Source organism: Clostridium acidisoli DSM 12555, from assembly GCF_900176305.1.
GTDB lineage: Bacteria > Bacillota > Clostridia > Clostridiales > Clostridiaceae > Clostridium_I > Clostridium_I acidisoli.
The window spans coordinates 749,081-806,751 of sequence record NZ_FWXH01000002.1 but is presented as its reverse complement, the minus strand read 5'-3'; the positions used below and the strand labels follow the sequence as shown (position 1 = coordinate 806,751).

The following is a 57,671-nucleotide window of genomic DNA, read 5'->3' as shown; positions in this document are numbered from 1 at the left end:
ATGTATTTACTGTATCACATATATAAGATTTTAAATCTATAATCGAATTATACAGCAATAAATATATAAAATCAAGCTATTTTTTTAAAAAGTAGCTTGCGGAAAATCAGCAAATCCAGATATCCCAGTGGATGTCGAGTTATTCCTATAATAACAATTATAGGAATAGTTCTGTAATTACAATTTAAGAGGAGGAAAATTAATATGTATATTAACGAGAAGGAAGCTAAAATGCAAGGATTAACTGAACAAGAAATTGAAAAACTAAAAAAGGAACGAGAAGAAGAAGCAGAAAAGGATTATAAAGAAAAACATTTTAAAATATGTCCAAGCTGTGGTAAACAAGCGACTAATATTGGAGTTAATGGAGCAGGTATAGTAGAGGAGTTAGCAAAATTTGAATGTGATTTTTGTGGCTGGAAGGAAAATTAAATATGAATTATGAAGCTACAAATACGAGATATATTTCTTACGCTCTTAAATAAAAATAATTAAAATATGGGGGATTATATTATGAAAAAACAGACAATGTACAAAATTTACAAAATAGCTAATGGTGATTTGACTAAAGAAAGTTTTACAGAGAAAGAATTAATTGAAAGAACAATAAGTTTATCAGAAAATAATTTAATTAGAAAATATCTGATTTATAAGGAATTAGATAGAAAAGAACAATTTTTAGATAATATTATAAAGGTTGCACTACCCTTTAATAAAAAAGATACTGAAATGGAAATACCATTAGAAATATTAAAAAATGGTATAACATTTATGAATAAAAAATTTATTCCATTGGTTAGTAGTCCAAGTATGATGAAAAAGGAAGGTAAAGATGATTACTATTCTGAGAACTATAAATGTGAATACTTATTTATTGCAAAAGAAGATGCTGAATTTATAAGTATATTTGAGGATATAACGAGTCTGGGGAAATTAACTAAAAAACGTTTCGATAAAGAAGAAATGTCAATTAATAAGGATGTAATTGCAAGACTTAGTCTTCAAACTTCAAACACATATGAAATTGATTATAAACCTAATGTAGTTGTATTACCTTCAGATATTTATACATATATATCAGATTACTGTTATTTTAAAGATAAAGATTATAGTAAATTAATGTATGAAAGAAATAGAGAAGAAGAACATGAATTTCAAGATGGCTGTGGGTTAATGAGTTATAAATTAGCTGGAATTATAAAAAGAAATTTAGATATAGATTATACGGTTGATTTTGCAATTATAAGACAAGATATTACTGCGACAAAAGGGCTTGTTGTAAAAGTAGATTTTAATAAATATTTTGAAGATACATATGAAAAAGATATACCTAACATATTTGAAAAGAGAAAAGATGGGTTTTATACTTTAGATTATTTTAACAAGATGGTTAACATATCTAAAGCAGATCTTATTATTACAACTAATATGGCAAAGTGGGCAAAATGGTGGGATGGGCAGGAACAAATTGTAGAAGAATTAAAGAAAGAAAAATATGATAAGTATAGAGATATACTTACTAATCTATATGTAAGTAAAATCAACAAAAAGCAGCCAAAAGAGTATTCACGAACAAATTATCAAGTAATATCTAATCTTAATCTCACACCTTTAGAATTAGAAGCATTAAGTAAAGAAACTTATAGCATGTATGAGAAAGTTGTTGATGGAGATATTAATGCAATAAGGTTAATGTTAGGAGATATTTCTAACAATGATAGAGAAGAATTAGAAGCTATGGATAAATTACATTATTTATTACAAAGTACAGAAGATGCACTTAAGATACCTTGTGTACAAAAAATGATTATGGGTATGGTAAGGAAGAAAATCGCTGAACTTCAAGAGGGAAAATTCTTTGTTAAAGGTAATTACAAATATGCTAGTACGTGTCCAATAACTTTTATGGATTGGATTATGACAAGAAAAATTTCTGATAATGGACTGGGTATAAATCAATTTTATATACCACAGGAAACGGGTAAGAGAGTAATGGCTCGTTCACCACTTAACAGTTTTTCAGAAATACATAAATTTACTATAACAAAAAATAATCTATTAGAAGAGTACACTGGAAAGCTAACAAATGAATTAATATTTTACAACCAAAAGGATAATAGATTAGCACTTAATTCAGGTCAAGATACAGATGGGGATAGTAACCTAGTAATGCAAAGTGATATTATATATAATTCAGTTATTGCTCCAGAAGATGGTTATAATTTTTTAAACCTACAGGATAAAAAAGACGATGCTGTTAAACTACCGTATACTAAAGAAAATGAATATTATAGTGTTGTAATGGCGGCGGGAAACCAGATAGGAAGCATTAGTAATCTAGGAATTAAAATATGTACACAGGCTACTGAATTAGGATACAAATATGCTAAAACAGATAAGGTGTTTACATATAAATATTTGAGGAAAAAATATGATGAAGAACATGAACAATTTTATTTAGATAATATATCAGAAATTAAATATTTAGAAGGCACTAAGTCTCAATTATCAGATAAATACAGAATTATTGATGAATTTACATATATGTTAAAGCAAGAAGACTTAGATGATATTGAATTTGAAATACAGAATTTAGAAAAAGAAGCATATCAATATGAAAGTATTATTAGAAAAAAGAAATATGAATATTTTACAGAAACTATGGAAAAGTTGATTTCAAAAGGTGAATTTATTTCAGTAGAGAATTTGGAAGAGCAAGAGATTAAAGATATAATAACAAAACAATTTTATAAAAATAAGAGATTATCATACTGGGCATTGGAGCTACAAATGATTAGTATAGATTCACCAAAAACTTTAAAGAAGATTGATAATGATACTAAAAAGTTACTCAAAGAAAGTCTTGTAGAAGAATTTAATCCAAATTTTCGTAAATATACAACTAAATATGAAGACAGAAGTAGAGTTTATAGTAGGACACATTCAGTATTAAATTTACATTCAAATAGAATAGTTAATACTCTATTGAAAAAATATTATGAAGTAAAAGAAAAAGTATCAAAAGGGGATAGAGTTACGGTATTGCATAATATATTATCCAACATTGTGCCAACAAAAAATACTGAAATAGTTTCAGAAATGATTAAGAATATATTTGAAAAATGGAGAAGTAGTGCAGAAGATATTAGAATAAAGTTTAACGATAATATTCCTAAAAAGTCAGATGAATTGAAAAAAAATAACTTAGATGCTAGTAAGTCAATTATTGAATTAACTGATAAATATGGAATTACAACAACAGCTTCATCGTTATTGATAGCTAGTAAGAGTAGTAAATCGGATACTAGAAGCAAGTTTATAATTGATTGTTGTTTTAATGTAGTACAAGCTATATTGGATGCGTATTATACAGATATTACAAGCTACATTGAAGACCCAAACGGTGTATATCATTATAAATTTAAAGATTATAGTAAAATTAAGACTCAAAGAAAAAAACAGGATATGCAATTATTAGAGAATTTGCAGAATGAGATTAGATTAGCAGAAACTATATTAATAAAATTTAGACCTGTAGATTTAGATAACAAAGTAGTAATAACTAAAAATAATGGAGAATTTTTTATAAATAATGAGCAAATTTATAATAACAAAGTTACAGGTGCAAAGAAAAATATATATGATTTACTAGAAAATTATATGAAAGATAAAGATGAATTAGAAGTAAATCTAAAGGACATAGAAATTAAACCAAGTTATATAAGTGCTTATATAGTATGTTAGGTAGTTATCGCCTAAGTGGGGACTACTCCCCCATTTAGGCTACATGAGGAAGTAAGATAAATTAATCTTATAACCTAATATATTATCAGGAGGATTATTATGGAAAATGAGTATTATGAAATAAAAAAGAAATATTTAGCGTTTGCATTATCATTTTTAGGATTCAGATATTTTGTATTTAATGATGCAGATGGAGATAAATATAGTTTTGAGAATACAGAAAAATTTCAATTAGCGTTAGATGGATTATTAAAATTGAGAATAACAATAAACAAATAAATAAATTATGAGAGGGAGTTTACGATTATGAGAAGTAAAAATATTAGTGAAATAGTAACATATGAAAAGATAAGAAAATGGAGTAAAGGTGATATTATAACTATAACAGCAGGTACTGGAATGGGAAAATCATATTTTATTAAAAATAAATTATATGCATTTGCTGAAAAAAATAAGAAGAGAATACTCATGCTAATACATAGAACTAATTGTGTAGACCAATTTAATAATGAAATAATTACAGCTAAAAAAGCAGATATAATAGATATAAAAACATACCAATATTTAGAAAGTTTATATAAGAATAATAGAAAATTTGATTTTTCAAAATATGAGTATATAGTTTGCGATGAATTCCACTATTTTATGTCGGATGCTAGATTTAATAAAACTACAGATATATCACTAGAGGTATTATTAAATCAAATGGATGTAGTCAAGATTTTTATGTCTGCTACAAGTGATGCTATGAAAACCTATATTAGAGAGAGAAAAGGAATGACAACAATTGATTATGAAATACCTATAAGTTATAATTTTATACAAAAATTAAAATTCTTTATGAAAGATGAAACTATGGAAAAATTTATGGAAGAGGCTATAGAAAGAGCAAAAGAAGGTAAGCAAGATAATAAGGGGATATTCTTCATCCAATCTGCGGAAAAAGCATATAATTTATACAAAAAATATGAAAAAAATTGTTTGTTTTGTTGTGGTAAAAGTGATAAACATTATAAATATGTTAATTCAGATAAAATAAAGAATATGCTTAAAAGTGAAAGATTTGAAGAACAATTTCTAATCACTACAACTTGTTTAGATGCAGGGGTAAACATTAAGGATGAAAATGTTAAGCATATCGTAATTGATAATAAAGATTTATACTCACTAATTCAGTGTATGGGAAGAAAAAGATTAGAAAATGATAGAGATAAAATTTACGTATATATAAAAGCAATTAACAATAAACAAATAGGGGGAATGGAAACACAAATAAAAAATAAGATTAAAATGGCTGATTTTTTGATGGAACATACTGTCAAAGAATTTATAGAAAAATTTCCTAGAGAGTATGACCATTCTAACATTGTTTATACTGATACGGTAGATGAAGAAGATAAAGGAACTTTTAAAGTAAATGATTTAATGTATGTAAAATGCAACAGAGATTTATGCGATATAGAATTTATGAAAATGAGGGGAAGGTTCGGATATTGTAAATATCTTGCTCATGAATTTGGTTTTCAAGATGAAGAAACAGGGGAATATCATTATAGTGTAGAAGATGAAGAATATGATGACAAATTAGAAGTTTATTTAAATAGTATTATTGGCTTAAAATTATATAAAAAAGAACAAAATGAATTGGCGATTATATCAAATATAAAAAGGAATGGAAAATTAATGAAAAGTCTTAATTCTATTAATTCATGTTTTGATGAAGAAGGAATTAAGTATCATATTATAGATTATACAGATTGGAAAAGGACATTAGAAAATGGTATAAAGAATATATATTATGGGAAAAAATACTGGGTAGTAAATTCACTTAATAATGTTTGCCAAGAAAAAGGGTGACAAGCTCTATAAATAGGCTCACATCTAAAAACTTGGCAAGAAAAAATAATGTAATAATAATTAAAATAATGATGAAAATAAATAAAAATTAATCATGCGAGTGAAAGGTTGTGGGGTCTGGGGAAGGAAAACTACTCGCAGCTTTTTTATTTTTAGATTTTACGGAAACTGGGTTATGACGTAAGGAATAACCTTAGTTGTAGTTAATTTAAAAATAAAAATGTTGGTTAGTTTTCCTTAATCCCCAGTATATTTTAAATAGTTAATAAAAAAATATAAATTAAAAATTATATGTATATATTGCGTTAATGCAATGTTATATAGTTCAAGTGTGAAATTAATAGATAAGATCATTTAATATAATGGTCTTATTTTTTTGTGCTAAAAATGGATTAGTTACCTATAAATATTTACTTTTAATTATAAAAAGTAGGAATACGCCTGTATGCTTCGTACCTCGCATACGGCTACAAGTGGAAGATATGAAATGTATTTTTCAATATTAATAAAAAATTTAAATAAAATGGAGGAATTATATTATGGAAAAAATTAATCAAAAACAAAAAGAATTAGGAAATGAAATATCTAGTAAACTAACTGAGATATTAGGTAAGAAAGTGGAAATTGGATTTGTACTTGGAGAAGATAAGGGGTTTATTTTCGATATTTTTGATGACAAATATGACTACAAAAAAATTCGGCTAAATTATCTTAAAGATATAGAAATTAATTTATATATTTCTTATATATTAGATGCACTAAAACAAGAAAAATATGAAATACATGAGCCTACAGCAGAAGAAAGATATGTAATTGATATATTAGAAGAAACTGGAGTTGAGAATCTATATATAATAGATGGAATTTTATGTAATGTCGCAAGTGAATATGAGATTGATTTGTCCTGTGTAGATGCATTAAGTTATAACAGACCTGAATGTAATATTTATATTACCAGTGATGAAGAACAATTTTATGTCGACTTAGTAAATGAAAAAATAGAAGTGCTTGGAGAAGATATATCTGATGATGAAGTGGAAACTATAACTCCAGAATTTTTACAGAAAGTTTCTGAAGCTTGGAACAGTTTAAATTATTGGTGTTCACTGGAATTTGACGATAATTTCATATACTTATATGATAAGGAACATAATAAGAAAACAAAATTATTAGCTATTGATGATATAGAGTTAATAAAATTTAAAAATAATGAAATAGATATAGATTTTGATGAAGATGAGAATGGATTTGATTGTTTAAGTATCAATAAATATGGAGTAACAATGTAACTAATATTAAAAATTAAGGACTGTACACAAAAATGTGTATGGTCTTTTTTATACAAAAAATATTTCTGAATAAAACACATATAAAGAATAGTGTCGATAAAAATTGAGGAGGAATTTATTATGAAAATTATAAGTGGAATTTACAAAATTGAGGATTTTAAAACAGGAAATGTTTATGTAGGAAGTGCAGATCAAGATAATGGAATCAAGAAAAGGTGGAGCAATCATTTAACACATTTAAGGAATGGAGAGCATTACTATAAAGAATTACAAGAACCATACAAAATAGATAAGAATAGAATTAAGTGGGAAATATTAGAGGAATGTGGTGATGATGAACTTCAAGAAAGAGAAAATTATTGGATATATTATTGTAGTTTAGTAGATGGATGGACTGTAATAAATAAACAAAAAAATGCTGTTAGAAAGAGTAAAGTTAAGGATAAAAGTAAAATGATAAAAGCTCAAACTGGAGAAAATAACGGACATTGTACAAAATTAACTAAAGAAAATGTATTTCAAATTTTGAATATGGTTAAAAAAGGAATAGATAGAGAAAAAATAGCAGCCAAATTTGATATTTATCCAAGTTATATAAGCAGATTTGGAAAAGACAGATGGGTTAAGGCTTATAAAGAATGGAAAGAAAAAGAGATTGTAACATCTGCAAATGTACAACCTCACTAATTCTTTTGCAATAGCAAAAAACATATTAAACTAATCAATTACATTATAAACAAAATTATAAAAAATATACAAGGGTATGCTTAAATAAGTGTACCCTTTGTTTAGATTGGAGGATAGAGAAATGGAAGAATTAAAAGAGATTACAATTGTAAATAGAAATAAAATTGCTTGGCTTTATACAAATGTAATATTTGAAGAACGAGTAGAAAAAATTCACAGAAACGGATTAGAGCAGTATGCTTTTGTATTCATGGCTACAGATATAGTAAAAGAGTTGTTAACAGAATTTGATGAGAATATAGAACTAAAAAGATTCTGTAGTTGTTTTAAAAATATTGCTTTTACATTAAAAAAGTATAAAGAGCAGGAGGAGATATAGCGATTAAATTATGAGTAAAAAGAAACATAAATCTTTAAATAAAAAATATGATAGAGAAATATTAAAAGAATGCCATACAGATAATCTTAATGGGAAAACTCAAAAAGCAAAAGAGAATGGTAAAAGACTTATGCAATATTTTGATAATTTAGAATTAAATGATGGTGAATCTGAACATGAATGGTTTTGTGATGACGAAGAAAGACCATGCTCTGTGGCAAAATCTATAGAAGAAAGTTTAAAACAGAGACATGAATATAAAGATGGTAAACGTAAATTTAAATTCTTATTAGACTCTAATAAAATGTGGGCTAAATTATTAGACGATTTAATGGAAAATAAATTATAAAAAATGGGGGATATAATAATGAAGAAAATAGAAGAATATTTTAGTAATGAATTAAATAAAGATGGAATGTACTTCCAAAAAGATTTGTTTTTATGCGATATGTTGACTGAATTAGAGAAATCTAAAGTTTTAGCACCAAGGAATATTAACATGATAATGGAAATACTTGATAAAGAAATTGATATTTCAGATTATATTATGGTGAGTGCAAATGGAAACAATATCGGACTTGCAGATGAAGATTTAAAAAGTGATTTGAGTAAGTTATTAAAAGATGATATTTATAGTCTAAGTTTTGTTATTATGTATTTTATTGAGACAGCTTTTGATGTAGATTACGATGAAGAATAAGAAGACTATATAGATAGTATTAATACTAAATATTTAAAATATAAGTATAAGATTTAGATAAAATGGCTAGAATGTTAGTGCATGGTGATATATATATATATATAATATAAGGTTGGTCAAGGATAATAATTCCTTGATCAATTGTACAAAAGAGAATGATGTGTTAGTTTTTTCGTAGAGAAATGAGATTTAGTGTTCATATAAAAAAAGGAAAAGTCTAAGTTGCGGTGGACTTTTTTATTCTTGTGTAAAAGATGGTTTGGTTACATATAGTATATTACAAATAATTATAATGACATTCTTAAATTTACAAACAAACTTATTGTAAATACACCCATGTGGATGTATAATGTATATAATGTAGAGTTTTGTAGACAATGTAGATATGATATCTAGTTGTTCATCAAAATAAAATAGTGTATATAAAAGTGGCGGCTTCTATATGCACAAAATAAATTTTACTATTAAGGTAATGATGAGAGCTTTTAAAACGTCTTTTGCAAATGAGCAAATGAATTTTAAAAGTTCTTTTTCATTTGGTTTTAAGTCATGTATATTAGCCATAGTGTCACCTCCTCATCAAAATGTATTAAAGAGGAGATAATTAGATATTTTTATTGAAGATTAAGAAAAGCATATAACACCTCCTAAAACTCCCATGAACAACTAGAAAAATCATTAATTCAAGTATATCTAAACTAAAATATTTATGCAATTAATAAATTTCTTATAAAATGTAATTTTACACAATAATATAATAAATATGTTTAAAATAATCTATATTTCATCTATTTTCAATTGTGAAATTTTTGTTGGATTTTGGAAGGAATACAAATAGATTTTTGTTTTAGAAAAATAAAGGATATTGTTACCTTTTGTAGAATATATACGTAAATATGTTTTATAAAAGGGAGTATGTGTGATGGATAAGATAATTGATATTGAAAAACGATACAGTAAAGAATTAGAAGATATTAGATATATTCTTCAGAATTTAGAAAATGGGAGATATTACGAAAATACTAATGTAAGAATGGATGGGTATTTATCAACTAATATCACAAAATTAAAAGAAGAATTAAATGATTTATTAAATAAAATAGAATATAATAAAGAGTCAGAACATGAAAAATTAGCTGAGGCAATTAAGGATATACAATTATAAATAATATATATTGGATAATTTTAAAGATAAATGATGAGGTGATTCATATGTGGTTTATTAAAGTTGAATTTTGGGATGAATTTCAAGTGTTAATAAAGAAATATGATAATGAAACAGAAGTAATTAAAAAAATTAAAATTATAAAAGCGTCTGAAGAGTTTTGTAAACAAGGTAAGGGTGTTTCATTTTATAATGTAACAACAATAAATAATAAGTTTATGAAAAAAATAGAAAAATACCTAAATGATGAAAATTATTGCCAATATAATTTAAAAAAATAAAATGCATTTTATTTTTTAAAGAAGGTGCTATTAATGAAGTTTGGTATGAGAAAACCATCATTGAAAAAGAGTGTTAAAGCTAGAACTACTGGAAAATTGAAGAGAGCGGTTAAGAAAAGTATTAATCCTTTGTACGGTAAAAAGGGTATGGGATTAATTAATAATCCTAAGAAGGCTATACATAATAAAATTTATAAGAAAACAACATTTAGTTTCTGGGATTTGTTTAAGTAGATGAAGATAAAAAGGTAAAAGGACTTGTAGAGATACAGGTCTTTTTTTATTGGATAAAAGAATATTCGTAAGTAAATTATAATAATATTTATTAAAGTAATTTTAGAAAAGAGGCTTATAATGGAATATAATAATGAAGAAATAAAAGAGATAAAATTAAAACTAAATATTATTGAACAGCAAAATAATAATATTCTAAAACAAATAGAAGGTATTTCAGCAGCTCTATTAAATAAAAACAACACTAAAAATTATAATAAAGCTGTTGAAAAGTTTCTGGAAACTTTTATAAATAATTAATTTCTAGAATTTATCATTCATAAAATTAGAAATAACATCGTCTACGTTAGGATATTGTTTTTTTACTAAGTTTAAAAGTCTAAGAAGTTCATCCTGATACAATAAATCATTATCTATATAATTAATAATTTCTGTATCTCTAGAGTCTATAGTTGGAAAAACTATTAAGTATAACTCCTCATTATCTTCATCATTTACTAAGATAAAATAACCATCATTTATTTTAGTAAAAAATGAATTTTTATTCATAGGAGATATGTTAAATTCATTATAAACTTTGTTACATAATTGAGGTAATGAATCCAAATAGTTCCATTTAAGAATGCTTAATTTTGTTCTTTCAATTAGTTTATTTATTACAGCTTTAATATCCATTTTTATTAATCCTCCCTTTTGTTAAAACGACCTATTAAATAATCTAATTTATAACAAACTTTATCAAAATTTATTTTATTAAAATCTTTATGTAAATATATTTTAATGAAATATATTTTTATTAATTCATAGTTTGAAAATAGAATTTTATATAGGTTTTCAAATTTATAAATGTCTTCTAGAATATCATGAATTATTGTTTTAGTTTTAATATCATCTTCAAGAATACTAACTTTGTAAACCTTAAATTTATTAACAAATTTATCCTTATTATTATTGTAATCTTTTGAAATAGAAATCGATTTAACTGTTTTAGCAATACTATTAGATTTATATATTAAATAAATAGATAATAACAGACCAATTATACTTGAAATAGAAGTTAAAAACAAGAAATAAGGATATTTATTCAAATTATCAATAAATGTATACAAATATAAATCCACCACCCTTATACCTTATTTTATCATTATATACAAAAATAAGACAAGTAGTATTTAATTATTTTATATATTTTTATATTTATAAAGTTTTACCTTGATATATCGAATATTTGTGTATTGAGGTGGTAGTATGAAAAAGCCAAATAAAAATATTTACGATAAGGTAATGGATGAATTTAATTCAGATAATATTACTGAAGCCGACAAAAGTTATAGTAATATTAAAAAGATATATGATGAGATAAAGGAATTTTATAAAAATAAAATTAATAATGAAGAAATGAATATAAAATTTGAAAAGATACGAATTGAAGAAAAATTGGGGAAATACAGCACAGACATCACTGAATTTGGAGTTTCGTATTTTATTGTGATTTTTGGCAATATATTTTATTTTATGATTCAAGATATTTTTCAATATTGGAGTTTTAATAGAACAATAAATTTTGCATTGAATTTTGTTACTTTAGCAATATTTCTAGTTGTTACAATGAAAAGTATTGGAAAAGATTTAAAAAAAGAAAGTCCCAAAGGATTGATGCTTAATATATCTTTGAAAGTTCTTGATGAATTAGAAAATGAAATTAATGAAATGAATAAATTAAGTTCTCAAAAAGTAGAAGATACACTAGATGAACAAGTTAAGATAGATAATATATCAAATGATGTTAAGCAAATAAGAGAATTTTTGGGGATTAAATAATTGAAAATAATCAGGTGATTTAAGAAGTAACTCTTTTTTTGCCAGATGTTTAATGGTACAATATATCATAAGAGGTGATATTTGTATGACTAATAAAGGTGAAAAACTAAAGATAATAGGTGGAATAATTAGTTCTATAGGTAGTCTGTTACTGCTGTTGCCTATGCTGGCGATTATTATATTAATTATTGTTGCTATTATTCAAGCAATGTAGAAGCTTTTATAGCTTCTTTTTTTATGTCTAAAAATAAATATTAAAGAATGGTGAATATTAATGGGAATATTATTAGCAATACTTATTGTTATTACTGTAGGATATGTTATAGATGCTGGAATTGAAGGATGTATGCAAGTCTTATCTGCCATGGATGATACACAATTAAAAGAATGTATTACAAGATATAAGAAAGGTATATAGTAATGCCAGTATTTAGGAAGTGTATGGAGTGTGGCGAGAAAGTATTAGAAGGTACACTATGCAAGTGTGAACAAGATAAGAGAAAGAAGAATTATAAAGACTATAAGATAAGACGTATGAAGGATGAACAGGAAAGGAAGAGACAACGGTTCTATAACAGTAAGGGATGGATAGTACTGAGTGAATCTATTAAGAGACATTATTTAGGCTTATGTGTAGTATGTTGGCATAAAGGTAAAACAGAGGAGAGTAAGTATACCCATCACATTGTTGAGTTAAAGGATGATATGGACTTGGCATTAGTAGAGGATAACCTAGTATCCTTGTGTCCATACTGTCATGGTAGAGTACATGTTGAGTATGATAAAGGTGATAAAGATAAGAAGAAAATGCAAACTATCTTACATATACTGGTAAAAGAATTTGATGATGAATATGGATTGTAAAAAAGGTATACGGGGGAGGAAGCGAAAATTTTTAGGCAGTGCCAAAAGGTCTGTGGCAATCCTTCGGTTGGAAATATATCCGTTTTGAGCTATTTTGAGACATATCTAAAAGAATAAAAATTGGAGGTGAATAGATTATGGCAAAAAGTGCAAAACCATTAGCAACTAATAACACACATTTTACAAAAAAAGAAATTGAAGAACGCAAAGAGCAGGAAGAAAAACTAAAAGGAAATGATAATTTAGTTTATTCACTTCCTGCTGGACTTACAACTAAAAAAGAAAAAGATTTATATAATTATTTGGTCACAGAATTAAAAGCAAGTGGTATTTTAAATAATTTAGATGTAGAAATTTTATCACAAACTGTAGCTTCTATAATACATATGCGAGAAGCAAATAAATTAATTAAACAACATGGATTAGTTCTTTATAGGGAAGATGGAAGTGGGCAGAAGAACCCAGCGGTACAAGTTTACAAAGATTATCAACAAATATTTTATCAATGTTGTATGCAATTAGGTCTCTCGCCAGCAAGCCGTGCGAAATTATCAGTCATTAATATGAACGATAAGATAACTAAAGAAGACCCATTGTTAAAAGCCTTAAAAGGTGATGATACTGAATGATACTTTTAGATAAAGCATTAAAATACTGTGAAGATGTTTTAAATGGGACAGAAGATACTACATTTGAGGTCAAACAACAGTGTAAAATATTTATGGATAATTATAATATAAATCAATATAAAGAAGGTTTTGAATTTTGTTTTAGTAAAGAAAAATTGCAAATAATAAATAATCTTTTGAAGCTGCTTAATTATGCAACAGGATTTATAGTAGGTAAAAATGTATTAGAAGGTTTGGTAGGTTTCCAAGCCTTATTTTTATGTGCTATTTTTGGTTGGAGATATAAGAATGACTTAAACAAGATGATGTATAGGGATGTTGTACTTTTTATTCCTAGAAAAAATGCGAAGACTTTTATAACAGCAATAGTTTTTATATTACAACTTTTAACAGAACAAAATTTCAGCGAATTTTATTCTATATGCATAGATAGAGATTTAGCGAAAGAACTTAGAAAAGCAATGGCACAAATAATAAGTGCCAGTCCTGCAATTGCCAAGCATTTTGTAGTAAGTGAATCTGAAATAGGAATTATCAAATGTAAATTGACTAATAGCTTCTATTTTCCTAGGACATCTAAAGCAAACAAAAACAACTCAATCAGACCTTGTTGCGTTTGTGTGGATGAAATGGGAGCATTTGTGACCAATGATAATATACAAGCTATGCGTAAGGGGCAACTATCGGTAAAGAATCCAATTATGGTAAGAACCACAACAGCATATAGTGAATCTGATTCTATTATGCTGGAAGAATTGGACTATGACAGAGCAGTTTTAAATGGAACTGTAAAAAATCCAAGGCTATTTTGTTTACTATATTATGCAGACAGAGATGAAGCATGGGAAGATTCAGCAATTTATAAGGCTAATCCATTGCGAGTGGAAGAAAATTATAAAGAAATAAAATCCGATAGAGACATAGCAAAAATAAAGACAAAAGAACAAGAGGAATTTTTAACCAAGAATCTTAATATTTTCTTGGAAACGAATGAGTTGAATAAATACATAGACATAAGTTGTTGGAAGAAGTGTAGAGTTGATAATATTGATTTTGCCAAAAGGTCTGTAGTGGTATCAATAGATTTATCTGTGACCACAGATTTAACAGCTGTCGCCATAATGTATAAAGAAAATAATATAATTTATTGTATGTCACATGGTTTTTTGCCTGAAGATAACTTAGATAAAAGGCGAGAAAATATAGATTATAGAACATATGAGAGGGCTGGATGGTGCGATATACATAAGGGAATGACAGTAAGTTATACACTTGTGGAAGAATATATAAGAAATATTGAAGATAAATATAATTGTACTATAGAAAGTATAGTAACAGATCCGATGAATGCAAAAGAAATGGTGGAAAGGCTTGAGAAGGACTTTGATGTAGTTAAATTAAAACAAACTTATACATTATTAAGTCCAGCAACCAAGGAATTTAGAAAGAAAGTTTATGACGGTGAAGTTAAATATTTGGAAAATGAATTACTTGATTGGAATATGAGCAATGCTATTACAACCGTAGGAAAATCTGATGATGAAATGTTGGCAAAAGCTGATAAAAATAAACAAAGAATTGATTTGGTTGCGGTTTTAGTATTTTGTTATACAGAATTACTAGGGGAAGATACTAGTTATGATGCTTTAGGTGAATTAGATAAATTAGATTGGTAGGTGATAAATTAATGAAAGAAAAACTAAATAAATTGCTTAAAAAGACTGTTTTTAATGATATTTTTGTCATGGAAATAGTCTTTTTAATTGGTATGTTTGTTATTGTTTTTACTAATTTCCGTGTAAATTTGTATTTTGGATTGTATTTTTTAGGTGTAATATTTATCGCTTATTCAATATTTTTATATAAATTTAGTAAGAAAAGAGGTGAGAAATAATGATTTTTGATAAATTAATTCAGGAAAAAAGAGATACAAGCGTAAATGTTAATGATTGGAATAATATTTATTCCTTTGAAAATGGATATGATGTTACACCAGTAAGTAAACAGTTAAAAGAGTCTACATATTATAGTTGTATTAGGATTATAAGCGAATCTATTGCCAAATGTCCTTTACAAGTAAAACAAGAGACAGATAAGGGGGAGATTGAAGCAACAGATCATTATTTATATGATTTGTTAAATTTACGTCCCAACGATTACATGAATGCAGTTACTGTAATTAAAACATTTGTTACGTTAGGAAAACATGAAGGAATAAGTGGTTTGTATATTGACAGACAAGGTAGTAAAGTAATTGGTTTATATCCAATTAAAATTGTAGGCATTATTGTAGATGATATTGGATTAATAAAGTCTGTAAAAAACAATAAAATATTATACGATTGGCAGGGGGTAAATGGAGAAACAGGGTCTTCATTTGATGCAGATATTATTGTTTTAAAAGATTTTACCTTGGATGGTATTAATACACGAGCAACTAGAACTATATTAAGAGAAAGTCTTGATACATCGCTAAAAAGCCAAAGTTATTTAAATAGTTTATTTGGAAATGGTTTAACTAATAAAATCGTAGTCCAATTAACCAGTGATATAAAAGAAGAAAAAGAGATCAGTAAAATACAAGCTAAATTTAATAGAATATATAGCAATAATAACCGTATATTTACAGTACCTGCTGGATATAATGTAAGTCCATTAAACCTTAGTCTCAGCGACGCTCAATTCACGGAATTACGATTGATGAGCAAAAAGGATATTGCAGGGGCAATGGGTGTACCCTTAACTTTTCTTGGTGAGATAAAAGAGAACGCCAAAAGTGAAGGACATGATATGTTAAATTTTTTAGTAAATACTTTACAAGTCCTTTTTACAGCAATTGAGCAAGAAATGAATTGGAAACTATTGACCAGTGCTGAAAGAACTAAAGGTTATAAAATTAAATTTGATATGAATGTATTATTAAAAATGGATAAGGCTACTGAAGCTACAGTTATCACTACATATGTTAAAAATGGTGTTTATAGTTTGAATTATGCTAAAAAGTTATTAGGATTACCATTATTAGGTAAAGACGTTACTACATTCCCAAGTGGACAGGTTACGTTGGAACAGATGATGAATGGTAATACATCCTACACGAACAATCCACCTCCAATCACACCGCAGCAACAGAAAGAAGGTGTTTAGCATGACTTTGGATTATTTAAAAAATCTGTTAAGAATTGATTTTACTGATGATGATAGTTATTTAGCGGATTTAATTGATATAGCACAAATTTACATAGATTTTTGTGTTGGTGAAGCTTATAAAACTGATGACAAAGCACTTAAATTAGCAGATATATTATTACAAAAATTTGTAACAGATATGAATACAAATCGAAGCACAACTATTTCAGAGAATATAAAGCAAGATAGAATTGTAACAACTACTTTGGATTTATTATCTAATTATATGGAGTAAAGGGGGTGATAATTGTGCAAATTGAAATAAGAAATGACAGTGTTACTATTAAAGGCTATGTCAATGCACTTGAAAGAGATAGCAGAGCATTACCAAGTCCACAAGGTAAATTTGTTGAACAAGTAAGAACTGGTACATGGAAAAATGCTATTGCTAAGAATGATGATATAGCCGTATTACTCAATCATGATTGGAATAAAAAACTAGGTTCTACTAAGGATAACTTGAAATTAAAGGAAGATAATATCGGACTTTATGCAGAGGCTAGGGTTTGTGATGCTGACGTGATTGAAAAAGCTAAAAACAATGAACTGTGTGGATGGTCTTTTGGATTTAAAGCTAATAAGCAATCTTGGGGGAAAACAGATAATGAAATGCAGAGGAGATATTTAGACGATATTGATTTGTTTGAAGTGTCTATATTAGATAATACTCGCACACCAGCTTATTATGGCACTAGCGTTGAAGCACGTGATAATGAGGAACTATGTATTGAGCAGAGATTTGTTCAGGACGATATTGAAGTTATTGATTTAGTTGAAAAGCTAGTTGATGAAGGTAGAGATGACAAAAGCACAGAACTAGCAAAACAATTAAGATTATTAGAATTGGAACTAGAATTATAGTTCTTTTTTTATACATAAAAATAAAAAATAAAATATAAAGGATGGTAATTATTAATGAGTAAATTAGAAGAATTAAGAGGACAGTTGGATGCTAAAAAAGTTGAAATAAGAGGATTTTTAGATGAGAAAAAGGCTGATGAAGCTGAAAAAGCTACAGTAGAAAAAAGAAATTTGGAAAAATTAATCACTATACAAGTTGAGCTTGATGCAGATGAAAAAAGAGATTTGGAAAGTCAAAAAAATAAAAAGAAAGAGGTTGATAAGACTATGGCAGAAGTAAGTGAAATGAGAGCAATAGTGAAGAAAATAATGGGACAAGAAACTACAGTTGAGGAGAGAGACGCAATAACTACCGCAGATAATTCAGCAGTATTGCCAAAAGAATTCATAAATAATTTAATGATATTACAAAAAGGTTATGGTTCTCTAAAATCATTATGCGATATAGTACCAGTACATAAGAATGAAGGTACAATCCCGGTAATAGATTTAGACCAAAACACAATGTCAGACGTACTCGAAGGTGCTGATATCGTCGATGGTACACTCGTTACTACAGATATACCATTTACAGTAAGTAAGGTTGGTTTGATTCAAACATTAACATCTGAATTACTAGATGACGCTGAAATTGAAATAGAATCTCTTGTAAATAGTAACTTTTTGAATATTGCCACTGTAAAAGAAAATGTAAAAATATTAAAAGTTCTTACAGACAATGCCACCGCAGTAGCAGGAACGCCAATAGATTACTCAGCAGTTGAAAATGCAATTGATTCTGCTTTACCATCTGTAAAATCTGGATTAGTTACTATTACAAATGTTGATGGTTATGTTGCTTTAAAGAATATGAAAGATAAACAGGGCAGGAATTTAAACCTTATAACAGTAGATGCAAATGGTGTTGAATATTTCCATTCTAAACCAATTGTATATGTGGAAGATACTCTTTTACCAATTGTAACAACGGATAAGACACAAATATTTTATATAGCTAATACAAAAGAAGCTATAAAATTCTGTGATAGAAATCAAGTAACAATTGCAAGAAGTACTGAAGCTGGATTCAATGATGACACTGTTAAAGTAAGAATACTTGAAAGATTTGGAGTTGTAAAAGGTTCTGTAAGAAGTATTAAACGTATCGAATACTAGAAATATGGCGGGCAAGCCCCCGTCTTTCTTATATTTTTAAGGTGGTGAAAAACATGGCTGATTTTAACATAGATACTGGTCGATTGAATAAAAGAATAACGTTACAAAAATTTACAGAACAAGAAACGGATGCTGATGGATTTCCAATTGCAGGCAGTGGCGGTTATGTGGATTTTAAAAAGGTTTGGGCAAATATAAATAATCTTTTTGGAAATGCCTACTTTGCGGCGAAAGCGGTAAATGAGGAAGATACAGTGAATTTTATAATTAGATATTCTTCTGATATTTCTGATATGGAAGAAAAGGACGGTTATAAGAAATACAAAATTGTTTATAAAAAGAAGACATATGATATATTTTTCGCTGATAATGTCGCATCGGCAAATACATGGTATAAGTTAAAAGCCAAGGCGGTGAATTAGAATGAACACTATAGAAGTAACTGGATTAGATAGCTTGATGAATGATTTTATTGAAATGACTATAACAACTGCTGACGAAAAAAGAGTAATGAAAAACGCTATCGAACCTGCTTATACAGAAATTGAAAAGAATGCCCCGACTAAAACAGAAAAATTAAAGAAAAATATTAAACAAACAGTTAAAAAGGTTGATTTTGCTACAGTTGGAGAGATTAAACTTAACCAATGGTATTCTATGTTTACAGAATATGGAACAAGTCAGTCTAAAGAACATATTGGTTGGTTTGAAAGATCGGTTGACAATAGTATGGTTGAAGTTATGGCTAAAATGGCAGAAGGACTATTTGAAAAAGCCATATAAAAGAGAGGTGGCAGTTATAGATAATATTGAAACATATACTAGAACACTTTTAATGGATAGTAGCATTATAAACTTAACAGTAGATAAAAAAGTGTATTTTCTTCATGCTGAAAATCCAACGCCAATGTATGTAGAATACGAGTTCTATAATGAAAATGGTGGATTATGGGAGGAAGGAAATGAAATTAGTACTTTTTATTATTTACAAGTAGATATATTTTCTTTAAGTACTCAAAACTATATACCATTAAAAAATTCTATTAAAAAAAAATTAACTGATAATGGATTTAATAGAATAAGTATTATATCTATATGGGAAGAGACAACAAAATTAAATCATTGTGCAATGAGATTTATTAAAACAAATTAGGACTATAAAATGTAGTTCTTTTTTTATACAAAAAAATTAAACAAAATTTGAAAGGTAGGTAATTTAAATGGCAAAAATTAATATTGATAGGCTATTTTTAGCAACAATAACAAAAGATGAATTAGGAAGCAACAATCTAACTTTTGCAACTCCAGAATATATCCCAGGAATTCAACAGTTTTCATCTAAGGCAAAAACAAATACAGGAAGTAATTATGAAGAGGGGAAACTTGTAGACCAAGATATAACTTTACAAGATTTAGAGATTTCCATAGATTTGGGACATTTTTCCAACCAGCAATATGCTAAGTATCTTGGGCACTCTATTGCCAGCACGGGAGGTGTTTTTTGTAAAGATACAGATGTTGCACCTTGGGTAAGTTTACTAGTTGAGTATACAAAAGCAGGCGGAGTTGAAAAGGGTTATCTTGTTCTATACAAAGGTAAATTAGTAGAACCAGATATTGATGTAAAACAAGCCGAAGGTAAAGTGGATTACCAAAATTCTACAGTTACAGCTACATTCCAACCTTTAACAAATAATGGTATGTATCAGTACATGGTAGAGACGGATGACCCAGATTGTCCAGAAGACATTGCAACTACATTCTTTGCAAGTGTAATTGTACCAACACCAAAAACAGTAACACCTTAGAAACAAAAGAGAGTAGAATTCAAACTTTACTCTCTTTTTTATTATAATAATTTGGAGGTTTGATAAAAATGAATATAGGGAAAGTACAAGAATATAAAATAGAAATTGGTGAAGAGATATTAACTTTTAGGTTTGACTTTGAAGCACTATGTAAATTTGAAGATAAATATGATAATTCACTGGAGATAGTAAATGAATATCTACAACAGAAAAAACAATATAGTAATTTAATAAAAATACTAAGTTGCTGTTGTGTAGAGAAAGATTTAACAGAAGAAGAATTAAAGAAAGCAATCAGTTTAGATTTTCCAACTATAAAACTTTTAGATGTAATTGGATATCAAATGTTGGTAGGAAGTTTGGATTTAGATAAAAAAGATGAAAATAAAAAGGAAACAAAAAGCAAAAAAAACTAACTAACCAATCTAAGGATTTAATTGACTTAGATTGGTTTTTTTATGTAGCAAAGACACATTTAAATTATAGCAGAAATGAATTTATGAAATCATGTCCCAAAGAGATTTTAGCATTATGGTTACAACATTGTAAATTTATGGGGTGGACTAAAAGTGAAAACAATAATCAAAATGATGATGATGACATAGAATTGACACCCGACCAATGCGTGTTCTTTAGAAAATAATTATGGAAAGGAGAGATAGACTTGGCAGATGAAACAAAAAGAGTAAGTGTCCAATACATATTAGATAGTTCAGGATTTAACGAAAGTCTTCAAGGCGTTAATGCAAATTTAAAGTTAAATAAAAGTGCCTTAAAAGACGCAGAAGTTGGAGTAAAAGCTTTTGGGGATTCAACTGGAAATTTACAAAAGGTACAAAGTGCATTAAAAGACACAATGCAAACAGCACAAGAAAAAGTTGATATATATTCTAAATCCATTGCAAAAACCACTACAACAATGGAAGAAAACATATTAAAAAGAGATCAGTTAAAAACTGCATTAGATATGGAAAAATCAAAACTAGAAGGTGCAACAAGTGCATATGGTAAAAACTCCGAAGTTGCTGAGAATGCAAAAACAAGAGTAGCTGAACTTACAGAGCAATACAACAATGTAGATAAAGCAGTTACACAAAATGCAAAAAGTATTGAAAGTTACACAACGAAAATGAACACAGCAAGTGCAGAAGCAAAGAATCTTGAGGGACAGCTGAATAAAACTACTAAAAACATAGCTGAAAGTCAAAGTGGTTGGCTAAATGCTGGAAAAAGCTTAGAATCAGGAAGTAAAAGCTTTAAAACTATTGGTAAATCTGCAAATGAAGCAGGGGATGCAATATTAAAAGTTACAGCTCCAGTAGTAGTAGGATTAGGACTTGCTACTAAATCCGCATCAGATTTTGAACATCAGATGGCTGATATAAAAAAAGAAGTTGCAGCCACAGGAATTCCAGTTTCACAAGTCAATTCTTTAATGGCAGAAATGTCAACATCATCATTGAAATGGTCGGAAGATTTTGGACAATCAACTGATGATATAAATCAAGGACTATTAACACTTGTTAAAGATGGTTACACCGCAGGCGAAGCTATGAGTACAATGAATACATCTTTACTTACTGCAAGAGGTTCAAATGAAGAATTAGGAACTACAGTAGATAAATTAGGAAGTTCTCTTGAAGCTTATGGAATGAAAACTAATGATGCAGCTACAACAACGGCAAATATGTCGCACATGGCTGATACATTTGCTTATACTGCTAATCATACAAAGGCAAGTATTTCGAGCCTGGGTGAAGCGTTTAGTATAGTTGGGCCCTTAGCTAGTCAATTAAAAATTCCAATGTCCCAAACAGCAGCAGCGATTGGGGAACTTCAGTCTAATGGTATAGATGCAAGTACAGCAGCAACAAGTTTACAAGCAGGATTGGTAAACTTAACGAAGCCTACAACTAAAATGCAAGCAGCCTTAAAAGAAATGAATTTCTCCGCTTTTGATAGTCAAGGTAAAATGAAAGACTTGACCACTATAATAGCAGAAATGTCACAGAGAACAGCAGGGTGGACAGATAAACAAAGAGAATCGGCTTATGCAACGATTTTTGGTAAAGAATCACTTGCTTCTTGGGGCATATTGATGCATAAAGGTAGTGATTATTTAAGCAATCTTTCGACTAATGCTAATAATGCCACAGGAGAAGTTCAACATTTATCCGATAGCATGAAAAATACATCACAAAATAATTTTAAAGAATTAGAAGAATCTGTACATGCTCTTGGAATTGCATTTGGACAAGATGTACTACCTATATTAACACCACTCGTCAAAGATGTAACAGGAGTAGTTAAAAGTTTTAGCGATTTAGATGATGGAACTAAAAAAACAATAATTGATGTAGTAGGATTAGCCACCGCCGCAGGATTAGGTTTAAAGGTTGTTGGCGGAGCAGCAGGAAGCATAAGTAACATTCTGGGATTAGCAGGTAAAATTTCAGGTGCAATAGGGAAAGCAACAGTTGCAACCGAAGCAGGAACAGCCGCAGCCACAGGAGCAGGAGAAGCAATTGCAGGAACAGCAGTAGCAGAGGGTGCAGGAGCAACCGCAACAGCAGGTCTTGGAGTTGCATTTGGAGCGGCTATATTACCTATTGCAGCAGTAGTAGGGGTAGTAGCAGCGGTAGGTGTTGGCAGTTATGCGTTATACAAACATATGACTAATGATGCCATTCCAACAGTGGATTTATTTAATAGTAAATATCAGGCCAGTGAAAAAGTGCTGAATAGTTACGGCGAAACGGTACAAAATACAGTAACAAAAACTATTAATTTTACAGATGCAACTAAAAAAAATGTTGGTGCATATATGCAGATGGACGACAATGTAAAAAAAACTATGACTGATATTTCTGTTAACAGTGATAATTTTACTAAACAAACTAAAACAAATGTAGTTGCACAATATACAGACATGGTAAGTAAGGTAAGTGGATTAAATGCCAATATGAAAGATAAGAATATAACAGATTTTACTAACATGGTAACTAATACAAGTACATTAACTACTAAAAATAAAAATGATATTGTTGCACAGTACACACAGATGGTAAGTAAAGTAGGCGGATTAACAGCACAACAGAAAGCTGATACTATTAAAAAGTTTACAGATACAATGACACAATCTGTTGGAATAACTAAAAGTGAAGCAGATAATGTTGTGGCTCAATTTACTGCTATGGGAACTAAAATTAAAGGTGGAATGGACACACAATATAATGATAGATTAACAAAGATGAAGGATTTTTTTGCTAAAAGTGACGTATTGAGTGTTGATGATGAACAAAAGATTTTAACAAATATGACCAATGATAATAATACTAAAAAAGCTAAAATTGATGGCTATGAAGCACAAATAGCTGCTATACAAGATAATGCAGTTGCACATCATAGAGATACAACGACACAGGAAAAAGCACAAATTAATGCAATACAAGATTCAATGCGAGTTACAGCTGTAAAAAGTTTATCGGATTCTGAAATTCAAAGCAAAGTAATTTTAGAGAGAATGAAAAGCTACGGTACATCTATTACGGAAGAAGAAGCTAGTTCAATTATCCAAAATGCTAATAGCCAAAGAGATAAAAGCATTAAAGCAGCGAATGACCAATGCGACCAAACTGTTGCGGAAATTACCTACGAAAGAGATGTAACGCATACAATTAATAAAGACCAAGCAGACAAATTAATAAAGAACGCTGAAAGTCAACGAGATCAAAGTGTAAAGGCTGCAAAGGAACAAAGAGACCAAGTGGTTGACCATTTAAGTAAAATGGATAGTGATGTTATTAGTAATATGAACACTGATACTGGTAAAATGTTAAACCCATGGCAAAAGTTAACTAAAAGCATAGGTGATGAATTTAATAAAATAGCTAAAAGTTGGAACGATTTAACATTTACGCAAAAGGTAGCAAAGGTTGTAGGAGCAGTTACTGGAAATACTGCTATTGGACAAAATGCAAGTGGAACTAATAACTTTCAAGGATATTTAACTACAATGCATGAGCGAGGTTACGAAGTTTATCAACCACCACAGGGCACTAAAATTTACAACCACGAAGCAAGTGAGGATATGGTTAAGAAGACAGCAGAAAGTGTTGCAGAAAAGGTTGCGTCTAAAATGGTTGCTAATAGCAATGGTGGAACAACAATGGCAGTTACTTTTGACCATGTTACTATAAATGGATATAGTGATTTACAAAAAGTTGCTAGAGATTTAAATAATATGAAAATCAATAATGCTAGTGGAATAGGAGGTAATTAGTATATGTCACGTAAACCATTATATTTCACTTTTAATAATATTTGTAGTTTAGATGTGAAAGATTTATATATAGTAAATACGTTACCAATGCCCAATAGTCCAAATAGACGTGTAACGAAAACACAAGTATCTGGACGAAGTGGAAATTTAAGAATAATAGAAACTGATGATTTTGGACAAGACGTGTATGATGATATAGATAAATCTTTAACATTATGCTATAAAGGCGATGATATAGATTTTATAAAAAGATGGCTTAGAGGTAGAGGTAATTTAATTTTGTCAAACCAACCAGACAGATATTTTAAAGCGTCTATTGATAATATTTTGTCTATTGAAAAAATAATAAGAACAATGAATAATTTTACAATTATATTTTCATGTTTTCCTTATGCATATTTAAATACTGGAGATATACCTATTATATATACCCCAACAGAAAACACATGGGAAACAATAATCATGAATGAATATGATTTATCACTTCCACATTTAAAAATATATGGACAAGGTGATATTGGAGTAATGGTAAATGGAGTTGAGACGGATTTTTATTCTGTTGATGGTTATATTGAATGTGATAGTGAATTGCAGCAATGCTACAAAGGAAATCAAAACTTAGGTATGAATATGAGTGGAAATTTTCCTGCACTGTATGAAAAAGAAAATATAATTGAGTTCACTGGGAATATATCCAAAATAGAACTAACACCACATTGGCGAAATATTTAATTAAGGGTCTTATTATAAGGCTCTTTTTTATTACAAAAATATTGGAGGTAAGAAATTTGAAAAAAGAAGACATAGTAAAGTTATGGAAAGCAATACAAACTGAAAAGGTTAAGGGTACTGTTAAATTCAGATATTCTTTATTAAAAATTGAAAATGATATAAAAAATGAAATAGAAGCACTAGAAGGTGTTGAAAAAGATATAAATGATATATTAGAACCTTTTTATGCAGAAAGAGGAGAACTAATAAAAAGTATAGGGATTTTTGATGAAAGCAAAAACACCTATGTTATAAATCCCAAAGAGACAGAAAAAGTTACAGAATTTAATGAAAAGATTAAACCAATACAAGAAAAATATAAGACTGAAATTGAAGAATATGAAAATAAATATAGAGAATATATAGAAGTTTTAAAAGAAGAATTAGATACAGAATTTAAGTTTAAAGAAATTTCATTAAATAACTGTCCTGATAGTTTAGAAACTGAAAGCTTAGAAATTTTTATGAAATTTAAAATAATAAAATAGAGAGGTGATTATAAATGTTTGATGGATATTATGCTATTAATTTAGCTTTGAATACAAATTTAACCAATCTACCAGATGTGAAAACAACAGACCACAAAAGTCGTGGTTTAGATATAACAAGAGTATTAAATGGAGTTGTTCAAAATACAGCTAATCAGACAATTTGGATGAACGCTACGACCCCTGATGGCAGAAATGTTAGCCAAATGGCAGATGTAGAAGACACAAATGTAGGACATTATTTGCTTACATATCCAGATAGTATGTTGAGGGTCTCAGGTGAAGTTCAAATTGAATTAACAATCATAGACCCAACAGGAACTATAAGCACAAATACAGGAACTGTAAATGTTGTAGAAGCAGTGAGTGATTATGGGGATATTATAGCTGCCCCCGATTATCCTGCATTATTACAAGCTGTAAACCAAATACAAACTATGCAAGCACAAATTACAACAATGCAAAATTCAATTAGTGCTTTAGAGCATTTTCAAACAGGTTCAAAGATAATGTCAGATACACCTTTAAATTCTACTTATTGGCTCCCTATGGATGGAAGGTCAACAAGTGGTTATAGTGGTTTATCTGCAATATATGGTGCAAACTTGCCTAATTACAATGGTAGAGTACCATTTCAAATTGACAGCACACAGCCAGAATTCAATACACTTGGTAAAACAGGTGGGGAGAAAGCACACACATTAACAATTCAAGAGACAGCTTCTCATATGCATGGATTACGAATGTATCAATGTAGCGAAGAAAATGCAGGACATTTTTCTGCGTATCCACAAGGTTGGCCAGGATACAATGGCTTTGCTGATAGGCTTATGGTGGTTACACAAATTGATACTCATTCAACTGAATATATGGAAACAGCTGGTGGAGGACAGGCACATAATAACTTACCTCCATACATTGTAGGCGGAAAATGGTATGTACACATTTAGTTATAAGATAAACAAAAAAAGAGGTGATTAAATGATAGTATTATATGATAAATTTAAGACTAGTGATTTTGATAGTAATGATTTAGTATTAAAAAATACAACTAAATGTGAGGTTACATGGGAGAAAAATGGACAGTTTCAAATTGATTTAGTTTATCCAATATTATCAGATGATGATAGATGGCAAAGCATAGTTAAAGGTGCTATTGTAAAATGTCCAGTTGCGTATCAAAATGACCAACTATTTAGGCTTAATACTCCTACAAAAAAGATGGATAGTGGATATTATTATATTGAAGTAACTGGATACCATATTACTTATGATTTAAATTATAATTTAGTGGAAAACGTAACTATTAGTAATAAAAGCGGTATTGATGCAGGACAAGAGATTTTAAATAACACACAATATTCACATCCATTTTCTTGGAATAGTGATATTGCAACTATAGCAAGTTCAACATATATAAGACAAAATCCAACAGATGCTTTAATTGGAACGGGTGATAATACATTTCTTCAAATTTGGGGTGGAGAACTTGTAAGAGATAACTTTAACATAGGTATGTTTAATCAAGCAGGGAAAAACAGAGGAGTAACAATAAAATACTCTAAAAATCTAACTGGTTTTGAACAATCCGCAGATGACAGCAATATGATTACTAGAGCAATGCCTTATATCAATGATGACAGTACTTCAACAGATGATTCAACAACGCAAAGCACAGATACAGTAATAACATTACCTGAAAAATATGTGGATAGTCCTAAAATCAATGATTATGCAAATATATATATTAAACCAATTGAAGTTACTCTTACAGATGACCAAAAAATTTTAAATGCTGACCAGAAATATCAAGTTATGAGGGACTATGTAAATAATTTATATGCTAATAATAATGATGTACCTACATATAGTTATTCTGTTAACTTTATAGAATTATCTAATACGGAAGAATATAAAGACTACGCAATCTTAGAAGAAGTACATCCTTATGATTTTGTCGTAATTAAAGCCTTGGATATAGATGTAATTGCTGAATTAGTTGGTTATACATATGATGCTTTAGTTAAAAATTATATAGGTATTACATTGGGGAATATTAAAAATGATATTTTACGAAGTAATCAAAAATCACTGTTCCAAATATCTAAGCAAAATCAAAATAATATTAAAATACTACAAGCACAAATTGGAGATATACCTAATAGTATGTTGTCAATCGCCACTTCAACCACAAGTGGTGGAAATAATTTATTTGACCATTCTATACCAGAAGATAAATATGTATCTGAATGGGTAACTACAGGTGGTACAGTTGTAGACGATGCTACACTTCATGATACGGATAAGGTGTGGAAGTTACCACCTAACGCAAGTTTGAGTAAGGCTGATGTTTTAGTTAATCCAAATAATTATAAGAGCAAACAATTAATGTTTAGTCTACAAGCAAAGTATAGTGGTTTAACTATCACAGATAGTGGACAGTACAATGTACCTAATCAAACAAATGTTTTACTTGGTGCTTTAGATGCTGTTATAAAAAGATGCATTGTAGATACAAAAGGAACAACTTGGACTTTTAATGGTAATAACACAGGAGTTATTACAGAACGAATTGGAGTTACTGGCGGTACAGGTATAACAATAACCAATAGTAATAACTATCCATATGTTATACATGCATATGATAACTTAGGTAATCAGTTAGCAGATTTTACAACTAGTCCTATACCAAATAATGTATTTCAAATAGCTGTTGAAATTTTACAATCTATGTCGCCACAAGCTATTGCAGGATTTAACATCTTTGAAACTAATCCATATACAGCAGATAGTATTAGCTTTTTATATGCTAACAAAACTAACTGTGACTGGGAAGTTCAAGAACAAAGCTTTAACCTCACAACAGAACACCCAAGTGACATAATTCAGCAGATAAACTTTAGAGCTAGTAATAATGATGCAAATGGAACTGTCTATATTGGGGCGTTTATGATAAACACAGGAACTGTGAGGAATGACTTTAGTCAATCCAGTAATGATACAGTTCAGACGTTGAGAGCACATCAAATTGTAGCTGACTATATCCAAGCAAACCAAGCTGATATTGATAAGCTACATGCTACTAATGCTACGGTAGATAATCTAAGTGCTACTTATGCAACTATCACAAATTTAACTGCTACTAATGGCAATATTCAAAATTTAACAGCTAGTGTTGGTAATATAATGGACTTAACTACTAATACACTTAAATCTCATATAGTTACAGCAGATAATATGGTTGCAGGAACTATTACAGCAGGGTGCGGAGTAATTGCTAACGGGGCTATAGGAAATGCTCAAATAGCGGAATTAGATGCAGGAAAAGTTAAGACAGGGCAATTAAGTACTTCACTTGTAACAATAGAAAGTTCTAGCGGAAATATGTATATTGCAGACAACACCATACAGATAAAAGACAGCAGCAGAGTAAGAGTCCAAATAGGTAAGGACGCTTCAAACGATTATAATATGTACGTTTGGGACGCTTCGGGCAATCTGATGTTTGATGCCACAGGACTTAAAGCCCAAGGAATAAAAGATAAAATAATAAGAAATGACATGGTTTCTGATACTGCAAATATAGATGGCTCAAAGCTTGATATAGATAGTGTTGTAACAAGTATTAATGGCTCTACTACACTATTAAAATCAACCCAAGTACAGTTAAGTACAGCTAATCAGACTTTAGAAGTTGCTTTTAATAACTTAACTAATACTGTTACAAGTCAAGGAAATACAGTACAAAGCCAAGGAACTTCTATAAGTACTATGCAAGGGCAAATTTCTAGCAAGATTTGGAACACGGATATTACTGCTGCAAGAAATGCACTACAAAGTGAAATTACTACAACTCAAACCGATTTAACTCAGACTAATACTGCAATAGGATTTAATGCCTCAAACCAATCTTTTACAAATGCAACTGGTAGTTTAAGTGGTAGACTTAATTCAGCAGAGAGTAGTATACAAGTTCAAGCAGGGCAGATTTCTTCAAAGGTATCAACTACCGACTATAACGGAAATACACTTGTAAGCATGATAAATCAGTCTTCTAGTAAGATAAATATGTCTGCATTAAATATTAATTTAAGTGGCTATGTTACATTTAATAGTTTAAGCACAGCAGGAAGCACTACTATAAATGGAAATAATATTACCACAGGTACTTTGTCCGCTAGTAAAATTAGTGGAGGTACATTAACTTTAGGTGGCTCAAGCAATACAAATGGTTTACTGCAAGTTTATAATGCTTCTAGCACTAAAGTTGTACAATTAGACCAAACAGGTATAACCATAACTGTGCAAAATGATAGTACAGGTTTTAATATAAAAAACAATGCAGGAACTTCATTACTCTCTATAAATGGTGGGAGTGGAGAAGCAACATATGCGGGACTTTGGACTGTGAATAATGGTGTTGCTGCAACAGGCGAAACGACTATAAATAATGGTACTGTATATATTAGTAGTACAGCATTAACAAACGCCCTAACTTTAAGCATAGGAACAGGTGATGGAGCATCATGGAGTAGCTATAACTCCTCTATACAAAGTTGGCAAGGTCTAGCCTTTGGAACGAATGCTAACTATGATGGAACTGGAACTGCTTTTAAGCCAAGAATATTAATGAATTGTAGAACTGGGGATCTTACCCTTAAAAATGCCCTTTATGCCACAGGTTTTCAAAGAACCTCGGATAGTAAATGGGCAGTTTTCTCAAGTAATATAGATAATATCTTCTATCAAGGCACTGGCTTTAACTGGGTTAGTGGTGGAACTTCTTATTGGGTCTATCAGTCAGGTGGTTCGGATGAAAGGCTAAAAGCTAACATTATACCTAGCACTAAAAACTGTTTAGATACTATTAATAACATTAACATTGTGCAATATAACTGGATCGAAGATGGAAAACACATAGATGTGGGTGTTATTGCCCAACAAATGAGCACACTTAATAGTGAGTTTATGCGTCCTTTTATGACAAAAGGCAATGTAGACTACTATGCGCCAAATTGGGATAAAGTAATGCCATATGTAATTGGAAGCTTACAAGAAGAAGATAGCAAAATTCAGGAGCTAGAACTAAAAATAACTAACTTAGAAAATGAAATACAACAGTTAAAAGCTGCATCCTAATTAATTTAGGGTGCTTTTTTAATATAAAAAATAAAAGATAAGAAAAGGAAGGATGTAAAAATGATGATTAGTGAAACTGTAAATTTATCTGCAAGTATAACTCTAAAAGATGGTACTGGTACAGATATCATAGTGGCTTATGTGACAACCTCGTTAGATGGAGGCACTGAAAACTTTAATATAGCACTAAGTGTACAAAATAAAGTGTTACTAGACACAGCAGGAGCTACAAACACAGTAGGTGAAACAGCAGCACAACAGTACACAGAATTTGAGACAGCAGTAAAAGCAAGAGCAAAAGAACTCGGTTATGTTATTTTTGCATAGTTAAATAAAAAAGCATCTAGTTAATAGGTGCTTTTTTAATACAAAAAATATCAATTGGAGGTGAATTATGGAGGACAAAGATAAGACTTTAGAAATTGTAGAAAGGTTAGCAAGGATAGAATCCAAGCTGGATGATTTTTCAGATTTAAGAAAAAAGGCAGAAGATGGATACAATACAGCAATGCAAAATAGCAAAGATATAGATGAGATTAAAGAAAGCTATGAAAAATTTATAGAAGAATTTAAAACAGATAATAAACATATGTGGTACACAGTAGGAGCAATTGCAGTAACAATAATTGGATATCTATTAAAAATTACAGTGTTTAAATAAAGAAAGGGCGATTAAATGTTTAGAGGAATTGACATTTACAGCGAAGATAACGTAACAGATTGGAACGCAGTAAAAGCAAGTAATATACAGGCAGTTTATATAAAAGCCAGTGATGGAATTTCCTATATCAACCCAAAGATGGATTCACAATATCATGGTGCGAAGTCAGTAGGATTGTTGGTAGGATTTTATCATTTTGCAGAAAGGAATAGTGCTATAGCAGAATATCAACATTTTAATAGTGTTATTAGTAAATATCAACAGGACTTAAAACCATGTTTGGATTATGAAGTTTCCATTCCAGACATGAATTTTGTATCACAATTTATGGCTCAAAATCCTAATTTAATTCTGTATTCTAGTCATAACATTACAGATATATCAAGACTACCTATAAGTAAAATATGGGTAGCAGAACCACAGACAAACCCTTCAAATACAAAAGGTTACGGTGGTATCCAATATAGTTGGACAGGAAGAGTTAATGGGATAAGTAATAATGAAGTTGATATGGATTTATTTAATGAGACTATACTTAACAATGGCATTAATGCACCAGTAACAATAAATAATATACAGGAGAGTGTACAAGTAATGGTTATAAAAATGGGTGAAAATTCCAACAGAGTTCGATTACTACAAAGTATTTTAAATGTTTTAATCGGTGGGGTGTCCATTGATGGAGATTTTGGAAAAGGTACATATGATGCAGTGGTAAAATATCAAGAAATAATGCATCTTAGTGTAGACGGTGAAGTAGGAGAAAACACAATAAATACTTTATTAAATGATTTAAAAAATAATTGGTTCAAATTATAAACAAGGGATTTAAAGTCTCTTGTTTTTATTTACAAAAAATATAAAAAAGGATGGTAATGTATAAATGGAAATATTAAAAAATTATTCAACAGAAATTATAGGTGTAGTGTCTTTTGTTATTGGACTAATAGTACCAATTGTAATTAAGAAAGGTAAAGTAATTTTAGGTTTTATTAAAGGCAAAATTGGTGATGCTAATTATAATGAATGTAAGACATTCTTAGAAAATTTATATGAATTACATAAAGAAGATTTTTCAGAAGATAAAATTGTTTCTCTCTTAGATTTATTAGATAATAAATTTGGAGACCATTTATCAAGAAATACAATAAAAGAAATCGTAGAAACAGTTGCAGGAATTGTTATTGCAGATGTGGCAAAAGAAGTAGCAAAATAATACATACATAAATGTAAGAAATTTTAGTAGGTTGTAATTCACAATTTACTAATTTTAGAGGGTATAGCTAGGTGTCGCCACTTTTGGCTATACCCTTTTTTTCGTTTTATTTTTTAGAGTATTTATTTAATTGAATGTTGTAAAAAATAAAGATTTAAATAAAGTGCTTGTTTGTTTGATTTTTCTATGTTAAAATACGTTTAAGGAATAATGGTAACGTGTTGTTATTGGAGTAATAAGAACGTATTAAAGCCTAAAAGAATAGGTTGAAAAATATATGTAAATTAGAGTTGGTGTTTGAGGGGCGTGTGTTTTAGGACGTACGGGTTCAAGTCCCGTCACCTGCACCAAATAAGAACTAGAATTTTTATACAATGGAAGTCCTTGATTTCAGGGACTTTCATTGTTTTTGTGGAAAATATAGTTGGAAGACTTAAATTGAATTATTAGGAAGATTAATTAGGAGGATACATATGAAAATTTCAAAAAAAGATGCGTTAACATGGTTTGAGTTTTTTTCAATATTGCCAGAGGACGAGGAAGTTATGGTAAAGCAACAAGAAATCATCCTCGCTACCTTTGCACAAATTGAGGCAGTAATTGATTATAGAAATGATAAGTTAATGTCGGAAATTAAAGGTTTAAAAACTTTAAAGGATAGAACTTTTTATGTAGGAGATGACACTAAGTTTCCAAAGGGATGCGTATCATGCCTTTTAGGAACTGGGTTAAGTGCTGTTAGAAAGACAAATAAATGTAATGTGGAATGTAAATTTTGTTATAACTACGGTGAATTAGATAACATACCTCCAATAGGGGAAGGTATGTGGGAAATTGGTGGCACAAAGTTTTACGAAAAGGATATTGACTTATTGCTTTCAATACACAAAAAGCCAACAGGCATTGCTTATGTTTATTTAGAGCCATTTATGGAAATCGAAAAATATTATGGAATTATAAAAAAATTCAATGAAGCAGGGGTTTATCAACATCTATATACAAATGGAACGCTAGCTACAGAAGAGACATTAAAAGCACTAGGAGAAGCTGGGCTTAATGAAATTCGTTTTAATCTAGGTGCATCTAATTGCTCGGATAATGTTATTAAAAATATTGGAATAGCCAAAAAATATATCAAAAACGTAGGTATAGAAACTCCAATGACACCTGAGCTTTTTGAAGTGTTTTTTAAGAAGAAACAAGCAATCTTAGATACAAAACTTGATTTTATAAATTGTGCAGAGTTACATTTAAATGAGAATAACATAGACAATTATGATGGTGAAAATATGTATATATCAAGACAAGGCTATGTATCTCCAATTTGGAGTAGAGAACTAACGCTTAAATTCATGAAGATAGCTGATGAAGAAAACTGGGATTTAGTAGTTCATGACTGTTCAAACCATACAAAATTTACAAGAGATTTGAATTTGAGCAGCAAAGAGGGCAAGTGGTTCGGATCAAGTAGTTATGGCTGTGAGTTTTCAAGAATGCCCTATGAAGCATTTTTACCAATACTACGTGATGACAATTTCAAATTTCTAAATGAAGAGGAATTACCTGACGGATATAAACCAGGAGAGTTGATTTTTTAGAGGGAACCGTCATATGCACCAAAATTTAGACTACTCATGTGAATGGGTAGTTTTTATCGTATAAAAGAATGTTAGTAAGATGTAAGGAGATAAGTATGAGTAGTATAGGTAAAAAAATAATGGTTATAGGTTCACCAGGTAGTGGCAAAAGTACTTTTTCAAAAAAGCTTGCAGAAAAAACTGGTATTCCACTTATTCATTTGGATAAGGAATATTGGAATTATGGATGGATTGAGACACCAAGAGAAGAGTGGATAAAAAAGCAAAAAAAATTACTAGATGCAGAAGAGTGGATAATTGATGGCAATTACGGAAGTACAATTAATTTACGTGCAGAAAAAGCTGATACAATTATTTGCTTTAAATTAAGCAGATATATTTGTATAATGAGGTATTTAAAACGAGTGATTACTAATATTAATAAAATAAGAACAGACATGACAGAAGGATGTTATGAAAAGATTGATTTTGAATTTATGAAATATATATGGAACTTTTCTAAAAATTCAGGATTGAAAAATTTAGAAAAAGTAGAGATGGATAAACGCAAAAAAATAGTGGTGTTTAGAAAAAGAAACGATGCAAATGAATTTTTACAACATTTTATGAAAAATAACAATTAAAACATTTAAATTGTGATTATGAGGGAGTATAATCTAGTTATTGTTAAATTATATAATTTAAGTAGAATTTTTGGATATTATGAGTTGGTGATATATTATTATGAATCGAAAACGAATTATGATTTATTGTTGTATTGTTACATTGATAATGTCGCTAAATTTCATGACAAGTTGCGGGGAAAAATATAGTCAACAAATTCACGCTTCAAAGACAAGCGCCACTCAGGTGATTTCAAACAGTAAAATAAAAAGTATTAAAAATAGTGGAACTATTAGTTTAGTAGATGATTCCCCTGCATCACTTTACTGGGTACCTAAAAACCAAAGGACTACATTATATGAAGTTACTTCTTGGTTACAGCAAGCTAAGCTTTATGAAGGTGAAATACCTAAGTCACAGAGTATTGGAATATTTAATGGAAATATTAATCCTTCAATACTGTATATAAAAACTTCCAATGAGCATGAAATAACAATACAACCTGCATTTTATTTTGTTTTGAATAATGGAAAATCTTTTGAAGTTCGCTATGTTCATGATGTACTTCAACTTAATAATGATAAACAAAAAATTTATATTCAATCAAGCAAGTTATTCAAGTGGCTTAGAAATGATAAGTGGAAAACGGAATTTGAAAGATAATTAAGGATTGTTTGAAGACACAACATTAATAAGAATTCATTATAGATGCTACACTGATTATCCATAAAATTATTACATTAAAATAGGTAACTAAAATTATTCAATAAAGTTGCCTAAACATCAAAAAAGGAATATAATGTATTTAAAGTATAATTTAAACGGATTGGGGTGATATGATGAATTTTCTAACTACTGGAGAAAAGATTAAGAGACTAAGGATTCAATTAAATCTTACACAAGAAGAATTGCAAACAGAAAATGTTACACGAGGACTTATAAGTATGATAGAGACAAATAAGAGGGACGTAACATATGCAACGGCTGTAAAACTTGTTGATAAATTCAACGAAAAAGCAGAAGACTTGGATATTATTTTAAATATAAACGAAGCTTATTTGATGCGTTCGCCAAGAGAAGATGCTGAAGTTTATTGTATGAACAAGCTTAAAAATGAGGATATAACACAGGAAGAAATAAACGAAATTTTTAAGTTATCAGACGAATATGATTTATTGGAAGTTAGAGCAAATGCATATTGTAAACTTGGAGAAATCTACTTTAAAGAAAGAGAATTTGAAGTAGCCTGGGATATTTATAAAAAGGCCAAAGAAATATATATAGACATTAAAAAGGACGAAAAATTAGGTTATGTTTATTGGAAAATGGGTTTTTGTAAAGCAGAGGCTCTAAAGTATACTACGGCAATTGAATACTATCAATTAAGTCAGTATTATAGTTCTGAGTATAGTGATTTTGAAACTAAAAAATTATGTTTATATTCTTTAGCAAACAGCTATAAGAAGTTAAATGAAATAGATTTAGCTTTAGAAACAATTGAAAAGTTTTTATTGGTATGTGACCCAAATAAGGATTATAGGTTATATATTTTTGCGCATGGTATTAAAGCAACTTGTTACGAGGAAAAAAGAGAATATGACAAGGTAATAAGAATATATACTGAAGTTCTTTCAAATATTCTAGACAATAAAAATCTATTTTTAGGATATGCATATGTTAATTTAGGTAGGGCGTATGCCTTTAAAGATAATTATGAAGAAAGCTTTAAATATTTTAAACTTGCTGAAGAATTTTCAAAAGAAAGTAATAAGTCTTTTTTATCTGTGGTATTTATAGAAAAAGCAATTATTTTATTAAAGCAATTAGGTAATGACGAGGCAATTAAGAACTTAAAGTTAGGTTTAAAATATGCTGAGGAATACAATAGTATAGAATACTTATTAAAAGGAAAATGGGCACTTATTTCAATATATAGAAAAATCAATAATAGAGAAAAATCAATAAACATTTACAATGAAATTATTGAAATATTAAAAATTAATGATGACACTGAGGAGTTAGTTAAGATTTATAATGAGCTAGCGATTGCATATTTGCACAGTGATGATATTAAAAATTGTGAAAAATATTTGTTGTTATCAAGAAAAATTAACAAATTAGATTTAGGGGTGGTATCATGAAAAAGAATATTATGAAAAAATTAATAATTGGGGTATGCTTCTTAATGTTGGTTTTAACAATTTCTCCAAATTTAGCAACAACTAATTTGAATAGCAAATCAACGATTTTTAAAACAATGGTAGACATGCCAAACGGATAAGTTAAATGTTTAAAGTTCTTTGAGTATACACAAAATTACAATACAGATCAATGAACATATGCCAGATGATTAACTAAATATAACAGATTGATAACTAGGAATTTAAAACTGCCTAGTTATTTTTTATGCAAAAAAATAAGGGCAATTATATAAATTACAATATTAAATAATTAATGTGGCATGCATTTGGTATACATAAACTAATAATTTTACTTAGACACAAAACACAATAGTGTCCAAATGACTCTTTTATAAATAATTTTTTAAACAGATACAGTTCTTATTTTCTAAGTGTCTAAACTTAACATTTAAAATACATGGTAGTACAACGAAAATCTAGATGTTTACAGAGTTTTTTTAAAGTCTAAAAAAGTTGGCATGATATTTGCTGTATATAAAAGTGTAAGTTGTTAGAATAAATTTAATGATGAAATATTATATTTATGGGTCATCATTAAATGGGAAGGAGTATAAGAGCGTGAAAAAAATATTAATTGCAACTCATGGAACTTTAGCAAGTGGTGCTAAAAGCACTATTGAACTTTTAGTAGGAAATATGGCAGATGTTACATGTATTAATGCTTATGTAGAAGGAGGTGAGGATGTACCAGAGAGTATTGCAAAGTTTTTTGATAATATAAAGTCGGAAGAAGAAGTATTTGTATTTACTGATATTTTAGGTGGTAGTGTCAACCAAAAGATTACAGCTTACGCAGCGAATCTAAATGTATTTATAATTGCTGGTTTTAATCTCCCTGTCATATTGACGGTATTGATGGAAACAGAAGCAGTAACTAAAGAGAGAATAAAGGACATTATTGAAGAAAGTCGAAAACAGATGAATTTAGTTGAAATCAATGTAAACGATAAAAATGATGAAGAGTTTTTAGAAGGTTAAATAAATGGAGGTATGAAAAATGATAGTAGCGTTAAGAGTAGACGATAGATTGATTCATGGACAAATTGCAATGGCATGGTCAAAGGATCTTAGAATTAAAGGGATTGTTGTAGCAAATGATGCAGCTGCAAAGGATGAAATGCAGAAGATGACACTAAAAATGGCAGTACCAACTAATATTAAGCTATTGGTAAAATCTGTTGACGAGGCTATTGGAGTACTTAATAATCCTAAAGCATCAAAAATGAGAATTTTGGTATTAACAAGAACTATTAAAGATGCTTTGAAAATTCGAGAGAATACTGAAGGTATAGAATATATGAATATAGGTAATGTTGGAAGATTCGATGGGATTGATGTATCTGAAAAGACAACGATAAGTCCAACAGTTATGCTTACAAAGAATGAAATGAATTTTTTAAAAAAGCTTATAGAAATTGAGCCTAATACAAGTCTTCAAGTGGTTCCTTCAGATGAAAGAAAACCAATGAAAGAAATTATTCAAAAGATGAACTTATAATATTAATAATAAGGGGGAATAAAAATGGTAGTACAGGCGATTTTAGTAGCATTTGCTGTTTTTGTGTGTGTAGGAGGTGCTGAACTGGCAGGCTTTACCATGATTAACAGACCTATTGTTATAGGTCCTTTAGTTGGACTTCTGCTTGGAGATTTACACGCTGGTGTTTTAATAGGGGCAGCTCTTGAAGCTGTATTCATGGGAGTAGTTAATATTGGAGGCGCATCGGCAGCTGAACCTGGTATTGCTACTGCGGTAGGCGTAGCTTTTTCAATTATGCTTGGAAAAGGATCTGAAATTGCATTGACCTTAGCTATACCAATTGGGATTTTAGGTCTTCAAATCAAGAATCTTTTATATATTTTTTTTGTTGGTTTCTTTGCACCTGTTTTTGATAAACTTGCGGCAAAAGGAGAAGATGGTAAAATAACAGGGCTACATTTTGGACTTTGGACTATAAACTGGTTTTTATATTCATTAGTTGCTTTTTTTGGTATTCTTGTAGGATCTGATGCAGTTAAAGCATTGTTAAATTCAATTCCTCATTTTATATTAAACGGACTAACAATCTGTGGAAATTTACTACCAGCTGTTGGTATGGCAATGTTATTAAAGCTTTTATGGAACAATAAGATAGCTGTATTTTATTTCTTGGGATTTGTAGTGGTTGCATACTTTAAATTACCGCTTGTAGCTCTTGCAGCGCTAGGAATAATACTTGCAATTGTTATTGCATCAAATGATTATAACATAAGTCAATTAGTTAAAGTTGGCGTTAGTCAAAATATTCAGGCTACTAATAGTGAAGAGGAGGATTTTTTCGATGAGTAATAATTTAATTAAAGATATTCCAGTAGGAGAAAGAAAATTGCTTAGGAAGACTTTTTGGAGATCATTTACATTGTATTCTTCTGTAAGTCCTGCAAAACAAGGAGCTTCAGGTTTCTGTTATTCATTGATGCCTTTCATCAACAAATTTTATAAAGATCCAAAGGATAAAAAAGATGCGTTAGTACGTAATATGTCATACTTTAATACAACTATCCCTATGTCTACATTTATAATGGGGCTTACAGCTTCTATGGAAAAAGAGAACAGTATGCGTGAAGATTTTGATACTACATCTATTAATGCAGTAAAGTCAAGTCTAATGGGACCAATGGCAGGTATTGGAGATTCTATTTTTTGGGGAGTGATAAGAGTTATTGCAGCTGGAGTTGCTGTTAGTATGGGGAGAACTGGAAACGTTCTTGCACCAATTGTATTTTTATTTCTTTTTAATATTCCGTCCATAGCTGTAAAATATTATGGAACATTTTTAGGTTACAGTTTGGGAGCAAAATATATAGAAAAACTTTATTCTAGCGGATTAATAAATATATTGACTAAGGCTGCAAGCATAGTAGGTTTAATCATGGTAGGCGGAATGACCAGTCAGATGGTAACATTTAAGACTACTATTCAATTGAAAATGGGCGGTGCTTCTGTGCTTAATTTTCAAGGAATGCTTGATCAAATATTTATAGGTATTATACCTTTAGGGATAACGCTTCTGTGTTTCTATTTACTTCAAAAGAAGAAAGTCAGCATAAATATTTTATTAATTGGTGTTATAGTATTGGGAATTTTGATTTCTGCATTAGGTATTGCATGATTTAATTTTAAAATAGGGAGAGTTACTATGAGTAATTGGTGGAAAAAAGCAGTGGTTTATCAAATATATCCAAGAAGTTTTAAAGATTCAAATGGTGATGGATATGGGGATTTAAATGGTATAATAGAAAAAATGGATTATCTAAAGAATCTGGGAATTGATGTTCTGTGGATTAGTCCCGTCTATGAGTCTCCTCAAGATGATAATGGGTATGATATCAGCGATTACAGAAAAATATATGAAAAATTTGGAACTAATTCTGATATGGAAAACTTAATTAAAGAAGCACACAATAGAGGAATTAAAATAGTAATGGATTTAGTTGCCAATCATACTTCTGACGAGCATTATTGGTTTGAAGAGAGTAAAAAATCAAAAGATAATCCATATAGTGATTATTATTTCTGGCTTAATCCTAGGGAGGACGGAAGTGAACCAAACAATTGGGGCTCAAGCTTTTGTGGAACTGCGTGGGAATATTCAAAGGAAAGAAATCAATACTACCTTCATTATTATACAAAGAAGCAGCCGGATTTAAATTGGGAAAATCCAAAAGTCCGTAAAGAAGTTTATGATCTAATGAAATTTTGGATGGATAAAGGAGTAGACGGATGGCGTATGGATGTAATTGCATCTATATCAAAATATACTGATTTTCCAGATTATCCGGAAAAGTTAGGCCAAAAATATATTACAGGCTTTATGCATGCTAACGGACCAAGACTTCATGAATATCTTCAGGAAATGAATAAGAAAGTATTGTCGAAATATGACTGTATGACTGTTGGAGAAGCACCTGGATCTAACTCAGATATCGCTAGATTGTTTGTAGATCCAGAAAGAAAAGAATTAAATATGATTATTACCTTTGAACATATGAATCTTGATAGGATTCTAAATTCTCCGAATAGAAAGTGGGCTGTCAAAGATTTAGATTTTAAAGAATTAAAGAGTGTTTTGTCTAATTGGCAAGTAAAATTACGCAATCATGGCTGGAATGCTCTTTATTTTGAAAATCATGATCAGCCTAGAATAATTTCACGTTGGGGCAATGATACAAATTATCGTAAAGAATGTGCAAAAGCCTTTGCCACTATACTTCATGGTATGCAAGGAACGCCTTATATTTATCAAGGAGAAGAAATAGGTATGGTAAATGCGCATTATAAGATTGAAGAATATGATGATGTAGAGATTCACAATGCATATAGGGAATTAGTACAGAAAAGTAAATCTATTTCAGAAGAAGAGTTTATGGCTGCAGTTTGGAAGAAAAGTCGCGATAACGCTAGAACTCCAATGCAATGGGACACATCTGAAAATGCAGGATTTACAACAGGTAGACCGTGGATTAAAGTAAATCCACGATATTCTGAAATTAATGTAGAAGAAGCACTAAAGGATAAGAATTCTATTTTCTATTATTATCAGAAATTAATTAAGTTGCGTCATGAGGAACAAATTCTTACAGATGGTACATTTAAGCTTTATATGGAAGATCATCCAAGTTTATATGTATATGAAAGAGAACTGGAAAATGAAAAATGGCTTGTTGTAGCTAATTTTTCAGAAGAAAACACAATTTTAGATCCTCTTCAACCATATATTTATGAGAAGTGGGATAAAGTTATAAGTAACTATCAAGAAATAGGTGTGAATATGCATTTAAGACCATATGAGGCATTTATTATTAGAAGAGTTAAATAAAAATCCATAGGCAAATAAAAATATTTATTGTAAAATAAGTTACGATGGAAGGAGAATACCGAGATGCAGGCAAAAGATAAAGTTTATGATATGATGAAAAAGATGTGTGGAGAAAATGTACAAATTAGTGCAACGGAATTGTCAAATGTATTACATTTAAGCCGTCAAGTGATTAGTCATTACCTTAACCGCTTATTTGAACAAAATTTGGTACAAAAAACAAATTCAAGACCTGTATATTGGAGTATTAAAAATGCCCGTGGAATCGAAAATGAAGAAATAACATTAGATTATAAAAATCTTAAAACCAGTAGTGAAGATAATATTACAAAAATTAATTACCAACAAGAAACAAATGCATTTAGTGTTTTAATTGGTTGTCATGGAAGTCAAAAAAATATTGTAGAACAGTGTAAGGCTGCAGTTAGTTACCCTCCTAATGGATTACCTATACTTATTACAGGTGAAAGTGGTGTTGGGAAAAGTTTTCTTGCTAAGCTGATTTATCAATATGCTTTGGAACAAAAGGTAATCTCACCTAAAGCACCATTTGTAGTGTTAAACTGTGCAGATTATGCAAATAATCCTGAGTTATTATCTGCTACATTACTTGGTTACAAAAAAGGAAGTTTTACAGGTGCAAACAATGACAAGGAAGGTCTTTTAAATCAAGCTGATGGTGGATATCTATTTTTAGATGAAATTCACAGATTATCTTATGCCAATCAGGAAAAGCTATTTATATTTATGGACACAGGAAAATATCGTCAATTGGGAGATAATGAATGGAAAAAATCTGATGTGCGATTTATTTTTGCTACCACGGAGCGTACTGAAGAGGTATTATTGGAGACCTTTAGGCGTAGAATTGCTGTTCATATTCATATTCAGAGTATCATCAACCGTCCGTTTGTAGAGAGATTACAGATGCTTCACTTGTTCTATTATAAAGAAGCAAAAAAAATACAAAAAAATATTGTAGTAGATAAGCATGTTGTAGAGGCACTATGCTTTTCAAAACCTAAGGGGAATATTGGCACTCTTCAAAATGTTATTCAACTTAGCTGTGCCAATGCATTTACAAAACAAATAAACCAGCCATTTTTGAACATTATGTTAGAGGAGATTCCTAATATTTCAGATATAAAGTTTAATGTCACTAGCAGAAGACTAAGTCCTCTTAGAATATTATATAGTAAAGAACTATATCAGGTTGAGGATGAGGAGGTTTTAAAAGTAAAGGAGAAGTTTCTCACATTTTTTCAAAAAATTTCTCAGATTTATTATGAAAATATTGAAACCGCTAAACTAGAGCTTGCAATTGCCTTTAAAAAACTAACCAATTATTTTAAAAAGCATTCAGATTTATTATTTTCGGAACAGAATCTATTTATCAGAGAAAGTTATCTAGAAAAGTGTAGAATGATTACAGAAAGATACGGAATTCATTGCTCAGAGGAAGCGTTAAAGCTTATGTATTGTGTGGTTTTAACATTTCAGGATGATATGATACTAAAGTTTGATTTCTATAAAATTATAAACTTTATAAAACTAGTGTCTCCAAAAGCTAACTATGTTGCTATGAAACTAGAAGAAAAGCTTGGAGCAATAATAACAGGGACATGCAAATGTTTGGAAATCATTAATACTCTTTTCTTTCAAGAATATATTATTGAAACCATTGAGCTTCAAGGTCTGATTGTAGCCCATGGAAATGCCACGGCAAGCAGCATCCAATCTGTAGCAAATCAAAATTGTGGTACTTTTGTATTTGAATCTATAGATATGCCTATGAATATATCTTTAAGGGAAACTGTAAAAAAAGTAAATGCCTATCTTGAAAAAGTGGATACTAGTAAAGGGGTAATTTTGTTAGTGGATATGGGGTCTTTAAATCAGATGTATTCTTCTATTAAGAATCACTTGTCAGGGGATCTACTTATTATGAACAATGTGACAACTGCAATTGCTTTGGATGTTGGTATGAAAATGCTTCAGAATACATCTTTTAAGTATATTGCAGAACAGGCAAAGAATATTTATAAAATCGGTGTTCAATATTTTGAAGGGATTGCACAAGGAAATAACATTATTATTTCATGTATGTCGGGACTTGGGATTTCTGATAAAATAAAGGAAATTATTACTCGATTTATTAATAATGAGACCATGGATGTTATCACAATGGATTACAACAATTTAAAAAAATTAATTAAAGAAAAAAATAAAGACAATTTTAAACATACAAAATTAATAATTACAACTTCAAATTTACCCAATATTACAAATATACTTTGGGTAAATGTTTATGATATATTAGATGGAAAAGGTGAGAGGTGTCTATGGGAGGCATTAAAATCTGAAATTAATGAGCAGAAATTTGAAGATTTAAAAAGGGAATTTATAAAATTCTTTTCTATGGAAGGTATTGCAAGTAGGCTGACATTTTTGAATCCAAGTATTGTAATTAATGAGGTGGAAAATGTTACTTATAGATATGAGCAGTATTATGATATGAATTTAGTTGGTTATATTAAGCTTAATTTATATATGCATATTGCTTTTATGATTGAACGATTAATGACATCAGAATATCATGAGAATGAAAATAAAATTGAATGTACAAATAAAGAAAAAGAATTTTATGATGTTTCAAAGGATATTTTTGAAGAAATAGAAAAACGATATCATATTAAATTAAGTCAGTACGAATTATCATTATTATATGATATGTTTAAAAATATAATTTTATAAAGGCTGTTGAAATAAATTAAATTGAAAATAAGGTGTGTGTGATTTAGGACATACAGATTCAAGTCCTATTACGTAAAATAAACTTGCAATAAAAGAAATGATGCACGTATATTGGGTTTATACTCATTAGTGCATCTTTCACGTAAAATACCTATAGTAAGGAATATCCTGAGTTTTATCATGTGAAAATACTGTGCAGCATACTTTGGATGGATTATTTACAGTATATTTAATGTGTTCCTTAGAAGTGACTTCTATGGAGTTAATCATGTCTCCAAAGGTAGTAGGGTTAACAGATAGAACGATTTTTGAGAAAGTACCGGGTCTTATAATATCTATATTATAAAAAACTTTTCCTTTACAATATTCATATCCCCCATTGTCAACACAAGTATATACAAAACTAGATCCATTAGGAATTTTATCCTCTAATGTAATATTACATATATCACAGTTGATTTTATTTAGTACATAAATTACATATGTTAGATTATCACCTAATGGTATTTTACAGCTGTTTACGGTTTGCATTAAGACTAAGCAGGAGGTTTCTATTATATATAGCCTAATGGAAGCAGAAACAGGTGCAGTACCATTAATTGTAACACTTGCTGTGGAGTTAACAAATGTAGATGGAGGATAAAATTTCGATTTTTCCATAATATCATCCTTTCATTTTGTAAGACAGAGCTGAATATAAAATTCAGCTCTTATTAAAAATTTATGCCTTTACTTGGCAATAAACAGTTACTGTTGTTGTTGAATCTGCTGCAGTACCCGTTGCTTGAGGAATTGTGATTCCGGTAATAGTTACTGTTCCAGGTGTAGTAGTAGTATCAATAACATAGCCAGCACCACCATTAGTTACTGTAACAGCATGAGCACCAGTGTTTAATACTGTAAGGTGAACACTGTCAAATACATCTTGAAATTGTACAGGTGTATATGACGTAGTAGTATCAGCGTTAAATATTGCAAAAGTATATTTAACAATACCTGATACAAATGCAGCAGTTGGAGTAAGAGTAGGAGTAACAGTTAATGGTAAACTATTTGTTGTTAAAGATGGAGATGCCGAATCTATGGTAAACAGATCGTCATCAGAAAAATTACCAGTGTTGGTAACTGTAGCCATAAAATCCCTTCCTTTTTTTATTAACTTTAGTGTTAGAGCAAAAATGATTATTGCCCTAACATTAAAATATGCGCTGATGTAAATTATGTTACACATGAAGTGTTATAAATAATTTTGGTGTATAAATTAAAGAAGCATTTCAAATTCAATCTCATGTTTTAAAGGTATATTAAATTCTCCAATCATAGGTATAGATGGTTTTATTTTTCTAGCAATTTCCAAAGAGTTATAATATATGCAAACCATATCAAATCCACGTTTTTGATAGAAACGTATGGCGTTAATATTATCATTTGTTGATATTAACTTTACTTTTATGCATTTATTTTTAGTTGCTACTTGGATTACCTTGTTTACAAGAGATGTTCCAATACCGTGTCTTTCCTTCAAACTATCTAGAGATATGATTTCACATTCATTATCTTTAATTCTATATGTAACCAATCCAACAATATTCAAATTTTCGTAAGCAACAAAGCCATCTAATACTGTCATATCAACAAGTTCGCCTCTAACAACCATGGTAGTGGAAAACCACTGAGAATTTATGAATTGATTTATTTGATCTCTGTTTTTATATGATATGTTTTTTATTTCCATAGCACGTTAACTCCTTTAAAATAATTTGTTTTATTTCTAATTATACATTATTTATATTCCTAAAATCATTCCGTATTTAAAACATTTGTATTGTTGTAAAAAAATCCATCAAATGGTATATTTATTTTTGAAATGAGGTGTATGGGGAATGAAAGATTCAATTTTAAAAAATAATTCTACAAATGAAATAGTTTGTGGAGATATACCAATTATAGAATTTGATAATGAATTAAAGGCAATAATTGAACCAAGTAAGATAATGAGTAAGATAGATATTCCAGAATGTGCTGTGGCATGTTTTTTCGGTGAAGTTATTGAAAAACTAAAAAATGAAGGAAAAGCTAAGTTAATAATGAATTTACAAACTGAAATGGGAAATCATCCTTTGTATGAAGTTAAATATTTAGGGAAAAAAATAGCTGTATTTCATCCTGGAGTAGGGGCACCAATAGCAGCCATATTATTGGAAAGAGTAATTGCATTAGGTTGCAATAAGTTTATTGCCTGTGGAGGAGCAGGTGTGTTAAATAAAGAGATTGCTGTGGGACATATTGTAGTGCCGGATTGTGCTATAAGAGATGAAGGTACATCTTATCATTATATTGAACCAAGTAGAGAAGTATATGCAAGCATAGAAGGTGTTAGGGCAATGGAAAGTGTGTTAACAAAACATAAATGTAGGTATATTATAGGAAAAACATGGACTACCGATGCAATTTATAGAGAAACTCCTAAAAAAGTTAAAATAAGAAAAAGTGAAGGGTGTTTAACTGTTGAGATGGAAGCAGCAGCATTTTTTGCCATTTCACAGTTTAGAAAAGTTATATTAGGACAACTTCTATGTGGCGGCGATGATGTAAGCTGTGAAGAATGGGATGCAAGAAGAGAAATCAGTAGAGAAGAAATAAGAGAAAATTTATTTTGGTATGCAGTTGAAGCCTGCTTAGAGATAAAAGGAGCTTAGGAGGATAAAATTATGAGTACAAAAAAATATGTATTAGAAATAGCAAAGGCACAATTAGCATTGGATTATAATTGCAAGGTGTCTGATTTTGAAAATAAGGAAAATACAATAGTTGAAAATAGGCTTATTAAGGGAAGGCGTATATATGAGAGTGATGGATGCTTCTTTAAAGCAGTATGTTTTGCAAATAAGTTAATTATTAACGCATCCTTAGAAATGATACCTTGGTGTGAAGAGAAACTTATAAATAAATCTGCAGCTTGGTTTTTTCAATATCAAAATATTAGAAAAATAGATGAAAAATTACAGGAATTTGGTCACGAAATTGCTGATGCGCATCATTATTATATTCCAAATCCTAAATTAGAAGAGATAAAACCAATTACTGATGTAAAATGGTATGAATATGATGACATTTTACAATTCAAAGATGATGATAGGTTTAAAGAGGCCTTTGCTTTTGACAAAAACCATCCGGACATGCTTTCAGTTGCAGCTTTAGATGGAAATAATATAATTGGTATGGCAGGAGCTAGTTCAGATGGGAAGACTATATGGCAAATTGGTATTGATGTGTTGCCAGGTCATCGCGGCAAGGGTATAGGAACAAATCTAGTTGGAATGTTGAAAGATGAAATTTTAAAACGAGGTAAGATTCCGTTTTATGGGACTGTAGAATCTCATATACATTCACAAAATATTGCTATAAATGCTGGATTTTTTCCGGCGTGGGCTGAGTTGTATTCAAAACAAAAAAACCATAAGTGAGAACAAAGGTTTAATTTTAGATTAAGCTTTTTATAGCATTAAATATTAAAACTGCAATTATTATAAGTAGTAAAAACTTAACTGCTATTACTGTTATTTTTATAAGTAATATTAATAGAAATATAATTATAATGGCACGTATAATTTTTATCATATATTTATTCTCCTAAGTTTATTTTTAATTCATACTTTTAGAAATATTATATCAGAAATTGCATAAAAATAGTAGTATTCCCATCATAAATATGTGCTTACATATTTGCTGTGATATAATATAGATAATATATAATTACTTAAATAAGCTAAAAATGGAATGGAGTTGATTAAATGAAAACCTTACTAGTATATTATTCATTAGAAGGCAATGATAAAGTAATTGCAGATGCAATTTCAGAAGAAACTGATTGCGAAATTTTGAAGCTTACTCCAACTAAAGAAGTTCCCAAAAGTGGTTTTTTAAAATTTGTATGGGGTGGAAAACAAGTCGTTTTTAATGAAAAACCTGAACTACAACCGTATAAGAAAGATTTTAGTAGTTATGACCTTATTATTATTGGAAGTCCCGTTTGGGCAGGCACATATGCCCCAGTATTTAATACTTTTTTTTCAGACACAGTAATTAAGAATAAAAAAATTGCTTTGTTCGCTTGTTATGCTGGAAGCGAAGGAAAAATATTTGACACATTTAGAAGTAAGCTAGAGGGTAACGAAATAATCGGACAAATAGGGTTTAAAAATCCAGCTAAAAATGAAACTGCAAAAAGCAAAGAAGATGCAAAAAAATGGATAAGAGGTATTGTAGAATGAAAATATTAGCATACAGCTACAGGAGTGACGAAGCTGAATATTTTAAAAAATTTATAGATAAATATAAGGAAGTAGAGATTATATTAACTAAGGATGCACCAACTATTGAAACTGCCGATTTAGCAAAAGGTTTTGATTGTATTAGTATTATAACTACTGAAATTAACGCTGAACTAATAGAAAAATTTCATACACTTGGAGTAAAGTTTATATCAACAAGAACTATTGGATATGATCACATAGATGTAAAAAAGGCTCAAGAACTTGGTATTCATGTTGGTAATGTAACTTATTCAACAAATAGTGTTGCTGATTATACAATTATGATGATGCTTATGGCAGTACGTAAGATAAAACCAATTTTGGAACGTAGTAATGTTCAAGATTATTCTTTAAAAGGTGTTCAAGGTAAGGAGTTACCAAATTTAACTGTAGGTGTTATTGGTACAGGAAAAATTGGGCAAACAGTTATTAGGCATCTAAGCGGCTTTGAGTGCAAAATATTGGCTTATGATTTATTTGAAAATGAGCTGACAAAAAAATATGCTAATTATGTTAAATTAGATGAACTCTTAAGAGATAGTGACATTATAACAATGCACGTTCCTGCTACAAAAGACAATTACCATTTAATCGATAAAAACTCCATAGAAAAAATGAAACAAGGGGTATATATTATAAATACAGCTAGAGGATCGCTTATAAACACTGAAGATTTAATTACAGCCATTGAAGAAAAAAAGATTGGTGGAGTAGCATTAGATGTAATTGAGAATGAGTCAAACATATATTATAATGACCTTAAATGTGAGGTGCTTAATAATAGAGACCTAGCACTCTTAAAATCTTATCCTAACGTGATTTTAACACCACATACTGCATTTTATACAGATCAAGCAGTAAGTGATATGGTGGAACATTCAATTTTAAGCTGCATTTTATTTATGGAGGGTAAAGAGAATCCTTGGGAAGTGAAATATTAATTATTTAATAATATTATGTATGTCTTTACTTATAGTGAACTATAAGGTGTAAAATTTATATTGTGGTTACATAGAGGAGAGTTTATCTATATAATCACAATATGATGAAAGAGGTGTTTTTAGTGAAAAAAATTAATATTGGTAATGGTGAAATTAGTGCTTCAGAAATTTCTCTAGGTTGTATGAGAATGGCTAATCTTTCAAATAAGGAGGCATCATTTCTAATAAATACAGCATTAGAAGAAGGAATAAACTTCTTTGATCATGCAGATATATATGGTGGTGGAAAATCTGAAGAAATATTTGCAAAAGCTATTGATATGAATGCTTCTATTCGTGAAAAACTTATACTTCAAACTAAATGTGGCATAAGAGAAGGATATTTTGATTTTTCAAAGGAGCATATATTAGAATCTGTAGATGGAAGTTTAAAACGATTACAAACTGATTACGTAGATGTGTTACTTTTACATAGACCAGATACTCTTATGGAGCCTGAAGAGGTTGCCGAAGCTTTTGATGTACTTTACAGTAGTGGTAAGGTGAAAAGTTTTGGAGTAAGCAATCAAAATCCTATGCAAATTGAATTGCTAAAAAAGTATGTAAATCAAAAAATTGCGATAAATCAATTGCAACTTAGTATTACTAACACTGGAATGATTGATTCAGGAATAAACGTTAATATGAAAGTTGATAATGGTATTGACAGAGATGGGAGTATACTAGAATATTGTCGCTTAAATGACATTACTATCCAAGCATGGTCTCCGTTCCAATTTGGATTTTTTGAAGGAGTATTTTTAGATAATGATAAATTTCCAGAACTTAATAAAAAAATTGACAAAATAGCTGAGATTAAAGGTGTATCTAATACTGCAATTGCCATCGCATGGATTTTAAGACATCCTGCAAAAATTCAACCAATTGTTGGTACAACAAATTCAAATAGATTAAGAGACATTTGTAAAGCTTCAGATGTTACACTTACAAGACAGGAATGGTATGAAATATACAGATCAGCAGGGAATAAACTCCCTTAATTAATATTTATAAAAACATATTGACAAAACATTTATAAATGTTATGATATATACAAGATAATAATAAATCTGTTGACAAGGAAGAGTAGTCATTTTGTTTAGTTAAAGAGAGCTGAGGGCGGTGGAATCTCAGTACAAAAACCTTTGATGAATGGACCTTTGAGGATTAAACCGAAATTCTTTAAAACTTTTAAAGAAGAGTAGTGGTTAACGTTTTTCGTACGTTATAACGAATAGGATATGTTAGTATTCGAAAAAGAGGTGTTTTTTTAACACAATTTAGGTGGTACCGCGGAAGTATCTCCGTCCTAATGTATATTTTAGGACGGAGTTTTTTTATACATTTTTTTAATAATATTTAGTGAAAACCGGTGTTTGCTAAATAAAGTGAAATAAAATAAAAATTAAAGAAAAAGGAGAATTCAAATTATGAATATAAAAAAATTAGTTACAAATTCTTTATTATTAGCTATAGGAGCAATATTGCATCAATTGACGCCTCCAATTGTTTTGGGAATGAAACCTGATTTTTCTCTAGCGCTATTATTTATAATAATGATATTTAATGATGATTATAAAACTTGTATATCTTCAGGAATAATTGCAGGAATATTATCAGCAGTAACAACAACTTTTCCAGGGGGACAATTACCGAATATAATTGATAAATTTATAACTGCGAATGTTATGTTTTTGTTTTTAATGCCTATAAGGAATATATTAAATAATCAGATTAAAGTATTGATAACAACTGCAGTAGGTACAATTGTAAGTGGAACAGTGTTTTTAAGTTCTGCATTTTTTATAGTAGGCCTTCCAACAAGCTTTAGAGTTTTGTTTTTATCAATCGTAATACCAGCATGTATTATAAATACAATAGTAGGAGCAGTGCTTTATAACGCTATAAATATAGCATCGAGAAGAAAGATAAATATTTAGAAATAACTAAATTATTAAAATGTTACTAAAAGTAAAAACGAAGGGTTTTAGCGACCCTTCGCCTTTTCACCGCGAAGCATAGTTGAAAACCCTTCACTTATACCTTGCAATTTATTTATATTATGACCTTTTTCATCTCTATTGTGGGTAATTCAAAGTTTCTTCACTAATTTTTAAAAGAACTTCATTAAGGTATTTTTTAGATACATATCTAGCCATAGGCAAATTCATATCAAGGTAATTTCCACAGTCTTTAGCAGCAGCTCCTGGAACCTCACCTTCGTATTCTGAAATAAATTTAAATAAATCAGTAAGTAATTCTACAATGTCTTTTGACTCGTAATCTCCACTAAGTAGTAAATAGAACCCAGTTCTGCAACCCATTGGTCCAAAATAAATAGTTTTTGATGAAAATTCTTTGCTATTTCTGAGATAAGTTGCAGCTAAATGTTCTATTGTGTGCACCTCAGCTGTATTTAAAACTGGTTCAAAATTAGGTTTTGTGAACCTAAGATCAAATGTTGTAATAGTGTTTTCACCAACTTTATCTTTTCTAGAAACATATACCCCAGGGTTTAATTTTAAATGGTCAATTGTAAAACTTGCTATTTTTTCCATGATAAAAGCCTCCTCATAAATCTTCTCAAAATATTATAAATATATATTTTTAAACATACAATTATTTTTTGAATATGTCTTAGGTAATTATATCAAAAAAACATTTTGTTTACAATTTAAGCATTGGTGTTTTTCGAAAGTATTTGATTAAATTTCATTCGCTCAAAGGAAATTATAATTTTACGTAGAATTAAAGTACTATAGTAGAAAGGGGCAGAAGAGATGGTTCAGGTATACATAAATTATAATGGAATCAGTATATCAAGTGTTGAAAAACAAGATGCTAAGTATGTACAACAGTGGTTTAACAATAAAAATGCAATGATTTGTTATGGTATAGATGACTATGTAGGCACTAATGAATTTAATGAAATATTTTTGGAGTATTACATAAGTGAAACCGAAATTTTTCTTAAAATTATAAAAGACAACAATCTGATAGGGATTTTTAGAGGAAGAATTGAATTTAAAGATGAGAGTAGAATTTGGATTTCATATTTTGCCCTAGATTCTGTTTATCTTAGAAGTTGTGATGAAAATTATTTGTTAGAACAAATATTAAAATATTTTTCAAATAATTACGGTATAAACAATTTTCTTGTGGGAATATCTGATGTTGATAAAAAAACATTAAAACTGCTTGAAAATAATGGATTCTACACTATAAGAACAAGCAGTGATTTTAATACAGGGACTAATACTATAATAATGAAGAGAAAAATATAAAACTTTAAATTTAAGATATGTCGATTTTTTTTTAGTATAATTTCCATTGCCTATTAGTATGATAAATATTAAGAAGGTTAATGGGGGATGAGAAAATGAGATATACAAGATATGACTTAAAACAAAAACAAGGAAGTAATAAGTTCTTTGGAATTATTTTAGTTATTATAATAGTTGCGGCAATATTTATTGGTACTGCTATGTCCAAGCTCTTATTGAAGAGCAATCAATATTTAGAGGATACAAATTCCGTGAGTAAAGCTAGTTCGTCTAGCGATGTAGCAAAAGCTAATGAATACGTCTTTTTGCAATGTGGTATTTTTAGTAAAAAAGAAAATGCTGATGTGCTAATGAGTACATTGTCCAAGTTTGGAAACCCAGTTGAAATTAATGATGGAAATAAGATAAGAGTTATTTTTGGATTTTATAAAAAAGATGATTATTATAAAAAGGCTACTAAATCGCTAAATGATAATAAGGTTGATGTACATGAAATAGATTATAAGATATATGATGAAGGTGATACAAATGATGAGATAGAAAAGATTATTGATGGAGACATTCAGATAATAAATAAATTAGGAGATAGTAATGTTAAAGGAATCCAGACTACAGATTTTAAAAAGTGGAGCAGTAAATTGGAAAAAGGCGATAAAAGTGATAAAAATTCAGCTGAATTAATGAAACTAAAAGATTATGTAGGTAAACTTCCAGAGACTTTTACTAAGGATAATATAGGCGATAATATTCAATTTGTTTATGATGAATTAAAGAAAATAAATGCTGTAACATCAAAAAAATAACAGGTAAATATATTAGTGTATTTTCTTTTGTATGCCTAAATAATAATAAAATAAAAAAAAATTATTAATAACTTGTGAAATACTTGTTTAGTGAGGTATTAAATGATAAACTATATTAGATGTATAAAGGATATGGGGGATATGGTAATATGATAGCGAAAAACTCAAAATATTTCATATTTCTTATTATATTAGGGGGAATAGGCGGAACTATATTAGGTGATGTAATTGGCACTCATTTTCCGAGTTTAATTTTACTAAAGAGTGCATATACTATAGGTACAACTAAACCTCTTATTTTGGATTTAAAAGTGATGAGTTTAACGCTTGGAGTGAGCTTAAATATCAATATAATGACTATAATTGGTGTGATTTTGGCAATACTATTATATAGAAAACACTAGGAGTGAAACAATGAACCTTATTTTAGCATCAGCTTCTGAAAGAAGAATTGAACTTCTAAAGAGAATAACTGAAGATTTTGTTGTAATTGTAAGTAATTTTGATGAAGACAAAGTCAAATTTACAGGGAAAGTACATGAGTATGTTATGGAACTTTCAAAGCAAAAAGCATGTGTAACGTCTAAGAGTGAGGAAATATCTAAGGATGATAGAAATATTATAATTGCTTTTGATACTGTTGTTTCAATTGATAATAAAATATTAGGAAAACCAAAAGATAGAGAAGAAGCTTTTAGGATGCTTAAGATGCTAAGTGGAAAAATACATAATGTATATACTGGCGTTACAATTTTTGACGTAAACTCTGGAGTAAAAAATTCTGATTATGTATGCACTAAGGTTAAGTTTTCACATTTAACTGATAAAGCAATAGACAAGTACCTTGATTTAGGAGAATATAAAGATAAAGCAGGTGCTTATGGAATACAAGGATATGCAGCAGTATTTGTTGAATCAATAGAAGGATGTTTTTATAGTGTTGTTGGTTTACCTTTAAATAAGTTAAATAATATGTTTGGGGAGATGGGAATAAATCTATAGAGAAGGTGTATTTTTGAACAATTCACTTAAGATTTTTGATTTCCCAGAAAATGAAAGACCAAGAGAAAGAATGAAAAGATATGGTGCAAACACTTTGTCAAATTGTGAACTATTAGCCATTATTTTAAGAACAGGAACAGCAAAAAATAATGTACTAGATTTATGTAATAATTTATTAAAGTGTGGACATGGACTCAATGGTCTGTTAAATCTAAGCTACAATGAACTTATTGAAATAAATGGAATAGGAATAGCTAAAGCAATGCAAATTATGGCTTTAAGTGAACTTTCAAAACGATTTAAAACTTATCGCTCAGGGGATACGTATAAAATTTCTACACCCAAAGATGTGGCTGACTTAGTAATGAATGAAATGAGAGATTTAAACAAGGAAATTTTAAAACTAATTTTGCTTAACACTAAAAATGTAGTTATTCAAATGCGTAATATTTCTATGGGAAGTTTGAATTCATCCATTGTTCATCCAAGAGAGGTATTTAGTGAAGCTATTTTATGGCATAGTGCTTCGATTATAATATGTCACAACCATCCGTCAGGAGATCCAGCACCAAGCAAGGAAGATATTAATATTACTAGAAGACTTAGAGAATGTGGAAAAATAATTGGGATTGAAGTATTAGATCATGTAATTATAGGTGATGGCATCTACATAAGTTTAAAAGAAAAAGGAATTTGTTGATTTTGAAAGGAGAAATTTTAATGGCGTTTTTTGGTATATCTAGAGACATGGGCATAGATTTAGGGACAGCAAATACATTAGTATATGTAAAGGGTAAAGGTATTGTTTTAAGAGAACCTTCAGTAGTAGCGGTTAATACAAACACAAAGGCTGTACTTGCTGTAGGCGATGAAGCAAAACAAATGATAGGTAGAACACCAGGTAACATAGTAGCAATAAGACCACTAAGAGATGGAGTTATTGCAGATTTTGATATAACTGAAAGCATGTTAAAAAGATTTATTTCTAAGGTTACTGGAAAAAATTCTTTTGCAAGCCCTAGAATAATAGTTTGTTTCCCTTCAGGTGTAACTGAGGTGGAAAGAAGAGCAATAGACGAGGCAACAAAAAGAGCCGGAGCAAGAGATGTTCAACTTATGGAAGAACCAATGGCAGCAGCAATTGGAGCAGGACTTCCAGTAGAAGAGCCAAAAGGAAGTATGGTTGTTGATATCGGTGGTGGTACAACAGAAGTTGCAGTTATTTCTTTAGGTGGTATTGTTACAAGTAAGTCATTAAGAGTTGCAGGTGATGAACTTGATCAGGCAATTATAAGTTATATTAAAAAAGAATATAATTTGATGATAGGTGAAAGAACTGCTGAAAATGTTAAAGTTCAACTTGGTTCAGCATACAGAACAGAAGAGCCAGAAGAGACTATGGATATAAAAGGAAGAGATCTTATATCAGGACTACCAAAAAACATTGAGATAGGTGAAGCAGAAGTTAGAGAAGCATTAAAAGAACCAGTAGCTTCAATAATAGACGCTATAAAACTTACTCTTGAAAAAACACCACCAGAATTGGCTTCAGATATTATGGATAAAGGCATTATGCTTACTGGAGGGGGAGCACTTTTAAAAGGCCTCGATAGTTTGATTTATAATGAAACACATATGCCTGTACATATAGCAGAAGCACCACTTGATTGCGTAGCTCTTGGAGCAGGTAAAGCCCTTGAACACTTTGATAAATTAAGCAAGAGTAATAGAGGATAAAAATGAAGCTTTTAAAAAATAAACTGGCAGTAGCAATTATTGTTCTGTCAGTTAGCTTTTTGGTGTTAATAGGAGTGAGTGTAAGAAGAGAAAATGCTTCTTTTTTAGAGAGTGGTGTTGGTGGTGCTATAACTTCAGTACAGGGTGTAATTTATAGGGCTTCTAATAAGGTGGCAGATTGGTTTAGTTTTGTAACTCATTTTTCTGAAATAAAACAAGAAAATGAAGATTTAAAATCTCAAAATTCCAGTATGAAAAGAAAGGTATCAGATTACGATGCCTTAAAAAATAAATATGATATATTATCGAAAAAA

Annotated in this window: 70 protein-coding genes and 1 other annotated feature (1 of these 71 cut by a window edge); of the genes, 62 read left to right on the top strand and 8 right to left on the bottom strand. The window is 29.6% G+C overall.

Annotation, left to right across the window (positions count from 1 at the left end; all coding sequences use genetic code 11):
- The first annotated feature begins 204 nt into the window (after positions 1 to 204).
- The 9 genes from B8978_RS03995 (at position 205) to B8978_RS03955 (ending at position 8,656) form a co-directional block, all read left to right on the top strand.
- Entirely contained in the window at positions 205 to 432 is a 228-nt protein-coding gene (locus tag B8978_RS03995; protein ID WP_084114005.1) for a hypothetical protein, read from the top strand.
- Positions 433 to 513: 81 nt separating this feature from the next.
- Positions 514 to 3,744, top strand: coding sequence for an RNA dependent RNA polymerase (locus tag B8978_RS03990; protein ID WP_084114003.1), 3,231 nt, complete (start codon positions 514 to 516; stop codon positions 3,742 to 3,744).
- A 99-nt stretch (positions 3,745 to 3,843) separates the two neighbouring features.
- Positions 3,844 to 4,023, top strand: coding sequence for a hypothetical protein (locus B8978_RS03985; RefSeq protein WP_084114001.1), 180 nt, complete (start codon positions 3,844 to 3,846; stop codon positions 4,021 to 4,023).
- A 27-nt stretch (positions 4,024 to 4,050) separates the two neighbouring features.
- The gene (locus B8978_RS03980; RefSeq protein WP_084113999.1) at positions 4,051 to 5,601 is read left to right on the top strand and encodes a DEAD/DEAH box helicase family protein; all 1,551 of its coding nucleotides are present in this window, start codon (positions 4,051 to 4,053) and stop codon (positions 5,599 to 5,601) included.
- Positions 5,602 to 6,140: 539 nt separating this feature from the next.
- Positions 6,141 to 6,890, top strand: coding sequence for a hypothetical protein (locus B8978_RS03975; protein ID WP_084113997.1), 750 nt, complete (start codon positions 6,141 to 6,143; stop codon positions 6,888 to 6,890).
- 120 nt (positions 6,891 to 7,010) lie between these two features.
- The gene (locus tag B8978_RS03970) at positions 7,011 to 7,577 is read left to right on the top strand and encodes a GIY-YIG nuclease family protein (RefSeq protein ID WP_139795959.1); all 567 of its coding nucleotides are present in this window, start codon (positions 7,011 to 7,013) and stop codon (positions 7,575 to 7,577) included.
- Positions 7,578 to 7,698: 121 nt separating this feature from the next.
- Complete coding sequence (locus B8978_RS03965) at positions 7,699 to 7,956, top strand: DUF5659 domain-containing protein (RefSeq protein ID WP_084113995.1); 258 nt, start codon at positions 7,699 to 7,701, stop codon at positions 7,954 to 7,956.
- A 10-nt stretch (positions 7,957 to 7,966) separates the two neighbouring features.
- Positions 7,967 to 8,305, top strand: a complete 339-nt coding sequence (locus B8978_RS03960) for a hypothetical protein (protein WP_084113993.1) — start codon at positions 7,967 to 7,969, stop codon at positions 8,303 to 8,305.
- A gap of 18 nt (positions 8,306 to 8,323) precedes the next feature.
- The gene (locus B8978_RS03955) at positions 8,324 to 8,656 is read left to right on the top strand and encodes a hypothetical protein (protein WP_084113991.1); all 333 of its coding nucleotides are present in this window, start codon (positions 8,324 to 8,326) and stop codon (positions 8,654 to 8,656) included.
- 438 nt (positions 8,657 to 9,094) lie between these two features.
- Here B8978_RS03955 and B8978_RS20360 read toward each other — a convergent pair whose 3' ends face one another.
- Positions 9,095 to 9,220, bottom strand: a complete 126-nt coding sequence (locus B8978_RS20360; RefSeq protein ID WP_278326767.1) for a hypothetical protein — start codon at positions 9,218 to 9,220, stop codon at positions 9,095 to 9,097.
- Between the two features lie 358 nt (positions 9,221 to 9,578).
- Between B8978_RS20360 and B8978_RS03950 the strand changes: the two genes are divergently transcribed.
- The 4 genes from B8978_RS03950 (at position 9,579) to B8978_RS03935 (ending at position 10,636) form a co-directional block, all read left to right on the top strand.
- The gene (locus B8978_RS03950; protein ID WP_084113989.1) at positions 9,579 to 9,821 is read left to right on the top strand and encodes a hypothetical protein; all 243 of its coding nucleotides are present in this window, start codon (positions 9,579 to 9,581) and stop codon (positions 9,819 to 9,821) included.
- A 47-nt stretch (positions 9,822 to 9,868) separates the two neighbouring features.
- On the top strand, positions 9,869 to 10,102 hold the full coding sequence (locus B8978_RS03945) for a hypothetical protein (protein WP_084113987.1): 234 nt from the start codon (positions 9,869 to 9,871) through the stop codon (positions 10,100 to 10,102).
- Positions 10,103 to 10,135: 33 nt separating this feature from the next.
- Positions 10,136 to 10,336 (top strand): hypothetical protein, encoded by a 201-nt coding sequence (locus tag B8978_RS03940; RefSeq protein ID WP_084113985.1) that lies wholly within the window; start codon positions 10,136 to 10,138, stop codon positions 10,334 to 10,336.
- Positions 10,337 to 10,456: 120 nt separating this feature from the next.
- Positions 10,457 to 10,636: a hypothetical protein gene (locus B8978_RS03935; protein ID WP_084113983.1), complete on the top strand. Its 180-nt coding sequence runs from the start codon at positions 10,457 to 10,459 to the stop codon at positions 10,634 to 10,636.
- Between the two features lie 3 nt (positions 10,637 to 10,639).
- Here B8978_RS03935 and B8978_RS03930 read toward each other — a convergent pair whose 3' ends face one another.
- Positions 10,640 to 11,011: a hypothetical protein gene (locus B8978_RS03930; protein WP_084113969.1), complete on the bottom strand. Its 372-nt coding sequence runs from the start codon at positions 11,009 to 11,011 to the stop codon at positions 10,640 to 10,642.
- A gap of 5 nt (positions 11,012 to 11,016) precedes the next feature.
- The gene (locus B8978_RS03925) at positions 11,017 to 11,445 is read right to left on the bottom strand and encodes a hypothetical protein (protein WP_084113968.1); all 429 of its coding nucleotides are present in this window, start codon (positions 11,443 to 11,445) and stop codon (positions 11,017 to 11,019) included.
- Positions 11,446 to 11,584: 139 nt separating this feature from the next.
- On the opposite strand from B8978_RS03925, the gene B8978_RS03920 reads away from it, so the two are divergent.
- From B8978_RS03920 to B8978_RS03760, 36 genes are all read left to right on the top strand, one after another.
- Positions 11,585 to 12,157, top strand: a complete 573-nt coding sequence (locus B8978_RS03920; RefSeq protein WP_084113967.1) for a hypothetical protein — start codon at positions 11,585 to 11,587, stop codon at positions 12,155 to 12,157.
- Between the two features lie 85 nt (positions 12,158 to 12,242).
- Positions 12,243 to 12,371: a hypothetical protein gene (locus B8978_RS20355; RefSeq protein WP_278326766.1), complete on the top strand. Its 129-nt coding sequence runs from the start codon at positions 12,243 to 12,245 to the stop codon at positions 12,369 to 12,371.
- A gap of 60 nt (positions 12,372 to 12,431) precedes the next feature.
- Positions 12,432 to 12,575: a hypothetical protein gene (locus tag B8978_RS19715; RefSeq protein WP_176212601.1), complete on the top strand. Its 144-nt coding sequence runs from the start codon at positions 12,432 to 12,434 to the stop codon at positions 12,573 to 12,575.
- A 23-nt stretch (positions 12,576 to 12,598) separates the two neighbouring features.
- Positions 12,599 to 13,021 carry an HNH endonuclease signature motif containing protein gene (locus B8978_RS03915; protein ID WP_176212600.1) on the top strand — a complete coding sequence of 141 codons (423 nt, stop codon included), beginning with the start codon at positions 12,599 to 12,601 and terminating at the stop codon, positions 13,019 to 13,021.
- A gap of 137 nt (positions 13,022 to 13,158) precedes the next feature.
- The gene (locus B8978_RS03910; RefSeq protein ID WP_084113965.1) at positions 13,159 to 13,650 is read left to right on the top strand and encodes a phage terminase small subunit P27 family; all 492 of its coding nucleotides are present in this window, start codon (positions 13,159 to 13,161) and stop codon (positions 13,648 to 13,650) included.
- Entirely contained in the window at positions 13,647 to 15,326 is a 1,680-nt protein-coding gene (locus B8978_RS03905) for a terminase large subunit (protein WP_084113964.1), read from the top strand. Before B8978_RS03910 ends, B8978_RS03905 begins: the two co-directional genes overlap by 4 nt.
- An 11-nt stretch (positions 15,327 to 15,337) precedes the next feature.
- The gene (locus tag B8978_RS03900) at positions 15,338 to 15,544 is read left to right on the top strand and encodes a hypothetical protein (RefSeq protein WP_084113963.1); all 207 of its coding nucleotides are present in this window, start codon (positions 15,338 to 15,340) and stop codon (positions 15,542 to 15,544) included.
- Positions 15,544 to 16,797 carry a phage portal protein gene (locus tag B8978_RS03895; RefSeq protein ID WP_084113962.1) on the top strand — a complete coding sequence of 418 codons (1,254 nt, stop codon included), beginning with the start codon at positions 15,544 to 15,546 and terminating at the stop codon, positions 16,795 to 16,797. The genes B8978_RS03900 and B8978_RS03895 overlap by 1 nt, the downstream gene beginning before the upstream one ends.
- A gap of 1 nt (position 16,798) precedes the next feature.
- Entirely contained in the window at positions 16,799 to 17,074 is a 276-nt protein-coding gene (locus B8978_RS03890; protein ID WP_084113961.1) for a head-tail connector protein, read from the top strand.
- A gap of 14 nt (positions 17,075 to 17,088) precedes the next feature.
- Positions 17,089 to 17,700, top strand: a complete 612-nt coding sequence (locus tag B8978_RS03885) for an HK97 family phage prohead protease (protein WP_084113960.1) — start codon at positions 17,089 to 17,091, stop codon at positions 17,698 to 17,700.
- Positions 17,701 to 17,754: 54 nt separating this feature from the next.
- Positions 17,755 to 18,855, top strand: a complete 1,101-nt coding sequence (locus tag B8978_RS03880) for a phage major capsid protein (RefSeq protein ID WP_084113959.1) — start codon at positions 17,755 to 17,757, stop codon at positions 18,853 to 18,855.
- A gap of 53 nt (positions 18,856 to 18,908) precedes the next feature.
- On the top strand, positions 18,909 to 19,277 hold the full coding sequence (locus tag B8978_RS03875; RefSeq protein WP_084113958.1) for a phage head closure protein: 369 nt from the start codon (positions 18,909 to 18,911) through the stop codon (positions 19,275 to 19,277).
- Position 19,278: 1 nt separating this feature from the next.
- Positions 19,279 to 19,638: an HK97-gp10 family putative phage morphogenesis protein gene (locus B8978_RS03870; protein WP_084113957.1), complete on the top strand. Its 360-nt coding sequence runs from the start codon at positions 19,279 to 19,281 to the stop codon at positions 19,636 to 19,638.
- Complete coding sequence (locus B8978_RS03865) at positions 19,622 to 20,008, top strand: prohead protease (RefSeq protein WP_242950472.1); 387 nt, start codon at positions 19,622 to 19,624, stop codon at positions 20,006 to 20,008. Before B8978_RS03870 ends, B8978_RS03865 begins: the two co-directional genes overlap by 17 nt.
- A gap of 67 nt (positions 20,009 to 20,075) precedes the next feature.
- Positions 20,076 to 20,663 carry a major tail protein gene (locus tag B8978_RS03860; RefSeq protein WP_084113956.1) on the top strand — a complete coding sequence of 196 codons (588 nt, stop codon included), beginning with the start codon at positions 20,076 to 20,078 and terminating at the stop codon, positions 20,661 to 20,663.
- A 68-nt stretch (positions 20,664 to 20,731) separates the two neighbouring features.
- Positions 20,732 to 21,079: a hypothetical protein gene (locus B8978_RS03855; RefSeq protein ID WP_084113955.1), complete on the top strand. Its 348-nt coding sequence runs from the start codon at positions 20,732 to 20,734 to the stop codon at positions 21,077 to 21,079.
- A gap of 248 nt (positions 21,080 to 21,327) precedes the next feature.
- The gene (locus B8978_RS03850; RefSeq protein WP_084113954.1) at positions 21,328 to 24,945 is read left to right on the top strand and encodes a phage tail tape measure protein; all 3,618 of its coding nucleotides are present in this window, start codon (positions 21,328 to 21,330) and stop codon (positions 24,943 to 24,945) included.
- Positions 24,946 to 24,948: 3 nt separating this feature from the next.
- Complete coding sequence (locus tag B8978_RS03845) at positions 24,949 to 25,677, top strand: hypothetical protein (protein ID WP_084113953.1); 729 nt, start codon at positions 24,949 to 24,951, stop codon at positions 25,675 to 25,677.
- 56 nt (positions 25,678 to 25,733) lie between these two features.
- A complete protein-coding gene (locus B8978_RS03840) occupies positions 25,734 to 26,204 on the top strand; it encodes a hypothetical protein (RefSeq protein WP_084113952.1) in 471 nt (156 codons plus the stop codon).
- A gap of 14 nt (positions 26,205 to 26,218) precedes the next feature.
- Entirely contained in the window at positions 26,219 to 27,154 is a 936-nt protein-coding gene (locus tag B8978_RS03835) for a phage baseplate protein (RefSeq protein ID WP_084113951.1), read from the top strand.
- A 31-nt stretch (positions 27,155 to 27,185) separates the two neighbouring features.
- Complete coding sequence (locus tag B8978_RS03830) at positions 27,186 to 31,343, top strand: phage tail spike protein (RefSeq protein WP_084113950.1); 4,158 nt, start codon at positions 27,186 to 27,188, stop codon at positions 31,341 to 31,343.
- Between the two features lie 60 nt (positions 31,344 to 31,403).
- Positions 31,404 to 31,670: a hypothetical protein gene (locus tag B8978_RS03825; RefSeq protein WP_084113949.1), complete on the top strand. Its 267-nt coding sequence runs from the start codon at positions 31,404 to 31,406 to the stop codon at positions 31,668 to 31,670.
- A 67-nt stretch (positions 31,671 to 31,737) separates the two neighbouring features.
- Positions 31,738 to 32,004 (top strand): hypothetical protein, encoded by a 267-nt coding sequence (locus tag B8978_RS03820; RefSeq protein ID WP_084113948.1) that lies wholly within the window; start codon positions 31,738 to 31,740, stop codon positions 32,002 to 32,004.
- Positions 32,005 to 32,019: 15 nt separating this feature from the next.
- Positions 32,020 to 32,823, top strand: coding sequence for a GH25 family lysozyme (locus B8978_RS03815; protein WP_084113947.1), 804 nt, complete (start codon positions 32,020 to 32,022; stop codon positions 32,821 to 32,823).
- A 64-nt stretch (positions 32,824 to 32,887) separates the two neighbouring features.
- On the top strand, positions 32,888 to 33,220 hold the full coding sequence (locus B8978_RS03810; RefSeq protein ID WP_084113946.1) for a hypothetical protein: 333 nt from the start codon (positions 32,888 to 32,890) through the stop codon (positions 33,218 to 33,220).
- Between the two features lie 473 nt (positions 33,221 to 33,693).
- Entirely contained in the window at positions 33,694 to 34,818 is a 1,125-nt protein-coding gene (locus B8978_RS03805) for a radical SAM protein (protein ID WP_084113945.1), read from the top strand.
- 95 nt (positions 34,819 to 34,913) lie between these two features.
- A complete protein-coding gene (locus B8978_RS03800; RefSeq protein ID WP_084113944.1) occupies positions 34,914 to 35,441 on the top strand; it encodes a DNA topology modulation protein in 528 nt (175 codons plus the stop codon).
- Positions 35,442 to 35,541: 100 nt separating this feature from the next.
- Positions 35,542 to 36,084 (top strand): hypothetical protein, encoded by a 543-nt coding sequence (locus B8978_RS03795; RefSeq protein WP_084113943.1) that lies wholly within the window; start codon positions 35,542 to 35,544, stop codon positions 36,082 to 36,084.
- Positions 36,085 to 36,260: 176 nt separating this feature from the next.
- Positions 36,261 to 37,562, top strand: coding sequence for a helix-turn-helix domain-containing protein (locus tag B8978_RS03790; RefSeq protein ID WP_176212599.1), 1,302 nt, complete (start codon positions 36,261 to 36,263; stop codon positions 37,560 to 37,562).
- Positions 37,559 to 37,702: a hypothetical protein gene (locus tag B8978_RS19710; protein ID WP_176212598.1), complete on the top strand. Its 144-nt coding sequence runs from the start codon at positions 37,559 to 37,561 to the stop codon at positions 37,700 to 37,702. The genes B8978_RS03790 and B8978_RS19710 overlap by 4 nt, the downstream gene beginning before the upstream one ends.
- A 478-nt stretch (positions 37,703 to 38,180) precedes the next feature.
- Entirely contained in the window at positions 38,181 to 38,600 is a 420-nt protein-coding gene (locus B8978_RS03785; RefSeq protein ID WP_084113941.1) for a PTS sugar transporter subunit IIA, read from the top strand.
- Between the two features lie 19 nt (positions 38,601 to 38,619).
- The gene (locus tag B8978_RS03780) at positions 38,620 to 39,120 is read left to right on the top strand and encodes a PTS sugar transporter subunit IIB (RefSeq protein WP_084113940.1); all 501 of its coding nucleotides are present in this window, start codon (positions 38,620 to 38,622) and stop codon (positions 39,118 to 39,120) included.
- A gap of 24 nt (positions 39,121 to 39,144) precedes the next feature.
- Entirely contained in the window at positions 39,145 to 39,951 is an 807-nt protein-coding gene (locus B8978_RS03775; protein ID WP_084113939.1) for a PTS mannose/fructose/sorbose/N-acetylgalactosamine transporter subunit IIC, read from the top strand.
- On the top strand, positions 39,944 to 40,774 hold the full coding sequence (locus B8978_RS03770) for a PTS system mannose/fructose/sorbose family transporter subunit IID (RefSeq protein ID WP_084113938.1): 831 nt from the start codon (positions 39,944 to 39,946) through the stop codon (positions 40,772 to 40,774). The genes B8978_RS03775 and B8978_RS03770 overlap by 8 nt, the downstream gene beginning before the upstream one ends.
- A 27-nt stretch (positions 40,775 to 40,801) precedes the next feature.
- Entirely contained in the window at positions 40,802 to 42,481 is a 1,680-nt protein-coding gene (locus B8978_RS03765; protein ID WP_084113937.1) for a glycoside hydrolase family 13 protein, read from the top strand.
- 63 nt (positions 42,482 to 42,544) lie between these two features.
- Positions 42,545 to 45,235 carry a sigma 54-interacting transcriptional regulator gene (locus B8978_RS03760; protein WP_084113936.1) on the top strand — a complete coding sequence of 897 codons (2,691 nt, stop codon included), beginning with the start codon at positions 42,545 to 42,547 and terminating at the stop codon, positions 45,233 to 45,235.
- Positions 45,236 to 45,373: 138 nt separating this feature from the next.
- On the opposite strand, the gene B8978_RS03755 is transcribed toward B8978_RS03760, so the two are convergent.
- The 3 genes from B8978_RS03755 to B8978_RS03745 form a co-directional block, all read right to left on the bottom strand.
- Positions 45,374 to 45,895: a DUF11 domain-containing protein gene (locus B8978_RS03755; protein WP_084113935.1), complete on the bottom strand. Its 522-nt coding sequence runs from the start codon at positions 45,893 to 45,895 to the stop codon at positions 45,374 to 45,376.
- 61 nt (positions 45,896 to 45,956) lie between these two features.
- Complete coding sequence (locus B8978_RS03750) at positions 45,957 to 46,370, bottom strand: hypothetical protein (protein ID WP_084113934.1); 414 nt, start codon at positions 46,368 to 46,370, stop codon at positions 45,957 to 45,959.
- A gap of 126 nt (positions 46,371 to 46,496) precedes the next feature.
- A complete protein-coding gene (locus B8978_RS03745) occupies positions 46,497 to 46,970 on the bottom strand; it encodes a GNAT family N-acetyltransferase (RefSeq protein WP_084113933.1) in 474 nt (157 codons plus the stop codon).
- 148 nt (positions 46,971 to 47,118) lie between these two features.
- Between B8978_RS03745 and B8978_RS03740 the strand changes: the two genes are divergently transcribed.
- Together B8978_RS03740 and B8978_RS03735 are read left to right on the top strand one after the other, a co-directional pair.
- Positions 47,119 to 47,934, top strand: coding sequence for a nucleoside phosphorylase (locus B8978_RS03740; RefSeq protein ID WP_084113932.1), 816 nt, complete (start codon positions 47,119 to 47,121; stop codon positions 47,932 to 47,934).
- Positions 47,935 to 47,946: 12 nt separating this feature from the next.
- Entirely contained in the window at positions 47,947 to 48,702 is a 756-nt protein-coding gene (locus B8978_RS03735; RefSeq protein WP_084113931.1) for a GNAT family N-acetyltransferase, read from the top strand.
- A 16-nt stretch (positions 48,703 to 48,718) separates the two neighbouring features.
- On the opposite strand, the gene B8978_RS19705 is transcribed toward B8978_RS03735, so the two are convergent.
- Entirely contained in the window at positions 48,719 to 48,856 is a 138-nt protein-coding gene (locus B8978_RS19705; protein WP_176212597.1) for a hypothetical protein, read from the bottom strand.
- 173 nt (positions 48,857 to 49,029) lie between these two features.
- Here B8978_RS19705 and B8978_RS03730 point away from each other — a divergent pair, with 173 nt between their 5' ends.
- From B8978_RS03730 to B8978_RS03715, 4 genes are all read left to right on the top strand, one after another.
- A complete protein-coding gene (locus B8978_RS03730; protein ID WP_084113930.1) occupies positions 49,030 to 49,509 on the top strand; it encodes a flavodoxin family protein in 480 nt (159 codons plus the stop codon).
- Entirely contained in the window at positions 49,506 to 50,492 is a 987-nt protein-coding gene (locus tag B8978_RS03725; RefSeq protein ID WP_084113929.1) for a D-isomer specific 2-hydroxyacid dehydrogenase family protein, read from the top strand. Before B8978_RS03730 ends, B8978_RS03725 begins: the two co-directional genes overlap by 4 nt.
- Positions 50,493 to 50,614: 122 nt before the next feature.
- The gene (locus B8978_RS03720) at positions 50,615 to 51,532 is read left to right on the top strand and encodes an aldo/keto reductase (protein WP_084113928.1); all 918 of its coding nucleotides are present in this window, start codon (positions 50,615 to 50,617) and stop codon (positions 51,530 to 51,532) included.
- A gap of 63 nt (positions 51,533 to 51,595) precedes the next feature.
- Positions 51,596 to 51,846, top strand: a binding site (T-box leader).
- Between the two features lie 115 nt (positions 51,847 to 51,961).
- Entirely contained in the window at positions 51,962 to 52,471 is a 510-nt protein-coding gene (locus tag B8978_RS03715; protein WP_084113927.1) for a tryptophan transporter, read from the top strand.
- Positions 52,472 to 52,609: 138 nt separating this feature from the next.
- Here the strand turns inward: B8978_RS03715 and B8978_RS03710 are convergent, their stop codons facing one another.
- On the bottom strand, positions 52,610 to 53,089 hold the full coding sequence (locus B8978_RS03710) for an S-ribosylhomocysteine lyase (protein ID WP_084113926.1): 480 nt from the start codon (positions 53,087 to 53,089) through the stop codon (positions 52,610 to 52,612).
- 222 nt (positions 53,090 to 53,311) lie between these two features.
- Here B8978_RS03710 and B8978_RS03705 point away from each other — a divergent pair, with 222 nt between their 5' ends.
- The 7 genes from B8978_RS03705 to mreC all read left to right on the top strand — a co-directional run.
- Entirely contained in the window at positions 53,312 to 53,815 is a 504-nt protein-coding gene (locus tag B8978_RS03705; protein WP_084113925.1) for a GNAT family N-acetyltransferase, read from the top strand.
- A gap of 95 nt (positions 53,816 to 53,910) precedes the next feature.
- Positions 53,911 to 54,618 (top strand): SPOR domain-containing protein, encoded by a 708-nt coding sequence (locus tag B8978_RS03700; RefSeq protein ID WP_176212596.1) that lies wholly within the window; start codon positions 53,911 to 53,913, stop codon positions 54,616 to 54,618.
- Positions 54,619 to 54,767: 149 nt separating this feature from the next.
- Positions 54,768 to 55,022, top strand: coding sequence for a DUF4321 domain-containing protein (locus B8978_RS03695; protein WP_084113923.1), 255 nt, complete (start codon positions 54,768 to 54,770; stop codon positions 55,020 to 55,022).
- 10 nt (positions 55,023 to 55,032) lie between these two features.
- Positions 55,033 to 55,620: a Maf-like protein gene (locus tag B8978_RS03690; RefSeq protein ID WP_084113922.1), complete on the top strand. Its 588-nt coding sequence runs from the start codon at positions 55,033 to 55,035 to the stop codon at positions 55,618 to 55,620.
- A gap of 13 nt (positions 55,621 to 55,633) precedes the next feature.
- Positions 55,634 to 56,320 carry a RadC family protein gene (gene radC / locus B8978_RS03685; RefSeq protein ID WP_084113921.1) on the top strand — a complete coding sequence of 229 codons (687 nt, stop codon included), beginning with the start codon at positions 55,634 to 55,636 and terminating at the stop codon, positions 56,318 to 56,320.
- Positions 56,321 to 56,340: 20 nt separating this feature from the next.
- Positions 56,341 to 57,357: a rod shape-determining protein gene (locus B8978_RS03680; protein ID WP_084113920.1), complete on the top strand. Its 1,017-nt coding sequence runs from the start codon at positions 56,341 to 56,343 to the stop codon at positions 57,355 to 57,357.
- 2 nt (positions 57,358 to 57,359) lie between these two features.
- Positions 57,360 to 57,671, top strand: partial view of a rod shape-determining protein MreC gene (mreC, locus tag B8978_RS03675; protein WP_084113919.1) — the start only. It continues 531 nt past the right edge of the window; only the first 312 of its 843 coding nucleotides appear in the window; it begins with the start codon at positions 57,360 to 57,362; its stop codon lies beyond the right edge, outside the window.

Coding starts and splice junctions, on each gene's coding strand:
- B8978_RS03965 (WP_084113995.1), top strand. CDS start 7,699: ATGGAAGAATTAAAAGAGATTACAATTGTAAATAGAAATAAAATTGCT.
- B8978_RS03750 (WP_084113934.1), bottom strand. CDS start 46,370: ATGGCTACAGTTACCAACACTGGTAATTTTTCTGATGACGATCTGTTT.
- B8978_RS03710 (WP_084113926.1), bottom strand. CDS start 53,089: ATGGAAAAAATAGCAAGTTTTACAATTGACCATTTAAAATTAAACCCT.
- B8978_RS03715 (WP_084113927.1), top strand. CDS start 51,962: ATGAATATAAAAAAATTAGTTACAAATTCTTTATTATTAGCTATAGGA.
- B8978_RS03705 (WP_084113925.1), top strand. CDS start 53,312: ATGGTTCAGGTATACATAAATTATAATGGAATCAGTATATCAAGTGTT.
- B8978_RS03730 (WP_084113930.1), top strand. CDS start 49,030: ATGAAAACCTTACTAGTATATTATTCATTAGAAGGCAATGATAAAGTA.
- B8978_RS03805 (WP_084113945.1), top strand. CDS start 33,694: ATGAAAATTTCAAAAAAAGATGCGTTAACATGGTTTGAGTTTTTTTCA.
- B8978_RS19710 (WP_176212598.1), top strand. CDS start 37,559: ATGAAAAAGAATATTATGAAAAAATTAATAATTGGGGTATGCTTCTTA.
- B8978_RS03915 (WP_176212600.1), top strand. CDS start 12,599: ATGGAGTGTGGCGAGAAAGTATTAGAAGGTACACTATGCAAGTGTGAA.
- B8978_RS20360 (WP_278326767.1), bottom strand. CDS start 9,220: ATGGCTAATATACATGACTTAAAACCAAATGAAAAAGAACTTTTAAAA.
- B8978_RS03940 (WP_084113985.1), top strand. CDS start 10,136: ATGAAGTTTGGTATGAGAAAACCATCATTGAAAAAGAGTGTTAAAGCT.
- B8978_RS03800 (WP_084113944.1), top strand. CDS start 34,914: ATGAGTAGTATAGGTAAAAAAATAATGGTTATAGGTTCACCAGGTAGT.
- B8978_RS19715 (WP_176212601.1), top strand. CDS start 12,432: ATGGGAATATTATTAGCAATACTTATTGTTATTACTGTAGGATATGTT.
- B8978_RS03680 (WP_084113920.1), top strand. CDS start 56,341: ATGGCGTTTTTTGGTATATCTAGAGACATGGGCATAGATTTAGGGACA.
- B8978_RS20355 (WP_278326766.1), top strand. CDS start 12,243: ATGACTAATAAAGGTGAAAAACTAAAGATAATAGGTGGAATAATTAGT.
- B8978_RS03790 (WP_176212599.1), top strand. CDS start 36,261: ATGAATTTTCTAACTACTGGAGAAAAGATTAAGAGACTAAGGATTCAA.
- B8978_RS03870 (WP_084113957.1), top strand. CDS start 19,279: ATGAACACTATAGAAGTAACTGGATTAGATAGCTTGATGAATGATTTT.
- B8978_RS03820 (WP_084113948.1), top strand. CDS start 31,738: ATGGAGGACAAAGATAAGACTTTAGAAATTGTAGAAAGGTTAGCAAGG.
- B8978_RS03825 (WP_084113949.1), top strand. CDS start 31,404: ATGATGATTAGTGAAACTGTAAATTTATCTGCAAGTATAACTCTAAAA.
- B8978_RS03890 (WP_084113961.1), top strand. CDS start 16,799: ATGACTTTGGATTATTTAAAAAATCTGTTAAGAATTGATTTTACTGAT.
- B8978_RS03945 (WP_084113987.1), top strand. CDS start 9,869: ATGTGGTTTATTAAAGTTGAATTTTGGGATGAATTTCAAGTGTTAATA.
- B8978_RS03760 (WP_084113936.1), top strand. CDS start 42,545: ATGCAGGCAAAAGATAAAGTTTATGATATGATGAAAAAGATGTGTGGA.
- B8978_RS03990 (WP_084114003.1), top strand. CDS start 514: ATGAAAAAACAGACAATGTACAAAATTTACAAAATAGCTAATGGTGAT.
- B8978_RS03775 (WP_084113939.1), top strand. CDS start 39,145: ATGGTAGTACAGGCGATTTTAGTAGCATTTGCTGTTTTTGTGTGTGTA.
- B8978_RS03855 (WP_084113955.1), top strand. CDS start 20,732: ATGAATATAGGGAAAGTACAAGAATATAAAATAGAAATTGGTGAAGAG.
- B8978_RS03765 (WP_084113937.1), top strand. CDS start 40,802: ATGAGTAATTGGTGGAAAAAAGCAGTGGTTTATCAAATATATCCAAGA.
- B8978_RS03745 (WP_084113933.1), bottom strand. CDS start 46,970: ATGGAAATAAAAAACATATCATATAAAAACAGAGATCAAATAAATCAA.
- B8978_RS03995 (WP_084114005.1), top strand. CDS start 205: ATGTATATTAACGAGAAGGAAGCTAAAATGCAAGGATTAACTGAACAA.
- B8978_RS03770 (WP_084113938.1), top strand. CDS start 39,944: ATGAGTAATAATTTAATTAAAGATATTCCAGTAGGAGAAAGAAAATTG.
- B8978_RS03725 (WP_084113929.1), top strand. CDS start 49,506: ATGAAAATATTAGCATACAGCTACAGGAGTGACGAAGCTGAATATTTT.
- B8978_RS03960 (WP_084113993.1), top strand. CDS start 7,967: ATGAGTAAAAAGAAACATAAATCTTTAAATAAAAAATATGATAGAGAA.
- B8978_RS03740 (WP_084113932.1), top strand. CDS start 47,119: ATGAAAGATTCAATTTTAAAAAATAATTCTACAAATGAAATAGTTTGT.
- B8978_RS03860 (WP_084113956.1), top strand. CDS start 20,076: ATGGCAAAAATTAATATTGATAGGCTATTTTTAGCAACAATAACAAAA.
- B8978_RS03735 (WP_084113931.1), top strand. CDS start 47,947: ATGAGTACAAAAAAATATGTATTAGAAATAGCAAAGGCACAATTAGCA.
- B8978_RS03910 (WP_084113965.1), top strand. CDS start 13,159: ATGGCAAAAAGTGCAAAACCATTAGCAACTAATAACACACATTTTACA.
- B8978_RS03935 (WP_084113983.1), top strand. CDS start 10,457: ATGGAATATAATAATGAAGAAATAAAAGAGATAAAATTAAAACTAAAT.
- B8978_RS03955 (WP_084113991.1), top strand. CDS start 8,324: ATGAAGAAAATAGAAGAATATTTTAGTAATGAATTAAATAAAGATGGA.
- B8978_RS03950 (WP_084113989.1), top strand. CDS start 9,579: ATGGATAAGATAATTGATATTGAAAAACGATACAGTAAAGAATTAGAA.
- B8978_RS03795 (WP_084113943.1), top strand. CDS start 35,542: ATGAATCGAAAACGAATTATGATTTATTGTTGTATTGTTACATTGATA.
- B8978_RS03810 (WP_084113946.1), top strand. CDS start 32,888: ATGGAAATATTAAAAAATTATTCAACAGAAATTATAGGTGTAGTGTCT.
- B8978_RS03975 (WP_084113997.1), top strand. CDS start 6,141: ATGGAAAAAATTAATCAAAAACAAAAAGAATTAGGAAATGAAATATCT.
- B8978_RS03690 (WP_084113922.1), top strand. CDS start 55,033: ATGAACCTTATTTTAGCATCAGCTTCTGAAAGAAGAATTGAACTTCTA.
- B8978_RS03920 (WP_084113967.1), top strand. CDS start 11,585: ATGAAAAAGCCAAATAAAAATATTTACGATAAGGTAATGGATGAATTT.
- B8978_RS03980 (WP_084113999.1), top strand. CDS start 4,051: ATGAGAAGTAAAAATATTAGTGAAATAGTAACATATGAAAAGATAAGA.
- B8978_RS03970 (WP_139795959.1), top strand. CDS start 7,011: ATGAAAATTATAAGTGGAATTTACAAAATTGAGGATTTTAAAACAGGA.
- B8978_RS03755 (WP_084113935.1), bottom strand. CDS start 45,895: ATGGAAAAATCGAAATTTTATCCTCCATCTACATTTGTTAACTCCACA.
- B8978_RS03845 (WP_084113953.1), top strand. CDS start 24,949: ATGTCACGTAAACCATTATATTTCACTTTTAATAATATTTGTAGTTTA.
- B8978_RS03695 (WP_084113923.1), top strand. CDS start 54,768: ATGATAGCGAAAAACTCAAAATATTTCATATTTCTTATTATATTAGGG.
- B8978_RS03880 (WP_084113959.1), top strand. CDS start 17,755: ATGAGTAAATTAGAAGAATTAAGAGGACAGTTGGATGCTAAAAAAGTT.
- B8978_RS03900 (WP_084113963.1), top strand. CDS start 15,338: ATGAAAGAAAAACTAAATAAATTGCTTAAAAAGACTGTTTTTAATGAT.
- B8978_RS19705 (WP_176212597.1), bottom strand. CDS start 48,856: ATGATAAAAATTATACGTGCCATTATAATTATATTTCTATTAATATTA.
- B8978_RS03835 (WP_084113951.1), top strand. CDS start 26,219: ATGTTTGATGGATATTATGCTATTAATTTAGCTTTGAATACAAATTTA.
- B8978_RS03985 (WP_084114001.1), top strand. CDS start 3,844: ATGGAAAATGAGTATTATGAAATAAAAAAGAAATATTTAGCGTTTGCA.
- B8978_RS03780 (WP_084113940.1), top strand. CDS start 38,620: ATGATAGTAGCGTTAAGAGTAGACGATAGATTGATTCATGGACAAATT.
- B8978_RS03930 (WP_084113969.1), bottom strand. CDS start 11,011: ATGGATATTAAAGCTGTAATAAATAAACTAATTGAAAGAACAAAATTA.
- B8978_RS03815 (WP_084113947.1), top strand. CDS start 32,020: ATGTTTAGAGGAATTGACATTTACAGCGAAGATAACGTAACAGATTGG.
- B8978_RS03700 (WP_176212596.1), top strand. CDS start 53,911: ATGAGATATACAAGATATGACTTAAAACAAAAACAAGGAAGTAATAAG.
- B8978_RS03905 (WP_084113964.1), top strand. CDS start 13,647: ATGATACTTTTAGATAAAGCATTAAAATACTGTGAAGATGTTTTAAAT.
- B8978_RS03875 (WP_084113958.1), top strand. CDS start 18,909: ATGGCTGATTTTAACATAGATACTGGTCGATTGAATAAAAGAATAACG.
- B8978_RS03895 (WP_084113962.1), top strand. CDS start 15,544: ATGATTTTTGATAAATTAATTCAGGAAAAAAGAGATACAAGCGTAAAT.
- B8978_RS03830 (WP_084113950.1), top strand. CDS start 27,186: ATGATAGTATTATATGATAAATTTAAGACTAGTGATTTTGATAGTAAT.